This is a genomic window from Arthrobacter sulfonylureivorans, from assembly GCF_047607445.1.
Taxonomy (GTDB): Bacteria; Actinomycetota; Actinomycetes; order Actinomycetales; family Micrococcaceae; genus Crystallibacter; species Crystallibacter sulfonylureivorans_A.
Genome location: NZ_JBLKRT010000005.1, coordinates 57672 through 112166 on the forward strand (window position 1 = coordinate 57672; position 54495 = coordinate 112166).

Consider the following 54495-nt stretch of genomic DNA (forward strand, 5'->3'; position numbering starts at 1 on the left):
AAAGCGGTCACGATCGGAAGTATTACCGGATCAGCATATTTGGCGCGCAGGCGCAGCACTACGTGGACCACAAGGACGAGCACAATCAGGGTGATGCCCTGGGTGAAGAAATCGCTGTCGAAGGCGCGGTCCTGGTCGAGTCCGACCAGCATGTTGGCGCCGATGCCGACCACCAGGGCCAGCAGCAGCAGAAGCAGTTCGGTGTTGCGCCGCGATCGGGGCGCCGTCTGGATGTTACTCATGGCTTATCCACCTACGCATTCCGGCGGCAGGGCGGCTTCCGGGCTGGCAGCCGGGCTCGGCGTGGCCGAGCCGCTGGGCCGGTCCGTCGGCAGGGCACTGGGGCTGGGCCCTGGTTCGGGGCAGTTCCGCTGGCTGCTGATCCGCAATTGCTCCACGATTTGTTCGGCGTGGACCAGGTCCCTGGCTGAGATGCTCGAATTCAGCCGCTGCTGCTGATAGACCGGCAGGCTCTCCAGCGGGATGTTGTAGACGGTGTCCACATGTGACAGGTCGATCGGACCGAAGTTCTGCGAGACGCCGTTGAAGATGGCCACCCGGCCGTCGGACGCGCCCACGAAATACTGCGTTTGGGTCCACAGGTAGCCGAACCACAGTACGGCCACCAGCAGCAGTGACATCACGGTGAGGAATGCCGGGATCAGCCACGGCTTGCGGAGCGGTGCGGCGGCCTCCACCTCGGACGCCTCCGGTTCCTCCGGAGCCTTGTGGGTCAACAGCGCCGCGGCGCGTCGCTTGTTGGAGTGGGCTGTGACGATCGGGATCTGTCCGGTTTCCGTGGCCAGCGCCGCGGCCCCCACCAGCACATGCGGGCGTGTCCCGAGTTCGCGCCGGATGGCGTCGGCGCGAATTGCCTCATGGGGTTCAGCGGGTGTCTCGGCGCCGGGCGCGTCTGTCGCGGTGGCGTCCGTTGAGATGCCCGCAGCGGCCGCCGGCGCAGTGGCGGCAGGTGGGGCGCCGCCGTCGTCGGCTGCCGCTGGCTCCAGCGGACGTTCCGCCGCCAGGTTCAGCGATGCGGTGTCAGCTGCTTCGGACGGCGCCTCGGCGACTTCGATCATCACGATGGTCACGTTGTCCGGGGAGCCGCCATCGAGCGTGAGGTCCACCAGTTGGTCCACCGCGTCCTGCAGCGTGGCGGCGTTGCGCACCACCGACTCCACCACCCGGTCCGGTACAACGGCGTTGAGCCCGTCGGAGCAGAGCAGCCACTTCTCCCCCGGTTCGGCGCTGTGGCTGGCCAGGTCAAGTTCCGGGCTGGCATCGACGTCGCCCAGGACGCGCATGAGCACGTTGCGGTGCGGATGGATTTCGGCTTCTTCCGGGCGGAGCCGGCCCTCGTCGATCAGCCGCTGCACAAAGGTGTGGTCTACGCTGACCTGCTCGAAGATGCCGTTCTTCAGCCGGTAGGCACGGGAATCGCCGATGTGGGCGAACTCAAGCTTGTCGTCGTGCAGCAGCAGGGCGGTCACCGTGGTGCCCATGCCGGCCAGCTTGGGGTTGGTCTGCACCAGTTCGGAGAGGATGGAATTGGCGGTCTGGATCTCGTCGGCCAGCACCGTGGCCGGATCCTGGTGACCCGCGCGGTCCAGGTGGACCAGGTCCAGCACGGTGGAGGCAGAGGCGACGTCGCCGCCGGCGTGGCCGCCCATGCCGTCGGCGACCACGGCAAGAAAACGGCCAGCGTAGGCGGAGTCGTCGTTCTTGGACCGCGTCATGCCCACGTCCGACCGCGCAGCATAGCGCAGAACCAGAGCCACGGTCAGGGCCTCAATTCAATGACCGTCTTGCCGATCCGGATGGGAACGCCCGGGTCAACGGGCAGGGCCCGGGTCAGTTGGTTCTCGGCCAGATAGGTGCCGTTGGTGGAACCCAGGTCCTCGATGAACCAGCGGCTGCCCTGCGGGAAGAGCCGGGCGTGGCGGCCGGAGGCATAATCGTCCTCCAGCACCAGCGTGGCTTCCTGGGCACGCCCCAGCAGGATCGGGCTGGCGGCAAGTTCCAGCGAGTGTCCGGCCAGCGGGCCTTCGGTGACCACCAGTCGGCGCGGTGCCGCCCGCGGTGCCGGGGCTGCCTCAGCCAGATCGGGGTTCTTACGCACTTCCCGCGCGGTGGGACTGCCGGTCCGGTTGCGCTTGCCGATCTGCAGGTCGCGCCGCAGGGCCGAGACGATGCTGATGATCATGATCCAGAGCAGGATCAGGAAACCGAACCGCAGTGCGGTGACAACAAGCTCCCCCATTAGGCCCCGCCGCCCCGTGTCGGCAGCAGGCGGAAGGTAATGCGGGTGCGGCCCATGGTGATCACGGATCCGTCGGTGAGATCGGTCTGGCCAATGATCTTTTGGCCGTTGACGTAGCTGCCGTTGGTGGAGCCCAGGTCCACGGCCACGGCGGAGCCGCCCGCGGTGCGGATCTCCAGATGGCGCCGCGAGACTCCGGTGTCATCGACCATGATGTCCGCCTCGGAGGAACGTCCCAGCACGATCGAGGGTGCGTTGAGCGAGTAGCGCTGGCCGTTGATTTCGAGCACGGCCTGCAATTGGGTGGGCTGGCGCGACGGGGCCGCGGGCGTGCTGCGTGGTGCCGGGCGCTGCTGCTGGCCGTCGGACTTCACCACGGTGGCCTGGACCTCGAAGTCGCCGCCCTTGAGAGCGGCGTCCTTGGCGAAGGAAACGCGGACCGGGCCCTGCAGCGTGTACTTCTGGCTATTGACGTGGCGGATCACCACGTCGCACAGTTCTTCGGCCAGCGTTGCCCCCCATTGTTCAGCCATGGCGTAGTCGGAATCGCCCAGCCGGACCTCGAAGACGTTGGGTGCCAAGGTGCGGCCCTGGGCCAAGGTGATGGAACCATTGTCCAGCTCGCGGCGCAGGCGGCTGGCGATCTCCACCGGCTGCACCTGGCCTTTGCCGCCCACGGAGAAGGCGCCACGGACCATCTTTTCGATGCCGCGTTCCATGCTGTCCAGAATTCCCATCGGGCCGCCTCCTCCCTGTTGTCGTCGTGCGTGCCTGCCTCTGAAGAAGCCGACAGCGCACACCGGTCTGGCGATTCTCCCATTCGATACTACTTGGGCGTGTCCCAAAAGGCCCCATTCAATAACGATTGCCGAGGGCGCGGCGGCGCCGCAACGTGGTGAAGCTCACTCGGGGAACTCGCGGCGACGGCGGGGTGTCCGCGGTGCTTCGGGCGCTCCGATCCCTGTCTCCGTGCGGCAATCAGGGGGCTGGATCCCCCGATTGGGAATTTGGGCCTGTTTCACGCTACTATTGATCTCGCTGTTCTTGAGGAATGCGAACCGGGAAAACGGTTCCACCCGACGGAACACGCAAGATGCGCGCGAGTGGCGGAACGGCAGACGCGCTGGCTTCAGGTGCCAGTGTCCGAAAGGGCGTGGGGGTTCAAATCCCCCCTCGCGCACGCAGAGCAAGAGCCCCGGTCTTCGGATCGGGGCTCTTGCCGTTAACGCCCGGACTTCGTGGCCGTGCCGCGGTGCTGGCCGCCGGCGCGCTTCTCTTGCCGAGAAGCAACGGCTAGGGTGCCAGCCATGCGCATCAAGATGACCAGTATCCACGTCACGGATCCGGCAGCCGCTTTCACCTTCTACACCGAGATGCTCGGCTTCCGGGAGCTTATGGCCATGCCCGAATTCTCCCTGTTCATCGTTCAGTCGGCCGATCCGGGCGAAGGGGCCGGGCTGCTGCTCGAACCCAGCGATAATCCGATCGGCTCCGCCTATCGGCAAGGGGTGTACGACGCCGGGATGGCCGCGATCGTTTTCGGCTCGCCGGATGTTCAGGCCGAGTATGAGCGGCTTTCCGCTGCCGGTGTCCGGTTCACTGGCCCGCCGGCCCCGGACCCCTCCGGCACCTTGGCCGCCGTCTTCGACGACGGCTTCGGCAACCTGATCCAGCTGCACCAGGACTGACGCCGCGGCCGGTTCACCTACGCCTGCAGGTACTTGAGCACCGCCAGCACCCGGCGATGGTCCCCGGGCGCCGCCGCCAGCCCCAGCTTGCCGAAGATGGCCGTGATGTTCTTCTCCACGGCGCCGGCGGACAAAAAGAGCCGTTCGGCGATGGCCACGTTGGTTCGGCCCTCCGCCATCAGCTCCAGCACCTGCCCTTCGCGCGGTGTGAGAGTGTCCAGCCCGCGCTGTTGGCCGGAGGACCGCATCAGCTGGCCAACCACCTCCGGATCCAGCACGGTTTCCCCGCGCCGGATCCGTTCCAGCGAGTCCAGAAACGAGGACACTTCGGCTACCCGGTCCTTAAGCAGGTAGCCCACGCCAGCCGGGTGGTCGGCGAACAGCCGGGCGGCATACCGGGTCTCTACGTATTGCGAGAAAACCAGGACGCCCACGTCCGGATGCGTCTGGCGAAGCTCCAGTGCGGCGCGGATGCCTTCGTCGGTGTGCGTCGGAGGCATCCGGATGTCCACAATGGCCACGTCCGGTGCCTCGGCCGCTACTGCCTGCAGCAGCGCGGCGGCGTCGTTCACCGCGGCGGTGACGTGGTGTCCGCGGCCGGCCAGCAGCTCGGCCAGGCCGGCCCGCAGAATGGCCGAGTCTTCGGCGATCGCGATCTTCACGGACGCTCCGGATCCAACGGCAGATCGATCATCACGCTGGTGGGTCCGCCGCCGGGTGATTCGATGTGCAGTGTGCCATCCACGGCGGCAACCCGCTCGGCCAGCCCGGCCAGGCCCGAGCGGTGGCCGCTGGACGTCGGCGGGGAGAGTGCCGCGCCGCCGCGCCCGTCGTCGTCCACCTGCAGCAGCAGGCGGTGGCCGGCAGTGCGCACGCTGATCCGGATCTGTTCGGCCCGGGCATGCTTGACCGCATTGGTCACCAATTCCATCGCGCAGAAGTACGCGGTGGCTTCCACCGCGGGTGCAGGGCGTGCGCCGAGGTTGAGCACCAGCGTTGTCCGCACCGGCGACTGTGCTGCCAGGGTTTCGAGGGCCGGGGCCAGTCCGTCGTTGAGGACGGGCGGATGGATGCCGCGGGCCAGATCGCGCAGGTCCACCAAGGCGTCCTTGGCGGTGCCATGTGCGCTCTCCAGCAGGTGCGCCACTTCCGGCGCGGTGTCCTGGCCGTTCAGCCGGTCCCGTGCGTCGCCCAGCTTCATGGCAATGGCGACCAACTGCGCCTGGGTGCCATCATGCAGGTCGCGTTCGATCCGCCGCAGTCGGGCATCGGCGTCTTCGACCGTGCGGTTGCGCGAGTGCTCCACATCCCGCAGCCGCAGGCTCGCCGCGGTGGGACCCAGCAAGCCGGCCGCCAAGACGGCCTGCAGCCGGGCGAAACCGTGGTTCAGCGCGGGCCACAGCAGCCAGAGGAAGACGGCGCCGATGGCCGCGAACAACAGCTGCCGGGGCGGAGTGTCGATGTAGTAGTCCCAGCCCAGCTGTGCGCCCTGGTGCCAGCTGCCGTCCGCGGCCTGCTGCAGCGGCAGGTAGCGATACCAGATCCAGTGCGTCAGTGCTCCGAGGCCGGTGGCGAAGAAGGTGATGCTCACGCAAAACGCGGTCACCGAGATCACAAAAGACACCACTTGATGGGCGATGGCCCGCCAGCCGGTCGAATCGGCCAGGCCGCTGCGGAGGAAACCGAAGAAGCCGCGTTTCGGCCGGAACGGTGCCGGCTCCGCCACGTGCTGATTCAGCAGGGCCGCCGCCAGCGACCGCTGCACTGTTCCCCAGTAGCGGGCCGCAGCTATCAGCGCCGCAGCCACCACCAGTCCGACGACCGTCACGGCCAGCGACGCCCCGAGCGAGACGGTGGCCACCGCGTAGGTGAAGCCGAACGGCGCCAGCAGCAGCGCCGCGAAGTGGTAGAGGAATTCGCGCCAGGTTTGGCGCTGGAAGAAGCCGGTCAGGAACCGGTACGGTGCGGTGCCATCGGCCCGGCGGGAGCCGGCAGGTTCCGGCAGATGGAGGGCGGCATTCGGCGCCGCAATGTTCGTCATGAGTACAGCTTGCTACCTCACCGCGTCCGTCAGAAGCAGGCGGGCCCCCGAACCTCACGGGGGTTAACCCCCGTTCCGGGGCGCCCGGAGCGCTTTCCTCCGCCTGGAGGCGGGTCAGGCCTTCTTGCCCGCTTCCTTCACACGCTGCTCTTCCGCGCGCACCGCGGCGAAGGAGGCGCGCTCGGCCACCAGCCATTGCGGTGGATTCTGCAGCAGCGCGGTGATCTCCGCCGTCGTCAGCGCTTCGGTGATGCCGCCGCGGGCCAGGCCGGAAATGGAGACGTTGAGCTTGCGCGCTACCTCGGGCCGCGGATGCGGGCCGTTGCGGCGCAGGTCGGCCAGCCACTGGGGCGGATCCGTCTGGAGTTTGTTGAACTCTTCGCGCGAAATCAGGCTGTCCTGGAATTCCTGCGGGGCAGCGGGCAGGTAAATGCCCAGTTTCTTGGCGGCCGTAGCCGCTTTCATGGACTGGGACGTTTTCGCGCTCATGGGCCCAGCCTATCCGCCCTGCGCTACGGTGATGAAGTGCAGCAAGCAGACCACGAGCCGAAAACACCGCCCCCGCCGGCCGGGTTGACCGTTGGCTACGTTCCGGGCGTGACGCCGGGGAAGTGGACGCGCCGCTGGGCGGAGCGGCTGCCGGACGTTCCGCTGGCCGCTTTCCAGTGCGGGCAGGACGAACAAACCGCCATCCTGCGCGATGGCCGGGCGGACCTGAGCTTTGTGCGGTTGCCGGTGGACCGCGAGGGCCTGAACGTCATCCCGCTGTATACCGAACTGCCGGTGGTGGTTGCGCCGAAGGAACATGAGATTGCCCTGTACGACGACGAGGTGCCGTACCAGGAGATCGCGGCAGAGAACTTCCTGGACCCGGCGGAGATGGGCGGGGCCAAGACCGGCATCGAGGTAGTGGCCTCCGGAGCGGGACTGATGATCCTGCCCATGTCCGTGGCGCGGCTCTACAACCGCAAGGATGTGGTGTACCGGACGGTGACGGACCAGCCCGAGACGCAGATCGGCCTTGCCTGGCTGGCGGACCGGACGGACGCGGCCATCGAGGAATTCATCGGAATTGTCCGGGGACGCACGGCCCGCAGTTCGCGCCAGCCATCGGTGCAGGAACAGCAGGAGAAAACCAAGGGCCGCAAAACCTCCAAAACCTCCAAAAACACAGCGCAGCACGACGGCGGAGCCTCCGGTGCAGGGAAGGGCGCCAACGCGGGCAAGGGCTCCGGCGCGAGGCGGCAGGGCGGTTCCGGCCCGGCAGCTGGCAAGCAGTCCGGCAAGGGCAAGCCCGGCGGCGGACGCACGCCCAAGGGGCGCGGGCCGCGGCGCGGTCGCCGGTAGCGGCGGTCCGCTGCACGCCGGCTTCACGGTGGCGTTGGCTAGGCTTCAGCTATGACCGTGAGCAGCCCTGACCATCTGGACGATACCGACCTTGCGGCCTGGCTGGTGCGCGCCGCCGGAACCCTGGCCAATGGAATGCGGTCGGGGGTGACCACCTTCGAGGAGAAGACCAGCATCTCCGACGTCGTCACCGCTGCCGACCATGCCGCGGAGACACTGGTGGTGGACACGCTGCGGGAGCTGCGGCCGGACGACTCGATTCTGGGCGAGGAAGGCTCCAGCCACCAGGGAACGTCGGGCCGGACCTGGGTGATCGACCCGGTGGACGGGACCTACAACTTCTTCACCGGCGGCCACTATTGGTGTTCGGCGCTGGCGCTGACCGACGACGTCGGCTCCCGGTTGGGGGCGGTCTACCATCCCGCCGAGGACGTGTTGTGGCTCGGCGGCCGGGACCTGCCCACGGCCCGCAACGGCCTGCGGGTGGGTGAAATCACCAGCGCCCCGCTGGCGGCCAGTTGCGCAGCGGCGTACCTGCACCATACCTACCTGCGGGAAGAGGCCGCGGGCGAGCCCTACCTGCGCACGTTGCTGGGTTCGGCCACCTACCGTTCCTGGGGGTCCGCGTCCTGCGAGCTGGCGGCCACCTCCGCCGGGCTCTTCGGGGTCTGGTACCAGCAGGGGCTGCCGGACTGGGACTGGCTGCCGGGCAGGGCCCTGGTGGAAGCGGCCGGCGGGACCACCGCCGTCGTCGAGGTGGATGGCTACCGCTGGTCGGTGGCGGGCGGAAGGCAGCAGGTCGCAGAGGCGGTCACCCTGTTGCAGGGGTGAGGCGGATCGGGTTTCCGTGCCGGCCGACGTGGCATAGTGGGGCTGTGGAGAAGACCTACGAAACCATCCAGCTGGAATGCCTGGGCGAATTGGCCACGCTTGTCATCAACCGCCCCGGCTCGCTCAACTCGCTGAACACCCAAGTGGTGGCAGACCTCGCGCAGTTCGTCGCCGACATCCGGTCGCCTGAAGGGCAGGAAGTCCGCAGCATCCTGATCACCGGCGCCGGCGAAAAGGCGTTCGCGGCCGGCGCCGACATCCGCGAACTGGCGTCGATGGGGCCCGACGAAGCGGAGGCACACAGTGCGGCCATGCAGGACCTCACCCGCTTGCTTGAGACCTTGGACCTCCCCGTGATCGCCTGCGTCAACGGGTTCGCGCTGGGCGGTGGCCTTGAACTGGCACTGGCCTGCGACTTCATCTACGCCACGGAGAACGCGAAGTTCGGTCTGCCGGAAGTCGGCCTGGGCCTCATTCCAGGCTTCGGCGGCACCGTACGGCTCCCGCAGCGGATCGGCCCCGGTTTGGCCAAGGAGCTGATCTACACCGGCCGCAGCATCGGCGCCGCAGAAGCGCTGCGGATCGGCCTGGCCAACGCGGTCTTCGCCACCAAGGACGACATGCTGGATGCTGCGGCAGCCACCTGCCGGGAAATTTCCGCGAAATCCCCGGCCGCCGTCGCGAACGCCAAGCGGACGGTCGATGCGGCGCTCGGCCTGCCCACCGACGATGGACTTCTAGTGGAGCGCCAGGCCTTCGGGAAGGCCTTCACCACGGAGGATTCACGGATCGGCCGGGAGGCCTTCCTCGACAAGGTGGCGCCCGCCTTCACCGGGCATTAAAGGCGGGCGCGGGCTGGACGGTGGCTGGAACCGGCCAGGAACCTTTCGGCAGGATTCGGAATCGGTCAGTGGGTGGTGCGGTGCCAGGCTGGGTCGTACTGGGTCGCGAGTCGGGCCAGGGTCAGTGCGGCCAGCATCAGGCCGAAGTCGCGCAGCGCCACGTCGTAGAACCCTGACAGTGTCAGCAGGTTGATGATGATGCCCGCCAGCCAGAGGGCCACCACGTAGGCGGCGTAGCGGGGCTTGATCCAGACCAAGATGCCGGCGGCGATCTCGACGACGCCGACGATCAGCATGGCCGTATGGGCACTGAAGGGGAGCAGATTGACAAGCCAGGGTGCCAGGTACTGTTCCCAGTCGGTGAGCAGATTGAAGAACTTGTCCAACCCCATCAGGATTGGCAGGACGGTGAACCCCAGCCTGAGCATCCAGAAGGCGCCGTAGGCGGGCTCGGTCCGCACCCGCTGCAGCGTTGGAGTGGTGGTAGCCATCGGAACCTCCGGTAAATTCTAAAAACCGAATAAGTATTTTTAGAATCCTCCGAACCGGTCCTAAAGTCAATGGCCTGTGGCCGCACGCCGCTAAGGCTCGGGACGCCACGCCTCGGTCTGGGTGAGCCGCTTGATCACGGCGGGACCGCCGATGCTGGCCAGGACGGAACGCTCGCCGACGATCACCAGCAGGCTGCGTGCCCGGGAGGCGCCCACGTAGAGCATCTCGCGGGCCCGCTCAGGGTCCGCGAACCCGTTGACGGCCAGCACCACCACGGAGCGTTCCAGTCCTTTGAAGCCCAGCACGTTCCCGTAGAACACGTCGCTGTCGTCGAAGAAGGCGTCCCAATATCCCCGCCAGCCGAGCGCGTCCACGTCCTGCTGCTGTACCGGGTGCTTTCGCTTGGTAGTCAGCAGGGCAACCTGCTGCGGTGCCCAGCCTTCCCGCTCAATCAACTGGTTGACGGCATCATCGGCCCGTTCAATGACGGCGTCGGCCGACGCCTCCACCATCCGGATCCGGGGCCCGGAGAGGCCCCGGGGGATTGCCAGTTCGGTGGACAGCGCGCCGGACAGTGCGGCGATCTGCTTGGTATTGCGCAGGTTCTCGTTCAGCACGAAGGGCGGCGCCTCGATCGGCGGCCGGCCTTCGCGCCCGAAGATCCGCTGGTCGTCGTCCATGAAAACATACAGCCCGCCGGCATCGGGATCCTTCAGGCAGACCAGGACTGACTCCCACCAGAGCGCACCGAAGTCCTGGCCTTCATCAACCACGACGGCGTCGAAGAGTTCCCGGTCCGGTTGGAGCTTGGCCAGGCGTTTGAGCGTGCGGGGCAGGTAGTGCTCGTAGTACTGGTTGGTCAGCAGCCTGGGATCCAGTGGATGGTGCGCGCCCCAGCGCACCGGCAGGTCGTGGAACATGCCCACGTGGGCGGGGCGCTCGGCCGGTTTCCAGCCGGCGGTTTCCGTCTCGAAATAACGGGCAAGGCCCCGGCTGTAGCAGAGCAGCGCCACCCGTTGTCCGCTGCGGGCCAGCCTCCGGGCCTGCTCCAACGCCAGCCACGTCTTGCCCGTTCCGGCTCCGCCGATGATCCGCGCGCGCTGCTGGTTTTTCAGGACGTCAAGGATGGCGGCCTGGTCACGGGTCATTTGGTCGGCGCGGCCTTCATGCTCTGCTGCGGCGGAGAGGGCACCGTTGCCCTGCAGCGGTCGCGTCAGCTGCGCCAGGATGCGGTCGGCGACGTCCGGAGCGGTGTCGCCGTCGCCGTCGCCGCAGAAGTTGATCGCCTCCCGGACCGCATCGTCCGGGTACTTCAGGTCCTGGCTGCCGATGACCATGGCCCGCCGCAGGCCGGGAATGTCCCAGTGCCGCGGGACCGAAGTGTAGGGAAAGGCCAGCAGATGAGCGAAGCGGACCTGCCGGCCGAGCCCCAGTTGGGCGCCGAGATAGCGCTGGAGCATGTGCCGGCCGTCCTGGACCTGGATCAGCGGGTCTTTGATCCGGTGCTGCTGGCCGTTGCTGGCCTGGTGCCACTGCCCCGCGTCGTAGCTGACGTGGCCGCCCTTGACTTCGATGGCTGCGATTCCGACACCGGGCCAGATGACCAGCAGATCGATTTCCCGCTCCGCGCCGTTTTCGATGAGGTTGACCGAATGCAGCAACGAAGCGGACGGCGGCAGCGTACGCACCAGTGCGTCCCAGACCTCCCGCTCGGCATGCCTGTCCCGGCCGAACTCAGGCTGTTCCGGAAAACAGCGCGGCATACCGCCCCCCTCAACATCAACGCAGTGGTTTACCACACAGACTACCTAATGCCGGTCATCGGCCCGCCTGCGCCAGAGAAAGGCGGGTTCGCCCGCAGGCATCGGCTTTGAATGATCAGCAAACGTGGCAATTCGTTGCCGTGCTATCGGCCGTTCTGTAGCGTTAAGGCAGGTGGCTGCTGACGAAAGCGGCGCACGTGGCGCCGTTCCTCAGCGGATGGAGGATGATCATGGCAAGTGTTGATGAAACCATTGAGATCGCCCGGCCCGCCGAGACGGTCTACGCCGAATGGCTACGTTTTGAGTCCTTTCCCTCTTTCATGCACGGTGTGAAGTCCGTGATCCAGACGTCCGACACCACCCACCATTGGGTCACGAAAGTGGGCGGCGCACAGCGCGAATTCGACACCACGGTGACCGAGGAAGACCCTGGACGGCGGATTGTCTGGAGCGGCGAGGGCGGCGTCAGGCACAGTGGGACCGTGACCTTCGGTGCGGTCGATGCTGAGACCACGTCCATGCATGTTCATATCGACTGGCAGCCGGGTTCCCTGCTGGAGAAGGTAGGCTCCGGGCTGGGCTCGGACCACCGGGAGGTGCGCAACGAGCTGTGGCGCTTTAAGGAATTCGTGGAATCGGGAGGATCGGAAACCCACGATGTGGGGGACAAGCAGTTCTACGGCGGAACCTTTGCGGGCGGTTTCCCGCCCAAGTTATCGTCGCAGCCGGACATCCCCCGCAACGAGGACGCCAATGCCTATAGCCGAGATCCGGACCTGAGCGAGGCGGAGCCCCGGGGACTCCACGTCAGGAGGCATGGCCAGGCGCGGGAAGGCCACGACGAACCGCGCGAATGGGCCGATGATCCGATGCTGGACGACCCCGCGCTGCGCGAACCGCGGGCCAAGGACGACAGCACCGGTTCAACCAGCTAGCGATGCTGCAACTGGGGACGGCTGGTTAGTGCCGCAGTCAGGAACGCACGCCGATCCGTTCGATTGACTCCGTCGCCCGCTGCGATAGCTCCTCGGACAACGGCGCGCTCTTGGCGGAGTCCGCCGCATCTGCCTGGCCTTCGGGGCTCAGGACATACTGTCCGAAGGCCTTCACCAGGTCCACCTTGCTCTGGTCCTCATACGTCGAGCAGTAGATGTGGTAGGACACCAGCATCAAGGGGTAAGCTCCGGCCGCGGTGGTCGCCCGGTCCAGTTCCAACGCCAAGTCGTGTGCCGGCCTGCCTTCCACCTGCTTGGCCTGGTCGAGCGCCGTGGCGGCTGCTTCCGCGCTGACCGGGACAAAGCTGTCACCGACTTTGAGGTTGGTTTTGCCCAGCGGCGCCCCGACGGCGGAATCGTCGGCGTAGGTCACGGCGCCTTTGGTGCCGGCCACCATGCTGACGACGCCGGTGGTCCCCTGGGCGTTTTCCCCGGCGAATTCAGCGGGCCAGGTGTCGCTCGGCTCTGCCGTCCAGGAGTCGGGCACAACGGCATGGAGATACTCGGTGAAGGTCTCCGTGGTGCCGGAGTCTTCTGAGCGGTTCACTGGCGTGACCGGCAGGTCGGGCAGTTCGACGCCCGGGTTGTGCTTGGCGATGGCGGGATCGTTCCAGGACTTGATGTCTCCCTGGAAGATCTCTGCGATGGTCTCGGCATCCAGATTCAGCTCGGTGATGCCGGGAAGGTTGAACGCCACGGTGATCGGTGAAATGTAGGCCGGGACGTTGAAGGCGCCGTCCGGGCCGCAGACCTTCCGCGACTCTTGCAACTCTTCGTCGTCCAGGAACGCGTCCGAGCCGGCGAAATCGACGGCACCGGCCAGAAAGGCGGTGCGGCCGGCACCGGAGCCGTCGGGTGAATACTGCACCTGCGCATCGGTGTGGAGCAGGCCGAATCCGGCCACCCAGGCATCCATGGCGGCGTTCTGCGAAGACGCGCCGGCTCCGGTCAGCGTGCCGGAGAGCGTGGAGCCCTGCTGAGCGGCGGATTCTTGCGCCGGACCCAGCGGGTAATCGGAACCGCAGGCGGCCACGGACAAGGACAGGAGGACGGCGGCACCCAGGGCGGGCACGCGAAATTTCAGCTCAGGCATCCGCACCAGCGTACCCGTGCGTTGGCGCGAACCCCAAGGCGCTATCGTCCCTCCAGGTCTCTGACGGCAGGACCTTCCAGTACCTTTCCTTCGGCGCTGAAGCGGGATCCATGCAACGGGCAGTCCCAGCTGGCTTCGGCGTCGTTCCAGGACAAGACGCCGCCCAGATGCGTGCACACCGCACTGACCCGGTGCGTGGCGGAATCCACGGTGCACACGCCGACCGGCCGTGCGTTCTCACGCACCACTGTTCCCTGCCCCTCGGGCGGTGCGGTTTGCGTGGTCCGGGTCAGCCCGCCCAGCCATCCGGACAGCATTTCCAGCCCAACCGACGCGTTGGTCTCGGCCGTGCTGGCGGCATCGCGCCCGGAGATGCGGGACTTGTAGAGCTCCTTGGCCCAGTGGTTGTCCCCGCCCAAGATGGAGGCGGAGAGTGCCAGCGCAGCGGCAACCCCGTTGGTCATGCCCCACTTGTTGAAACCGGTGACCACGAGGATCCGCTTTTCGCCGGGCAGGACTGGTCCGACATACGGCAACGAACCGGCGGGTTCATAGTCCTGGGCGGACCAGGTATGGGTGGGTTCGGCGCCGGGAAAATGTTGCCGGGTCCAGCGCAGCAGGTCTTCGACAAGTCCACGGGTGTGGCTCTGCCGTCCGACCACGTGGCCGTTGCCGCCAACCAGCAGGAGCTCCCGGCCGCCATGCTGAGCGGTCCGCAACGAGCGGGTGGGCGCGTCGATGGAGAGATACATTCCGGCCGGAATGTGGCCCGGGACCGTGAAGGCGGCGGCATAGGACCGCTTGGGCGTCAATACGCCGAAGTGGCCGCCGCGGTTGAGCATGGGCGTCCCGGTAGCCAGCACCAAGGTGCCGGTCTGGACGTCGCCCAGGCGGGTGCGCACCGTGACGGTCCGTGCGCCGGTGCCAGCGCCGCCGTCGTTCGCATGGCCCACACCCGTGACCCGGATGCCCTCGAAGACCGACCCGCCGCGGCTGCGCAGTTCCGCAACCAGCGCGGCGAGCAGCCGCATCGGGTGGAGCTGCGCCTGGTCCGCCAACCGCAGCATGCCGGTGACAGCGAACGGCAGCTCGCCGGAGCCGGAGACCGTCTCCACCGGCAAACCGGCGGCGTGGCTGGCGCGCTGCTCGGCGGCAAGATCATCCGCTCCTTGCGGAGTCGTAGCGTACGTGTAGGCGTCGCGCCGGTCGTACCCCACCTGGTGTTCTTCGCAGTACCGCAGAATCCACGCCTGCGCTTCCTGCTGTGCCGCAACATAGGCAGCGGCAGCGGCGGAATCATGGTGGCTGCTGATGCGGGAGAGCTGGCCGCCCTGCAGCAGGGACACTTTGGCGGTGGTGTGGCCGGTGGTGGCGGCGCCGATGGACCGGGCCTCCAGCACCGCGACCCGCTGGCCGGCCCTGGCGAGCAGGACCGCCGTGGACAGCCCGGTCAGACCGGCGCCGGCGACGACCGAATCGAACCCGGACTGGCCGGTATACGTATCAACGGGGATGCCGTCTGCGGTATCTAGCCAGAGCGAATGCATTGATGCTGTCCTTTCGGCCTGTACTACACACCACACCCCGTCCGCGCTGGCGCGTCAAGGCCCAAAGTGCACGGACACCTGACAGGATGGAAGCAATGACGGCCGGCGGAAGGCGGAGGGCATGAAAACTGCGGTGCTGATGATCGATTTGCAGAACGCGTACTTCGAGGACCCCGCGTTGGCCAGCCGGCGGGAATCCGTGGTGGAGGCGGCAAACCTGCTGATCAGGACCGCGACGGCGGCGCAGGTACCGGTGCTGCTGGTGCGCACCGAGCATCAGCGCGACCGCTCGACCTGGACGTTGAGCATGCTCGATGACGACCAGGGCTTCATCTTCGAGGGCAGTGAACAGGCCAGTTTCCTGCCGGGGCTGCTGACCGATGGACTGGAAAGCATCGTCAAAACCCGCGACAGCGCGTTTTTCGGTACCGGTCTCGCCGAGCGGCTGCGCCGTGATGGGGTGGAACGGCTGGTGCTGGCGGGCGTCGCCACACACAACTGTGTGGCGCAGACGGCGGCCGATGCGTTTGCCCACAACTTCCGCGTGGTCTTCGCCAAGGATGTCATTGCCTCGACGAATGAAGACTATGCCGGCTCCATGCTGCAGATCCTCAGCGACGAGTACCGCCAGCCGGTGCTGGGGCGGGGTGCGATAGCCGAGCTGCTGGCGGGAGCCCGCGAACGCTAAACTCCGCTTAATCCTCCGAGAGCAGGTGGCACCAGGAGTCCGTCAGGGTCTCCAGGCAGGTTTCGCGGTCCACGAACCAGCCGGTGCTGATCCATCGCTGCGAGAGGTACTCGAGTTGGCCGAAGGCGAGGACGCACCGGATACGCCGGCTGGACGGATCAAACCGGTCGGCACGGTCGAGGCCGGACGTCATGTCCGCCGCCACGTCGCGGAACCAGTCCTCCAGGGTGTTGGCGACCTCGGGTTCGATCGGGGCTGCCTGGTAGACCGCGTGGAGGTAGGGGCGGGTTGCCTCCCACTGGTCGAACTTGCGGTTGAGCCAGGTCCGGATGAGGTCCCGCTTTCCCAGCTCCACCACGGTTGACAGAGACGGGTCGTCCACGCTGGTGAGGATGGCGTCCACTGTCTTGACCACCTCGCTCATCAGTTGGGCCTTGGAGGCGAAGTGCAGGTAGAACGTGGTCCGGGTGGTGCCGGCGCCCGCCGCGATGTCGTCGATGGTGGTGGCCGCATAGCCCTTGGACTCGAAGAGTTCCAGACCCGTATCCAAGAGGAGTTGCCGGGTCTGCTGTTTCTGGACTTCGCGGAGTGTTGCCATGCGTCACAGGATAGTCGTTGGCGCAGCCGTCTCCTGACAGCGCGAGGGTTGCGGCGCGGAGTGTGGCCCTGCTGACACGGTCCCGGCCCGCGAAACCGCGCGGAATACTGCCACACTGACCAGTGAAACGACGTTACAAACTTTCACTTGACAGCGTGTTGTCTGACTCACTAGTGTAGTCCGCATCACAGAGCCTGTAGTTCGGATCGCACTTCAGTTGCATTGCCGCAAATAGGTCCCCAGGCCCACCCCGCACATTCATGTGCCACCCGTTCCGCACCATCAAGGAGTTCCACATGAGCCAGGGCCAGGAGACCATCGCGTCACCGCAGTCCTACCCACCGCCGCAGGCACCGCCCGTTGACGCCGCGCCGTCCCGGGCCAAAGGCACCTTGGCCGCTGCCTCGCTGGCGGTGATGGTGGCGCAGATCGCCAACGCGTTGCCTGGCGCCCTGAACGGCGAGTTCCAGTTGACGTTCAACACTTTTGGCTCCCAGCTGACGTGGATTACCGCGGCCTTTATGATCCCCGTGGTGGTCTTCGAACTGACCTTCGGTGTGTTGGGCGACAAGTATGGCCACCGCAAGCTGGTGCTCGGCGGTGCGCTGCTGGTCATGATCGGTTCGTTGGTCTGTGCGATCTCCCCGACCGTCCAGGCCATGTGGATCGGCTCCGCCATCAATGGCCTCGGCGCCGGCGCCATTTTCCCGGCGTCGCTGGCCCTGGTCGCGTCGGTGGCCCGGACCATGCAGGAGCGGGTGCGAGGCGTCGCCATCTGGGCAGGCTTCCTGTCCGCCGGGTCGGCCCTGTCCCCCCTGCTCGGCGGAATGTTCGCCGGCTTCGGCTGGTGGCGCGGCGCGTACGCCGTCGTGGTGCTCACCGGCCTTGCCGCCCTGCTGCTCACCGCGCTGCGTTCTGCCGAAGCCAAAATGGCCCGGGAGCGCCGGCTGGACCTCTGGGGCCAGATCACCTTTGCGCTGGGCCTGATCCTGATTCTGTTCGGCCTGGTGCAGGGTCCCGAAGACGGCTGGACCGCCTCGCATGTGGTGGCCGCCCTGGTGGCCGGTGCAGTCCTGCTGGCAGTCTTCGTGGCGATCGAACTGCGGGTTGAGTCGCCGCTGCTGGAGCTGCGGCTCTTCCTGAACCGCCAGTTCGCCATCTCCTCCATCGTCGCCGTGGTCGGTATGTTCGCCTTCCTGGGTGCCTGCTTCTCCACGAGCATGTGGCTGGGCCCGGTCCAGCACCAGAATCCGCTCTACCTCGGCCTGCTGTTCCTGCTGCTGCAAGGCCCGGCGTTCGTGTTGATTCCGGTGCTGTCACGGCTCCAGGCCAGGATCTCCTCCCGCTGGTTGATGACCTTCGGCTTCCTGGCCATGGCCGTGGGTGCCCTCATCAACTCCAACGCCGACGTGACCAACCGGGACGTCACCACCTTCGTGCTGCCCTCCCTGCTGGTGGGTTTGGGCTTTGCCTTCACCTTGAGCCCGATGACTGCCGTTGCCGTGAACTCCGTGCCGCGGGAAATGACCGGCATGGCCAGCGCCACCACCAACCTGCTGCGTGACCTCGGCTTCGCCCTGGGGCCCGTACTGGTGGGCGCCATTGCACTGTCGGCCGCGGGCGGCCAGTTGATGGCCTCGCTGCAGACCTCCGGTTTGGCACCGGACCAGCTGGGCCCGGCGATGGGTATTGCCGAAGCGGGCGGCCCCATCGCGCTGAACAGCATTCCTGAAGGTGTTCCCGGATCGGGCGCAAGCCAGTTCGCGCTCGAGGCTTTGGGCAGCGGGTTCACCCAAGCCTTCCTGGTGATTGCCATCGCGGCCCTGGCTGCGGCCTTGCTCAGCTTCTTCGGGCTGCGCGGCGTGCGCGAGATCGATCAGGAGGCAGTAGCAGTGGAGGCCGCCGCTTAGCCGGCCCCGCAGAAACAACGAAGCCGGTCATCCCAGCGGGATGACCGGCTTCCGCGCGCCGTACCGGCGGAGGCCGAACGCCGCTAGTGGTTTGCGTCTGGTTGCAGGCGGCGCACGAACGGGGCGCAGACGACGGCAACCAGGCCCAGAATGCCGCCGACCGTGAAGGCGACCCGTACGCCGTCGACCAAGGCGACGTTGTCCGCGATGCCGCTTGACGCCGCCATGGTGGTGCCGACAGTCATGGCTGCGATCAGCACTGCAGTGCCGGCGGCGCCAGCCAGCTGCTGCAGGGTGTTCATGATGGCGCTGCCGTGGCCGTACTGTGCGCGCGGCAGGGCGCCCAAGGCGACGGTCATCAGCGGCGTCATCAGCATGGCCATGCCGATGCAGAACACTGTATGGAAAGCGACGATCACGGCGATCGGCGTATCAATGTGGACGCTGCCCAGCAGCCACTGTCCCCCGGCCAGCAGGACGGCGCCAGGAATGACGATGGGGCGAGGGCCGACCTTGTCATAGACGCGGCCGACGATCGGGGACACGATGCCCTGGATCAACCCGCCCGGGAGCAAGGCCAGACCGATGGTCAGAGTGCCCAAGCCCATGCCGTTCTGCATGAAGATGGGCATGACCATGACGGTACCCAGCATGGTCGCCATCGCGATCATGACGATCACCACGGAGATCCGGAAGTTGTGCACCTTGAACGGACGCAGATCCAGCAGGTCCGATTCGGTCTTGCGCAGCGCACGCTGGCGGTTGACGAACAGCACCAGGGCGATCACACCCACCACGAGGGCGGCGATCGGTGCCCACGCCCCATCCATCAGGTCCGCAATGGAGGAGAGCGCGTAAACGATGCCCCCGAAGGCAAAGGCGGACAGGATGACCGAGAGGACATCCAGCGGAGCCTTGCGGGTCTCCCGGCCGGTGTTGATCGCGACGACGCCGAAAAGGAACACGATGATGGCCACCGGAATCATCAGGCCGAACACCCAGCGCCAGCTCAAGGAGTTGATGATGGCGCCCGACAGGGTGGGGCCGATGGCTGGCGCTACGGAAATCACCACGGAGTTCAAGCCCATCACCGTGCCGCGGTGCTGGACCGGGACGGAGGTCAGCGTGGTGGTCATCAGCAGCGGAAGAATAATCGCGGTGCCGGCGGCCTGGACGATGCGCGCGATCAGCAGGACCGCGAAGGTCGGGGCAACGGTGGCCAGCGCCGTGCCGACGATGAACAGCAGCAGCGCGGCGACGAAGAGGCCTTTGGTGGTGAAACGCTGGAGCATGAAGCCGGTAGTGGGAATGACCACGGCCATGGTCAGCATGAATCCGGTGGTCAGCCATTGCGCGGTGGTCGCCTGGACGTTGAGGTCGGCCATCAAATTGGGAAGGGCGACGGTCAGCACAGTCTCGTTGAGGATCATGATGAGCGCTGACAAGACCAGAGCGGTAATCGCGGCGGCGACGCGCTTGGGCGAGATCCTTTCCGGCTCCACGGCGCGCGCCGCCTCCACCTCTCCGGGCGGAAGTTTCTCCTCGAGGACGTCTTTCATGAACACCTTTTCTGATCGAGTGGAAGTGGACGGCAGACCCGCTGCCTAATACTTACAAAAGTATAAGTGTAACTAACAAGGGAAACCGACGGCGCAAGGCTTCAGATCGGTTCGCTGATCAGGGCGGCCAGGCGTTGGAGTGCCGGAAGGCTGTCCGCGAGCTGCTCTTGCTCCTCGGGACGGAGCTTCCCGGCCGCAGCTGCCAGTGAATCGGCCCACGCTGTCTCCAAAGTCGTTCGAATGCGCTGTGACTCCTCGGTCGGGTGCAGCGTGACGTAACGTTTGTCGGCGGCGTCGCGGATGCGGGTCACCAGTCCTCGCGCAACTAATTCCCGAAGCTGCGTACTCACGTTGCTGAAGTGCCGGTCCAAGCGGGCGGCGACTTCGGCGACAGTGATGCCGGGGTGGGATTCGATGACGCGCATGATGTCCAGCATGCCGTTCGGCAGCAGCGGGATTCCGGCATTCTCATGCGATTTCCGGCGCACATCGGAGGAAATGTCGATCAGCGCCACGGCAAGCTGGCGGTGGTCCACGGCGCGGCCCTGCACGGCGCCGGGCGGGGTGTTCTCCATCCCCCAAGCATAAGTTGCGGCCCTGGGCAGGATGTCGGATAACAGTCAGGACCTCGATTTCCGTCCATCGGGTGGAACCCTAGCCCGCGGGCAGCGTGCCACGTAGCCTGAGGTGACTACCGCCAGAAGGGACGTGCCATGGACCAGGACATCCAGAAGTACATCAGTGCGCTGGTCGAGAAAGAACAGCAACTGCGGGATTCCACGCCGGAGGAGCCGGACAAGGCCGCGGCCCGTGCAGCCGAACTCCGCCGTCTAGAAGAGCAGCTGGATCAGTGTTGGGACCTGCTGCGCCAACGCCGGGCCAAGCGAAAGGCCGGCGAGGATCCCGGCGAAGCGGAGACCCGGCCGGTCGATGAAGTGGAGCATTACCGCCAATAGGGCTCCGGGGGCAGTACCGTGGGCGGGGGAGTCAGGCGCCCTTTGACGCTTTCGACTTAGAGCCGGGTTTCTTCTTGGAATCGGAGGTACCGGAAGACGACTTGGCTTCCCGGTTCTTCTCGACGCTGCGGCGCAATGCATCCATCAGGTCCAGGACCTTGCCGCTTTCTGCCTCTTCCTCTTGGCCGAAGGTCTTCTCGGTGTCCAGCGCCTCGCCCTGCTCCAGCTTCGCTTCGATCAGGGTGCGCAGCTGTTCCTGATACTCGTCGGTGTAGTTGGCGGGGGTGAAATCCGAGGAAAACGAATCCACCAGTGCCGCCGACATCTCCTTTTCCTTGGCGGAGATGCGAACCGTTTCTTCCAAGGACGGGAAGCTGGCCTCCCGCACTTCGTCCTCCCAGAGCAGGGTCTGGAGCATCAGGACTTTGCCGCGGACACGCAGCGCGGCCAGCCGGGACTTTTGCCGCAGCGCGAACTGCACGATAGCCGTGCGGTCCGTATCCTCCAGCGTCTTGCGCAGCAGCACATAGGCTTTGGAGGACTTCGAGTCCGGCTCCAGGTAGTAGCTGCGGTCGAACATGATCGGGTCGATCTGGTCGCTCGGCACGAACTCGACCACTTCGATTTCCCGGCTCTTTTCCACCGGCAGTGACTTGAAATCCTCGTCGGTGATCACCACCGTGTGCTCGCCGTCGTCGTACGCCTTGTCGATGTTTTGGTAGTCGACCGTCTTGCCGCAGACCTCGCAGCGGCGCTGGTACCGGATGCGCCCGCCGTCCTTGTCGTGGACCTGATGCAGGCTCACGTCATGGTCTTCGGTGGCACTGTAAAGCTTGACCGGCACGTTGACCAGCCCGAAGGCCACGGCTCCCTTCCAGATGGCTCTCATGGCACTAGTGAACACCCGCAGGCAGTACAAAGCCAGAGGCAAGCTACTAGCCAACAGGGCAGTCGGCGGAGAGACTGGCGGTATGGCCACCCGGAAATCCAGTCAGCAGGAGACCGTCACTGTCGACGGCCACCGGCTCAGGCTGACCAACCTGGACAAGGTGCTGTATCCCGAGACCGGGACCACCAAAGCGGAGGTCATTGCCTACTACTCCGAGATCGCCGAGTACCTGATTCCGCATGCAGCCGACCGGCCGGTCACCCGGAAACGGTGGGTCCACGGCGTAGGCACCGCCGCAGAACCGGGCCAGGTGTTCTTCCAGAAAAACCTGGACAAGTCGGCGCCGGACTGGGTCAAGCGGCACTCTATTGAGCACAAGAGCACTATCAACGTCTACCCCCTGGCCAATGACCGGGCAACGTTGACCTGGCTGGCCCAGATTGCTGCCTTGGAAATCCACGTTCCGCAATGGAAATTCGGTCCGCGCGGCAAGATCAACAATCCGGACCGGATGGTGCTGGACCTGGACCCCGGTGAAGGAGCGGGACTGCCGGAGTGCGTTGAGGTGGCGTTCCTGATCAAGGACATCCTGGAGGGGATGGGGCTTGACCCGAGGCCGGTCACGTCCGGTTCCAAGGGGATCCATCTGTACGCCGGGCTGGACGGCAAACAGACATCGGACGAGGTCAGCCAGGTGGCCCATGAACTGGCACGAGTGCTGGAAGCCGACCATCCTGACCTGGTGGTCAGCGACATGAAGAAGTCGCTCCGCAAGGGCAAGGTACTGGTGGACTGGAGCCAGAACAACTGGGCCAAGACCACCATTGCCCCGTACTCGCTGCGTGGTCGGCCGCATCCCACCGTGGCAGTGCCCAGGACCTGGCAGGAATTGCAGGACCCGGATCTCACCCATTTGGACTTCCAGCAGGTGCTGGAGCGGGTAAAGCAGATCGGTGACCCGCTCGCGGGGATGGCCGGCGGCCGCGCTGACGAAGAGTCGCTGGCCGCGGCGCCGGCGGCCGACCGGCTGAGCGTCTACCGGTCCATGCGCGACCCGGACCGCACACCCGAACCGGTACCGGCAGCCGTCTCGCAGCGGGAGCCGGAGGGCGGGCCGGTCTTTGTGATCCAGGAGCACCACGCCCGCCGGCTGCACTATGACGTCCGACTGGAACACGAGGGGGTGCTGGCGTCCTGGGCTGTGCCCAAGGGCCCCCCGGTCACCACCGGCAAGAACCATTTGGCCGTCCAGACCGAGGACCACCCGATGGAATACGCCACCTTCGAGGGCACTATCCCCAAGGGCGAATACGGCGCCGGGGTGATGACCATTTGGGACAGCGGCACCTATGACGTGGAGAAATGGCGGGACGGCAAGGAAGTCATCGTGGTGCTGCACGGCAGCCCGGAGGGCGGTTTGGCGAACGACGGCGGTCCCGCCGGATCGCGCCGGTACGCCTTGATCCACACCGGGAGCGAGGGCGGCAAGAGCAACTGGTTGATGCACCTGATGAAGGACCAGCCTCGCGCAGAAACCGGGACGGGCCGGGGAACACCGGACAAGGATAAGGACAAGGACAAGGGGGTGGCCGGCGCACCGGCGGGGGTCCTGGAGCGTGCGGGCGACCGAAGTCACGCAGCCCGCGCTTCGTCGGTCGGCGCCGGGGCCGCGCCGGGGCAGGCCGGTGCGCCCCAGCCGGTGAAGCCGATGCTGGCGGTCCAGGGCACCGAGGCATCCATCGACGAGGACGACGGCTGGGCGTACGAGATGAAATGGGACGGGATCCGCGCCGTCGCCGTCGTGGCGCAGGGCAAGGTGCAATTGGTCAGCCGCAACGGCCTGGACATGACCAAAACCTACCCGGAGCTGTTGGACCTGCCGGATCATGTGTTGGCCCAAACGGCGGTGCTGGATGGCGAAATCGTTGCCCTCGATGCCAAGGGACGGCCGGACTTCGGCCGGTTGCAGAACCGGATGAATTTGGTGAAGGACGCCGATATTCAGCGGGCGGCCAAGAAGTATCCGGTGGAGTATTTCCTCTTTGATTTGCTGGAATTGGACGGAACGGCAACGCTTGGGCTGGAATACTCCCAACGGCGCGAAATCCTCAAGGAAGCGGTGGAAGCGCCCGAGGACGGACACATCCAGGTTCCGCCGGAACTGGACGCAGCGGTGACGGAAGCTGTCGCAGCCAGCCGGGAGGTGGGCCTCGAGGGCATCATTGCCAAGCGCACGGACAGCAACTACGCGCCGGGCCTACGGACAAGGAGCTGGATCAAGATCAAGAATCATCTGACCCAGGAAGTGGTCATTGTGGGCTGGCGGCCGGGCAAGGGGTCCCGTGCCCGCAAGGTCGGCTCGCTGCTGGTGGCGGTGCCCAACGGGGTGGAACTGAGCTACCTTGGCCGCGTCGGGTCCGGCCTGACCGAACGAGAACTGGCCGAAATCGGATCCCGGTTGAAGAAAATGTCCCGCAAGACGCCGCCGCTAGACGGCGTGCCGGCAGCGGATGCCTCGGACGCGCACTGGGTCAGGCCCGCGCTGGTCGGCGAGGTTCAGTTCAGTGAACGCACCGAGGCCGGAAAACTGCGGCACCCTGTCTGGCGGGGCTTCCGGCCGGACAAGAAGCCGTCGGACATCGTCGTCGAAATTCCGCAGCTGATGCCCTGACCTGGCGGACCCAAAAGCTTAAAAGATTTTGCACCGAACCCCTATCATTCTGCGGATGAATCGTTAGTCTTTACCCAGAGGAACTTCAGGGGGAAGTTTCCGGGGGATGTTTCTTGGGGAAGAAGGCAGAACCTCATGGGGAGTTCATTTAAGCCGACTATTCGCGACGTGGCCGAGCGGGCCGGAGTCTCGCTGGCAACGGTGTCCTATGTCCTGTCCGGGCGGCATGGGGGGTCGACCCGGATCAGCGAGCCCACCAAAGCCAGAGTGGTGGAGGCCGCGAAGTCGCTGGGTTATGTGCCCAACCACGCGGCCCGCGGCATGCGGCGCGGGCGGACGGACACAGTTGCCGTGGTGGTGGAAAACCTGGATTCGGCCTGGGATCGGCAGCTGGCCGAAGTGGCCAACCGTGTGTTGCCGGAACACGGCTACCGCGTGGTGGTCCTCCTGGGCCAGGAGGCGTGGCGGAACTTCATGCTCTCCGGCGGCGCGGACGGCGCCATCCTGGGGTTCAGCACCGAAACGCCGGAGGAAGACCACACGCTGCGCGACCTCGCGGACCGCGGCGTGGCCCAGGTGGTGGTGTCGCAGTTCCAGCAGCCCGACGGCTTCGATGTGGTCTCCGTCGACGCAGAAGCCGGCATCGCGCAGGCGGCCGCCTATTTGGCGGACAGGCACAGCCGCATCGCCGTGCTGCACCGGGGCGGGCCTGCACCTGGCCCCCGGGGTACCCGGCTGGGGCTGTTCCGGCAGGCCATGGCCGACCTCGGCGTGGAGCTGGACGAGAACCTGATCCGGGCCACGCATGGGTCCTGGCGAGAGGCGTACCAGGTGGCAGGCGAGCTCCTGATGCTGGCCGATCCGCCCACGGCGTTCTTCACCACCGCGGATCTGGAGGCACTGTGCGTTTCCGGTTCCGCCACCGCGGCCAAACTCCGGATCCCGGACGATGTGGAAATCATTTGTGTGGAGACCTCGGACCTGGGGCACTACTTCGACCCCCCGTTGACGTCGGTGGGCCCGGATCCGCTGGTAGGCACAGTGGTGGACCTGCTGATCGACCGACTGGAGGGGCGGACGGCCCAGAGCAGTGGACGCCTGGTGCCTGCGCCGTGGAAGCTGCACCACCGAGGAACCACGGTGGCCGGCGTGTCCGGCGAGGAGGCGGCCGACGGCTCCGACGAGGCAGCCGACAGCGTTTCCAACGGGGTGCCCTAGCCAGCTGACACGGGAGCCGGGGCTACAGTTCAGGGATGGACTGCACGCGGCACAGCTACGGCCCGGATCCCAGTCAGTATGCCGAACTGTACCTGCCGGACCGGCGGCGGTACCGCGCCGTCGTCGTCCTTATCCACGGCGGTTACTGGCGCGCCGCCTACGCGGCCGATCTGGCACGGCCGCTGGCGGCGGACCTGGCCGGTCGCGGCTGGATCTGCTGGAACGTCGAGTATCGCCGGGCGGGCAACGGCGGCGGCTGGCCGGAAACGTTCGACGACGTTGCCTCCGGTATCGACCAGCTCGCCATCGAGGCGCAACGGCTGGGATTCGCTGCCGATCATGTGGTGGGGCTAGGCCATTCGGCGGGAGGCCAGTTGGCCGTGTGGGCTGCCGGACGCGGCCGGTTGCCGTCGGGGGCTCCGGGATTGCGCGCGCCCGGAGCGGCTCCACGGGTGGAGTTCGACGCGGTGCTCAGCCAGTCCGGGGTGTTGGACCTGGCGCGTGCCCGTGAACTGGGCCTGAGCGACGGGGCGGTGGAGAACCTGCTGGGCCCATCCAGGGACACGTCCGCGGCGGACGCTCCCGCGGCACCGCGTGCGGGCGGTGACGGCGGAGGAACGAAAAGCGCAGGCACGGACGTCACTGGAGCGGAAACCACCGAAACGGAAGGCGCGGGATTGGATGGATCCGACCCGTACCGGCTGGCTGATCCGATGTGGAACCTGCCGGTGCCGGCGCCGGTCTTCGCCTTCCATGCGGACCAGGATGCGGACGTGCCGCGGGAGCTGTCCGAGCGGTATGTTGCGGCCGCCCAGGCAGCTGGCGGCCGGGCCAAACTGATCCTGGTTCCGGGGGACCATTTCGACCTGATCAACCCTGCCACGGAGGCGTTTGCCCGGATCCGGAAGGTGCTGGCGCGGCTGGGCTGATACCGGTGCCGCAACCGGCGCCGCTCTGCTACCTTGGCAATGTGCTCACGGTCATAGGCGAGGCGCTGGTGGACGTGGTCCGGTCCGATACCCGACCGCCCCGCGCGCATGTTGGCGGAAGTCCCATGAACGTGGCGGTCGGGTTGGCGCGGCTGGGCCATTCCGTTCAGTTCGTGGGCCGGTACGGCAAGGACCAGTTTGGGGACCTGATCCACAGCCACCTGCGGCGCAACTCCGTCCTGGTGCCGCTGGACCCGGACGGCTCGCCCACCAGCACCGCCACCGCCCGCCTGGATCCCACCGGTGCGGCCCGCTATTCGTTCGACCTGCTCTGGGAACTGCCGGAGCTCGATCAGGTCAGGCCGCGGTTGCTCGACGAGACGGTCTGGCTGCACACCGGCTCGATCGCCACCATGCTGGAGCCGGGTGCGCACACCGTGTTCAGGACCGTGCAGCGGGCGCACCCGCGGGCACTGGTCAGCTACGATCCGAATTGCCGGCCCACACTGATCACCGACCGGGACTTTGCCCGCCGGCAGGCGGAGAAGTTCGTGGTGCTGGCCGACGTGGTGAAGGCCTCCGACGAAGACCTGCGGTGGCTGTACCCGGACCGCACCGTCGAGGCGACGGCTCGGGACTGGCTGAAACAGGGTCCGGCCGCGGTGGTGGTCACCAGCGGCGCGAAAGGCAGCTGGGGCGTGGTCCGTGCCGGAGCGGTGGCAGCCAGTGCCCCGGCGGTGTCCGTGGTGGACAGCGTCGGCGCCGGTGACGCCTATATGTCCGGGCTGCTCGATGCCCTGCTGCAGGCTGGGTTTTCCGGGTCGGCGCGGCGGGAGAGGCTGCGGGACATGGCCACCTCCACACTCGAAGACCTGATGACCCACGCGGCCCGGTCTGCCGCCGTCACGGTCTCCAGGGCGGGGGCGAACCCGCCGCATCGGGACGAGTTGGCCTAGCCCGGCGCCCGGTCGGCCGCTTCGTCCCTAGACTGGTGCAATGCGCCTCATCGCCAGCGACCTGGACGGAACCATCATCGGGAGGGACGGGAAGATCAGCCCCCGCACCGTCCGTGCCTTCCGCAGTGCCGCGGCCGCCGGCGTCGAAATTGTCTTCGTGACCGGCCGCCCGGCGCGCTGGCTCAGCCCGTTGGCCGAGCAGATCGGCCACCGGGGCAGGGTGATCTGCTCCAACGGGGCCGTGGTCTATGACCTGGTGTCCGGGCAGGTTCTCTCGGCGCAGGCGTTGCCCTACGAGAACATCCTCGACGTGCGCAACATCATCCTGCACCTGCATCCGTCGGCGACCTTCGCGGCGGAGACCACCGAGGGGTTTCAACTGGAGCCGGGTTTTATCCAGCCAGGCTCCGTGGAACTGCTGGACGGCATCGTTCCCCAATTGCTGCCGGACAGTCTGCGCCGCACCGATTCGGTGGTCAAGCTGCTGGCCCGGGGCACCGACCTCGATCCTGATGATTTCCTGGCAGAGGTCGGCCCGGCGGTAGGCCATCTGGCGGCGGTGACGCATTCGGCGCCGGGCAATCCGCTGCTGGAAATGGCACGTCCGGGGATCAATAAGGCGGTCACGCTGGCGGAATATGCGGGCTCGCTGGGCATTGATGCCCGGGATGTGGTGGCCTTCGGCGATATGCCCAACGACATCGAAATGCTGCAGTGGGCCGGGGCGGGGTACGCCTTGGCCTCTGGGCATCGGAGGGCACTCGAAGCGGCGCCGTTCCGGGCTCCAGCATTCAAGGACGACGGCGTCGCCCAAGTGATCGAGGAACGCCTGGCGGGACGCCAGCAAACTCCGCGCGGACCGTTGGCCACCGCCTGATCCGCGGTTTAGGAGCCGCGGCCCACTCCGACCGCCGCGGCCTGCGGCCGGCTGTCGGGTCCTTCGGAAAGATACCGGCGGGCAAACCAGCTGGGGCCGACGGTCCGCTGCCTTGCGGACAGGGCCAGGTCGGCAAAAATCAATTCTTCGAAGAGGCCCGCCTCCGCGGATACTCCGGTGCCCGGTGCGGCAATGAAGCTGCGCCCCGGGCCGTTCCACGCCACGGCCTGCCCAGATCCGCCCTGGCGGGCCAATGCCCGAAACCAGCCGCCCCGTCCGGCGCTGCCGCCGGACACCACGAGCAGTTGGGCGCCCTCGTCGGATACCGACCGGCCGGTCCGGCGGACGGTGTCCCCGGTGGCTGAACCGGCATCGTCCTCGGTAGCGAGATTGATCAGCCGCCCATTCAGTGGCACCACAGCGGTTGAGTCCGTGCAGGCCTGGAGCTCGCCGGCGGCGTCCAGCAGCCAGAGTTCCGTCCCCGTGCCCGCGCGGTTCCCAGCGCCGGTGTCGGTGCCAGCGGCAGCGGCCACCCCGTGGTGTGCCGCAAGCCTGCCGAGCTCGCGGCGGAAGGCCGGCGGGAAACCCGAGGGCAGGACCAGCAGCTCGGCGCCCAGTCCGGCCGCCTGTTCCAGCCAGCGCTGGCTGCGCACCGCTGCGCCATCGCCGTGCAGACCGGCAGCCTGCACAAGGGCAACGCGCATGAATTCCTCCTGGTCGGCAACGGTGGGCGGGCCGGTAGAGTACCGGGTGTGAGCAGTGCCAGCCCGTACCTCAATCCTACGTTTCCCGGTTCCGGGCAGAGCCGGCCGCTGGCATTGTCCCACCGGGGTTTTTCGCTGGCCGGACAGGAAAACTCGATGGCCGCGTTCCGGGCCGCCGTCGATTTGGGCTTCCGCTATCTGGAAACCGACGTCCGGGCTACCAGCGACGGCATGCTGATGGCGTTCCATGATCCGACGCTGGAACGCACTACGGACGGCCGCGGCGATCTGGCCGCGCATACGGCCGGACAGCTGGCGCAGGTGCGCATCTCCGGGGAGCCGATTCCCAGGTTCGAGGAGTTGCTGACCGCCTGGCCGGACGTATGCCTCAACGTGGATGTAAAAGACATGGCCGCGGCGGACGAACTGGCCCGGCTGATTGAAGCCCACGGAGCACATGACCGCGTGCTGGTTGCGTCCTTCTCCGACCGCCGCCGCTTTCGTGTGCTGCGCGGCCTTAGCCGTCCGGTCGCGGGTTCTGCAGGCGTATATGCAATCGTAGGAATTTATCTCTTGGGCTTCGTCGGGCTGGCGAGACAGCTGGCAAGACTGCTCCGGGTGCAGGCCGTGCAGGTGCCGGTGAAGTACGGCCGGTTTACCGTGGTGACGAAGGGATTCGTGCGCCGGTGCCACCGCGCCGGCCTCCAGGTGCATGTCTGGACCATCAATGAGCGCGCCGAGATGCTGCGGCTGCTGGCGCTGGGCGTGGACGGATTGATCTCCGATCGTGCCGACATTCTGGCCGAGGTGATGGCCGAACGCGGCGGCTGGCCGCAGAGGGAGTCAACATGAAGGTCCTGATCGCACCGGACAAGTTCAAGGGAACGCTGTCGGCGGGCGAGGCTGCCAATGCGATGGCCGACGGCGTGCTGCGGGTCTATCCGGACGCGCACGTCCAGCTGCTTCCCATGGCCGACGGCGGCGAGGGCACCTTGGAGGCCGCCCTGGCCGCCGGTGCCGTGGAGCACACCGACCGCGTTGTCGGACCGTTGGACCGCGAAGTGACTGCATCCTGGGCCTTGCTGGAAGGCCCGGACCGCAAGACCGCCGTCATTGAAACCGCGCGGGCCTCCGGGCTGCTGCTCACCGAGCCCAGCGTGCAGTCCGCGCTGGCGGCCCATTCCTACGGCAGCGGCCAGCTGATCGAGGCGGCGCTGAATGCCGGCGCCACCGAAATCGTGCTGGGTGTCGGCGGCTCCGCCATGACGGATGGCGGGTCCGGGGCGCTGCGCGCCCTCGGGCTGAGCATCTACAACGACGGCGGCGCCGAAGTCCTGCTCGGCGGTGCGGCTTTGGCAACCGCCCATCTCCTTGATTCCTCCGGTCTGGACCCGCGGTTGGCCAAGACCGTCATCCGGATAGCGGCCGATGTGGCGAATCCCCTGTACGGCCCGGACGGTGCCGCGCACGTCTTCGGTGCACAGAAGGGAGCCGATGCGGTCTCGCGCCGGCTGCTCGACGAAGCGCTGCAGCGGTGGGCGCAGCTGCTGCTTCAGGCAACCGGCCGCGATGTGAACGTGGCCGGTGCCGGTGCGGCGGGTGGTTTCCCGTCCGGCTTCATGGCCCTGGCCGGTGCCGGCGTGGAGCGAGGGTTCGAGGTCGTCGCAGACCTGGTGGGGCTGGATACCGCCCTGGCTGATGCCGATCTGGTGCTGACCGGCGAGGGCTCGCTGGACCGGCAATCGGAGTTTGGCAAGGTGCCGTTGGGTGTGGCCGGACGCGCCCACGAGCGGGGAATCCCCGTCGTCGTCGTGGCAGGTCAGATCAGCTTGCCGCCGGACACGCTGGCCGAACACGGCGTGCAGGCGGCCGCCAGCTTGGTGGACGCGGCCCGCAGCGAGGAGCAGGCGATGGCCCACGCCGCACGCTATGTCACCTTGGCCACTCAGCATGCCCTGGAAGGGGCCTGAGCCAGCGGCCAGACCTATCATGAGGGCATGAGCAGTACCTTGGTCCCGTCCTCCGCGGCAGTGCGTCAACGCTTCCTTCCATCCCTGGTGCTCTGGCTTGCCCTCCCGATGGCCGTGCTGGTGCCGCTGTGGGTGGTGGCAGGACGGGCGTTGTTCGGGATTGGCGGCCAAATGGTGCTCTGGCTGGGCATCAGCCTGGGTCCGGTCCTGCTGGCACTGCTGTTGCTCAGTGGCCTCAAGCTGGCAGAGGCGGCGCGCCGGGGTGTGGTGCTTCCGGTGCGGGCCGTCGTGGCGCCGGCGCTCGCTTGGCTGTCGGCGATCGCCTTTGGTTTCACCGTCCCGGATTTCGGCGGCGGTGCCGGCGACGGCGCATCCATCATGTCGCTGTTGGCCGGTCCGTCCGCCCTCGGGATGTCCACTGCGCTGTGCAACCCGTGCGGCATCATCGCCTTGGCGCTGACCATCGCAGCCACGGTGTTCGCTTTTGCTGCCGCGGCTGATGGCAAGAAGTCGGCAACCCCGCGACGGAGGCGTGGCTAGGGCTGTTGCGTCTCGCGGTTCCGCCGGACGTGGCTGCGTGCATGGTCCACCGCAGCGTCCAGCTCCCCGAACAGGTGTTTGTGGTGCCGCAGCGATTCCAAGACGCCCACCCGGCGGACCAGCTGCAGATGCCGGTCCTGGATGCCCTTGATGAGCACGGTGATGCCCCGGCGCTCCAGGGCGGTGACCAAGTCGGCAATGACCTTCGCACCGGTGGCGTCGAGGATCTGCAGTTGAGACATCCGGATGATCACCACCTGCACGTTGCGGATGGCGCCTGCCCGCTCCAAGACACGATCCGCCACACCGAAGAAGAGGGCGCCGTCCAGTCGAAACACCGCAATCTGCTCGTCGCCGTCCTGGGCGGGGCCGGGGATTTCTTCGCGGTGCACACCGCTGGAATTGACCAGTGACCGGAGGGCGAAGAAGGCCGCAGCCACGATGCCGATGGCCACGGCCTGGATCAGGTCGAAGGACACCGTGATGATCGCGGTGATGATAAAGACGGTGGTGTCCGCCCGGGTGGAGCCCAGCACGCTGCGCAACGTGTTGAGCGAGACCATCCGAAAGGCGGTCACCATCAGCACGCCGGAAAGTGCGGCCAGCGGGATCTGCGAGACCGGCCCGGTGGCGAAATAGACCACCGCCAGCAACACCAGAGAATGCACGACGGCGGAGGCACGGGTGCGTGCGCCGGCCCGGAGGTTGACGGCCGTGCGGGCAATGGCCCCGGTGGCCGGCATGCCGCCAAAGAAACCGGACGCCAGCGAGGCCAAGCCCTGCCCCACCAGTTCGCGGTCCGCGTCGTACGGCCCGGTGTCGGAGATCGAGGCCGCCACTCGGGCAGAGAGCAGTGACTCGATGGCGGCCAACGCAGCGATGGTCACGGCCGGTCCGGCCAGCGCTGCAACCATGGCGAAATCGACGGATGGCAGGGACGGCGCTGGCAGGGCACTGGGCAGGGCGCCGATTCTGGTGACATCCAGCCCGGCCAGCTGGGCCACAAGCGTGGCGACGATGATGCCGATGATCGAACCGGGCAGCTGGGGATGGATCTTGGGCGCCCCAAGCATGATGGCGGCAACGATCAGCACCAGGACAACGGGCCAGAACATGCTGGCCAGGGACGCGGTGCTCAAAGCCTGGATCGCCGAGACCGCTGCGTTCGTACTCGGGCCCGGCGCCGTCCCGAAGGCAGCCGGAATCTGCTGCAGGAAGATGATGACGGCGATTCCCAGCGTGAAGCCTTCGATCACCGGCCACGGGATGTAACTGACCGCGCGGCCCAGCTTCAGCACCCCGGCGACGAGTACCACCAGCCCGGCCATCAGGGTCACCACGGCCAGTGAGGAGAGGCCGTAGTTGGCGAGTACGGGTGCCAGCACCACCACCATGGCTCCGGTGGGACCGGACACCTGGATGTTGGAGCCGCCGAATACCGCGGCGACAATGCCGGCAATGATGGCAGTGATCAGTCCGGAGGCGGCGCCGGCGCCGGAACTCACGCCGAAGGCCAGTGCCAGCGGCAGGGCAACAATGCCGACCGTGATGCCGGCCATGAGGTCGTTTTTCCACGTGCGCGGAAGCTGGGCGTAATCCGAAGCGCCAGGCAGCAGGGCGGAGGCTCCCTTCAAAGCCTTCACCGTAACGGAGCCTCTTCGACGGCGGCTCCTGCCGTCGACGGGACGGACTCGCCGGCGGGCTGGCTGAAGCCGGCTAGCTGCTGCGTAGTGGTGTGCAGGAGCTGCTGTAGCAGGCTGCGTGCCACGGTCAGCAGGTCGGCCACTTGCGGATAGGCCAGGCGGTAGAACACCTGCACGCCGCGCCGCTGTGCCACAACCAGGTTGTATCGCCGCAGCACTGCCAGATGCTGGGAGAGATTCGACGCTTCCTGGTTCGTGCCCTGCATCAGTTCGGTCACGGTCACCTCTGCTGTATCTGCGAGCAGTTCCAGTACCCGGATCCTCACCGGATGGGAGAGCCCCTTGAACAGATTCGCTTTGACTTCATACAACGGGGCATCGGCGGCGGGAAAGCGGTCCACGGGATTCCTTCAGAAGTTCACTACTTTAGGAGTCCATCATATAACGGAGGCGGGTACCGCTGTGGCGATGCAAAACGCCCGCACCCGGCCTGTTGCAGGGCCTGGGTGCGGGCGTACGGGAAGCTATTGGCTCAGGGCCGGTGCCGGCCGAGCCGGCTCAGGCCGGAACAACCTCAAGAACGGGCAGGCTGTCCAAGCCGCGGCTGGAGTTGTTGATCTTGCGCACTCCCTCGCCGACGGTAAACGACTTCACCCGGCGGCGGAGCGCGTCGAGCACCGCGAAGGCCTCAAGCCGGGCCAGGCCCTGCCCTGCACACCCATGCACTCCGTACCCGAAGGACAGGTGGTCGATCGGGTTGCGTTCCACCCGGAAGGCGTCGGGATCCTGGTAGTGACGGGGGTCCCGGTTTCCAGCACAGAAGAGGAGGGCCACCTGGGAGCCGGCCGGGATGACGGTGCCGTCAACATCGACGTCCCTCGTGGTGCCGCGGCCTTGGGCGTGCATCAACGCCTCATAGCGGAGCGTCTCGTTGAAAGCTGCCGGAATGAGCGAGGCGTCCTGTCGGAGCAGTTCATACTGGTCGGGGTTCGCGCCAAAGGCCGCGATGGCGTTGCCGATCGCCGCGATCGTCGTGTCCAGGCCGGCCGCCACGTACTGGTGCACGATCTTGCCGCAGTTCGCGGCCGGTATCTCGCCGCGGTGACCGGCGTCGAAAATGGCCCGGCCCATGCTGCCCTCAACAAGTTCCTCGCGCTGAAGCGTGGTGGCCCAGTGGAACAGTTCCCCGGCCAGCGGGAAGTTCTGCGCGGTGCGTTCGTTCATCGGGCCGAGCACATTGAATGCCGCAGCCCCCCAGTCCAGGATCTTGTTGCGGACGTCGCCCTGCACCCCAATGAGGTCCAGCACCACCTGAAGCGGGAGTTCGCGGGCAAGGTCCCCGATGGCGTCGAACGAGCCGCGCTCCACCAAGCCAGCCACCAGATCGTCGGCCTTCTGGTCAATGCTGGCCTTCAGTTTGCGCAGCGCGCGGGGGGCGAGGTTCTCGGTGAGGGCGCTTCGCAGGGCCTCGTGCTGCGGCGGATCCGTGGCCAGGCTGGTGCCGACCAGGGCGCCGTTCATGTCCGGATTGAAGGCGACGGAAGTCGACGAGAAGGCCTCCCAGTTGCCGAGGGCTTCACGAATCTCCCGGTACCGGGTCAACACCCAGACGTCATTCTTTTCAAGTCGCACCGCCGCGGCCTGCTCGCGCAGTGCTGTGAATGCCGGGTAGGGATCGAGCAACACTTCGTCGGACCAAAGGTCGATATCGGACGTCTGCAACACTGCAACCATTCCGTGGCACCTCGCATCGTGTAGAGGGCGCAGCAAGCGGCAGGCGCTTGTGCGGGCTTCGGGCATTGATCGTGACCCGGATCATGTGTCCGACGCCACTATGGCTATCCAACGGCTTCCGCCCGCATAACACAAATGAATGTTTTGAATGTGATTTATGCGCTCTGTGCATTCATTGCCGCCACAGCCTAGGGGGTTGCCGGGTAGAGGATCACCGGACTCAGCGCGGTGCCCGCCGGGTACTGGCCACCCAGCAGGAAGGCGCCTTCGCCGGTGAGGGCTGCGGCGAAGCTGGCCGGGCCCGTCGATGTCTCGGGTTGCCGGGTCAGCCGGGAGATGGCCACGAACCGTTCCTGGCTGCTGCCGCCGCGTTCACGGATGAGCAGAACCGCTCCGGCATCGTCGAAGTCCAATCGTGGGTCCTGAAATTCGACGTCGAGCATGCCCCAGTGTCCGCTCAATCTGACCGAGCCGGCGAATTCCATGCTGCCGCCGGGGCCAGTTGCGGCCTCGCCTTCCCGCAGCGGAAACCAAAAACCTTCCGGGCGCCTCTCTGCCGGCTCTTTGAGGTCGATCCGGCCGTCGTCGAGCGACTCGATGTAGGCCGTCAGGCTTGTCTTGATTGGCCAGAGTATTCCTGCGCCCATGACTGCTCCCTGCACTAGCCGTGTCCGGATCGGTTCCAGGCACGTGATGGATGTTGACGTTACAAGAACGCGCCCGGATATGGTTTCCGCCGCGTCGCTTTACGGGGTGAATTTTCACACGACAATATGTATTCTGAGCGTAAGCAAGATCACAAACCGTATTAGTGCGGGTTGGACAATACGAGGAAGGTCAAGATGAAGATTGTTGTCGACTGGGCGCGGTGCGAGGGGCATGGGCTGTGTGAAGAAGCAGCCCCTCAGCTGATGCACCTCGACGACGAGGGGGAACTGGTCGTGGACGTTGAAGACGTAGACGCGGCGAACCTCGAAGCAGCTAAGGCTGCCGTCCGCGTCTGCCCCGTGGCGGCCCTCCGGCTCGCATGACGGCGGGCGGGCTCCGCCGCGGGACGGGTCTCCCGAGTACAGCGAGGGCGACCCGCACCAAGAGAAGGCGCTGATGCGTTGGTCGCAGCGCGACGGATCCGGGACGGCAGTGGCCCTGAACTACCGGATCCCAGTGCCGCGTCTGCGCAAACTGAGTGTCAAGGCTCCTGATCCCGCGTCTGCGGCTTAGTCGGGCGCGTCAAAAACAGTGCAATTCGTGCAACTAAGGCGTTGCGCGACTGCCACACAAGGAGGTGCTGTGCAGTACTCGTTTACACAGGTGGTCCCATGCCTTCACGGCCCGGGTCCCGCGCTCTGGGACTGGATGCCGCGATGAGCACAACAGCACGACTCGAAGTGCGCGGGTTGTCGAAGACATTCGCGGGAGTGACGGTGCTCGCCGACGCCCAGCTGGTCATCGAGCCGGGCGAGGTGCACGCGCTCGTCGGACAGAACGGCTCCGGGAAATCGACACTCATCAAACTCATTAGCGGCGTCTACCGAGCAGATCCGGGTGGCGAAGTCTTCGTCGACGGACACCGCATCGGCACACCAATCAACCCTGGCGGCCTGCATGAGGAAGGCCTGGCCTTTGTGCATCAGGACCTTGGCCTGGTGAACGACCTCAGCGTGCGTGAGAATGTCCGGGTGGGGCGCCATGCGACCCGGCCGTTCACGGGATGGATCGACAAGGCCCGGGATACCGAGGCGGTACAGCAAGCCTTCGATTTTCTGGGCGTCCAGATAGATCCGCACGCCAAGGTCGCAACGCTCAAGCCAAGCGAACGCGTCGCCGTCGCCGTTGCACGTGCGCTCCAGGAGCGCACGCCCGGCAGCGGCGTTGTTGTCTTCGACGAGTCGTCCCGCGCCATTCCACACGAGGCGCTCGACGACTTCTACGGGATGATCCGGCTGCTCGCCGACCAGGGCACCGCCGTGCTGATTGTCAGCCATGACCTCAGGGAAGTGCTGCGGATAGCCGACCGGGTCACGGCGCTGCGCAACGGCAGCGTGGTGGAAATGGGCGTGCCGACGGCTGAACTGGACGAGGCGGCGCTCACCCGGCTGGTGTTGGGCCACAACGGCGAGCTGGACGATTACGCCAGCTCGATGCCCGCTACCTTAGGCGACGGTGGCGTTGCGCTGCGAAACCTCAGCGGCGGACGTATTCGCGGGGTGAGCGCGCAGATTAGACCCGGCGAGGTAGTGGGGTTCACGGGCACTGTCGACTCCGGCCTGTCCAGCCTGGCGCCCCTGATCGGTGGTGCCATCCAGGGCCAGGGGCAGGCGGTGGTGGCTGGAAGGACGCTCGATCTGGGTTCGTCGTCCCCGTCGGCTGCCTTGCGCGCAGGGATCGCCTACATCCCGCAGGACCGCCACGGCGAGGGCCTCGCTACCGAGCTCACCGTCGAGGAAAACGTGACGATCCCGCATCTCAAGCTGAAGGGGAGGCCCTGGTGGTCGGGCGGACGGTGGCAGCGGTCGGAAACCAACGCTGTTCTGGCCGGCTTCGACGTGCGCCCGCATGATCCGCGCGCGGTGGTCGCCACCCTCAGCGGCGGCAACCAGCAAAAGGTGCTGATGGGCAAGTGGCTGCTGGGAGGACCTAGCCTTCTGGTGCTTGATGACCCGACTCAGGCGGTAGACGTCGGAGCGCGCGGTTCGGTGTTGCGTGCCACCAGGCAAGCAGCCGTCGATGGCGCCGCCGTCGTCCTGTGCAGCAGTGAACCGGATGACCTGGTGTCAGTGTGCGACCGCGTCCTTGTACTGAACGAGGGGGAAGTGGCCGTGGAGTTGGTTCGACCGTTTACAGCTGAAGACATTCTCGCCGCAGTGTTCGGCGCTACCGATGGAGGACTGGAATGAGTGCCACAACAACTACCCCGGTCCAAGCCCGACCGGAACCCGCCCGGCTCCGAAGGGTCTGGGCCATGGTGCTGCAGCGCTACAGCCTGGTGTTGCTCTGGCTGCTGATGATCATCGTGCTCATCATTGCGGTGCCCGGCGACGTCAGCCTCGTGAGTGCGCTGCGGGCGGTCCTCGGGCAGCAAACGCCGCTGATCTTCCTGGGCCTGGCCGTGGTCATCACGATGGCGGTGGGGGAGTTCGACCTGTCCTTCGCAGGAATCTTCGGGATCGCTGCCGTCACGGTCCCCGCCTTGGTGGTGCTGCACGGCTGGCCGTATCCGCTCGCGGCACTGGCCGCCCTCGTGGTTGCTTTGGCATTCGGGGCGATCAACGCCGGACTGATCGTCGGCGTGGGCATCAACTCCGTGGTGGTGACTCTCGGTGTTGCCAGCGTGGCGGGCGGCCTCGCGTTCCTTTTGTCGGGGGAGACGACGGTCAGCGGGATGGACCCGACGCTGTCGGGTCTGGCGCTGGGCCGCTTCCTCGGCCTCCCCCTGGTGTTCTGGTACGGCCTGGTCCTGGCGGTGGTGGTCACCTATGTCATGAGCGCGACGCCGCTCGGTCGGCACATGTTGTTCGTTGGCGCGAACCGCTCGGTGGCCCGGCTCGCGGGCGTGTCCGTCTCCCGGGTCCGCACCGGAGCCTATCTGTCCTCCGCATTGCTTTGTGGCTTCGCGGGCGTGGTTATCGCCACCGGCCTTGGCGGTTTTAACCCCGGCACCGCAACGACGATGCTGATGCCCACGTTTGCGGCCGTCTTCTTGGGTACCGTCGCGGTTGTGCCTGGCCGGTTCAACCCCATGGGCACATTGATTGCCGCATACTTCCTGCTCACCGGGGTATTCGGCCTGCAGTTGCTCCGTCTGACCGGCTGGGTCACCGAAGTCTTCTTCGGTGTCGCCCTCGTCGCCGCCGTCACCATCTCGTTCCTCCTGCATCGCAGGGTCCGCGGCTGAGACCTGGCGGTAGCGCGCAGATTGCCACGGCCTGCCCAGGAGGGGCGGGCCGTGGCTTTTCGCTGCCCGGCGGCGCCGGGCATCCCGCCGTGCCTCGGGCCTGCTGAGGCAGGGCGCCCCGTTGCTACGAGCCGGTAGGAATTCACAGCTCCCCGGAGCGCCGGAACACAGGGTCTGCTGGCAGCCCGGTGGGCCACTGCATCGACGGCGGCGCAACTAAAGGGGGGTGTCCTGCAGCCACGAAAAGCTGCAGGACACCCCCCTTCGTCCGGGTTGTCTCAGTTGGAATTGCGACGGCGACCGCTCATCGGGTTGGTCAGTCCAGTCCCCAAAGCTTGGTGAAGCCCTCGCGGAATGAAGCGTCGCCGTACCATTCGCCGGAGGCTTCAGCTTCCGGAGTCAGCGTCAGCGCCTTGGTGGCTTCCTGACTGAACAGCATCCGGTAGGGGAACTTCAGGTTCTGTACGCTGGGCTGGCCGCTCATCATCCGCAGCGTTTGGTCCGCGGAATACCATCCCAGCGCCTGCAGGTTGGTGCCGACTTCAGCGTTCATGAAGCGGCCGTCCGCCAGCAGTTGCATGACCGCGAGCGAACCTTCCATGCTGATCACTTTGACGTCGTCCGGACTGATGCCCGCCGACTGCAGACCCTGCTGGATCGGCTGCACCAGGCTGTCGGCCAGGGCATGGATGTGGGTGATGCCGGGGTTGGCCACCAGGGCGCTGCTGATCTGGCTGGGCAGCTTGTCCATCTGCCCGGTGTTGATCTCCTGGAACGTCACCTTGCAGTCAGCACACTTCTCCTTGTAGGTCGCGAGTGCGCCCTGCTCCATCCACAGCTTGGTCGCCGGGGTGTCCGACAGGCCGACGGCCAGGACATCTGCCGTGGCGTTGGAGTCGGCGATGACCCAGTTGGCCATCCATGCCTGCATTTCAATATTGTCGGGCGACAGGTAGCCCACCTGCTTCGGGTCGCCCGGTCCGGCCGGAGCAACCTGGGTGTACAGCAGCGGGATGCCTGCCTTGGTGACCGAGTCAAATGCGACGCTGGCGAGTTCATAGGGAACGGATCCGGAAATCACGGCGCCGGCGTCGGCCTGGACGGCCTGGTCAATACAGGTGGCGATCGACTGGGGATTGGCCTTGCCATCGCAAACCTGCAGGGACACCCCGGCTTCCCCGAGTGCCTCCTCGAGTGCATCGGCGATGACGGTGAACATCGGCACAGACAGCGTCGCGGCGACGTAGTAGACGGTTGACCCGGACAAGTCGGCGACGCCTTCGAGGGCAGGTCCGGGAGCAGTGAACTCCCCAACCGGCTGCGAAATGGTCTCGACGATCTCTTGGGCTGCCTGTGCGGCTGGTGACAGTTCCTGGGCCGGCTCTGATGCGGTAGGCGCCGCATCAGAGCCGGCGCTGCATGCTGCGAGCGAGACCGCGGCCGATGCGACGACCAGGCCCCGCAGCACCTTGGTGATTCGTTTATTCATGTTTTTCATTCCCTCTTTTCTTTTCTCCCCGAGGGGATGGCTGGTTGACGCCCTCATGAGATGGGGTGCGCCTGAAGCGGCAGATGAGCGAGGCCGTTGATCAGTGGGTGTTCGCGCTGCTCGGGAGTGCCGGTGAGTTCGAAGCTGTCGACGCGCCGCAGCAGCGACGCGATCACGGTGTGCGCTTCCAATCGCGCCACGGCCTGGCCGACGCAGCCGTGCACGCCATAGCCGAAGGACAGGTGATCGACGGGGTTGCGCGATATGTCGAAGACGTCGGGATGGGCATAATGCCGCTCATCCCGGTTGGCACTTTGGAAGTGGAGGAATACACGCGAGCCCGCCGGGATGGCCGCATCGCCGACCTGCACGTCGCGAGTGGTCAGCCTGAAGAATCCCCGGACGGGTGACCACATCCGCAACGTCTCCTCGAACAGGGCGGCGCTCAACGATGGGTCCGCCTTGACGGCCTCCCAGAGGTGCGGTTGTTCGGCCACGACCCGGAGCAGTGCCCCCAGCGCGTTGGCGGTAGTGTCCAAGCCGGCAACCAGCAGGGCATTCAGTTGAAGTTGCGCGCTGTGCTCGGTCAGGACGCCGGCGTCGACGGCGTCGAGGACTGCCGCGCCCCAGCTGCCCGGCCGAAGGCTGGAGCGGTTTGAGACGGAGGCGATCCAGTCAAGGAACGAGATGACGGTCGGCATGTCGGCTTCCAAGCGGGCGTCTGCGGGGCCGAAGGTGCGGTTGACCGCGTCCGAGCCGGCGAACAAGTGGTCCCGGGGTTCATCCGGGATCCCGATCAAATCGCCAACAATGCGGGCGGGAATGACCCGGGCCAAATCCACCACACCGTCGAAGGTGCCCCGGCCAACCACTTCTGCGGTGATGGCATCTACTTCGCTGGCGATCCGCTCTCGCAGCTTGGCAATGGCGCGCGGGGACGTTTGTGAAGCGAGTACCCCGCGGATCACGTCATGCTCGGGCGGGTCCGTGGCGATGATGGCGCCGCGAATGGCGTCGTTGGCCGCGTCCAGTAAGGCAACGCCCTCCGCGGACGAATAGGTCTCCCAATCGATGGCCGCCGCCCGCACCTCTTCGTATCGCGTGAGCACCCAGAAGTTGTGGTCTTTGACGTACACCGCAGGGCCCGCTTCCCGCAGGTCCCGCAAGAGCGACGGATCGTCCGGAGCGTCGAAAATGTTCACGCTTGCTGGTGGTGCCCCGGATGCGGCTGGCATGTCCGTCCTCCTACGACGATGCGGCTCGTCGCGGATCCGGCGGCGCCCTCGCGTAGAGCAGGAGCTCAGTGCTGCGCGGGGTGGCGGGATGCCGCAACGTTGCGACGAAAAGGTCCCTGGTCTGCTTCGCCGGGGGTGGAGTCCACCGGCGACTGGACGACAGCGTGGCACACTGCTGACTACATAGTCAACAGAATTGACAGAATGTTGTGCGACATTTACCGAGCGCCACGTAAGAAGCCGGGGGCACGCGCTGGGCAGCGGCTCCGGGAGATTAATGGCCTAGCCACGGCGTCACCCAACTCTGCGGCGAAGTAGGGCGGCGCCGCTCCACTGCCGAACGGATGCGATGGCTACACCCGGAGCTGAACCTGGGCGCTGGCTACGCCGATGAAAAAAGGGCCGAGCGGGCCCGAGAAGGGGGTAAACGCGCTCGGCCCCAGCACTGTATGGAAGAGCGGGAGCGGTGGAACGACCAACAACCGCCTATCGACACGGCGTCATCCCCGCCGGCGCAGAGGCCGCAGGGAGAGGGGAACATGTTGTCAGCGGCGGGGGGGAAAGGTTTGTCAGCAAGCCGCAGCGGCTACTGCTCCGGCTCGGATGTGGGCGGCACGAAGCCATCCTGTCCAGGTTCGTTCCGGTGGTCCGGATCCTCTTGCTCGCGGTATTCGCCTGTCGGGCTCAGGCCCGGTACCCGCTGGCCGGCGTTGAGCAGCCCGGAGGGGTATTGCTCGCAGTCAAACTCCGCCACCGACTCCGTTCCCGCTTCCGGTGCGTCGACGTCTTGCCGCAGGTGCTCGTCGCGCGGCAGTCCGTCGTCATCTGGTTGCTGGCTCATGACTCCAGCAGACCAGCGCGCGTTCGCGGGCGCAAGGGGGGCGAAGGCGTCCGGCGCCACAACGGAAGATGGATGGCTCACGTTGGGTGCCGGAAGCCCTCGTCGAGGCCGAAGTTAGCTTTCGTGCCGGAAGCCGAGCTTGATGGTCACCTGCCAGTCCGAGATCTTGCCTTCATTGAGGTGGCCGCGGACAGATTTCACCTCAAACCAGTCGAGATTGCGCAACGTCTTGGATGCTTCGGCAATGGCGTTGGAGACCGCGGCGTCGATGCCCTCCGGCGACGTTCCGACAATCTCCGTGACGTTGTAAACGTGGTTGGCCATGCTTCCTCCTTGCGGACGTTCCCCGGGGTGGACTCCCCGAGGATGTCTGCAACGCTAGCGGCGGGCCTTCACCCGGTCTAGGTCCCGGCGGCCCGAAAGCAGGGCGGCACCGGGAGTTGGCGCGTCAGCGGAGGGCGGTTAGCCGAGCTTGGACGGTTTGACGCCCTCGTCTTCCGCCGAGTCCACCGGCTCGGTGCCGCGCCACCTGGCCACCGCGCTCATCCCGTGGAAGATGATCAGGGCCGCGGCAGTGCCCAGCGCGATGCCTTCGAATTTCAGCTCGCCAATCGTCCAGGTGAAGTTGGCAATGCCGACCACCAGGGACACTCCGGCCACGGACAGGTTGATGGGGTTTGCAAAGTTCACCCGGTTCTGGACCCAGATCCGTACACCGAGGATGCCGATCATGCCGTAGAGCACCACACCGGCACCGCCCAGGACCCCCACCGGGACCGTCGCGATGGCAGCGCCGAACTTCGGGAACAGGCTGAGCAGGATGGCGACGATACCTGCCACCCAGTAGGCGGCGGTGGAGAAGACCTTGGACGCCGCCATCACGCCGATGTTCTCGGCATAGGTGGTGGTTCCGGAGCCGCCGCCGCTGCCTGCCAGCACCGTGGCCAGGCCGTCGGCCATCAGGGCCCGGCCGGTCACCGGGTCAAGATCCTGGCCGGTCATCGCCGCCACGGACTTCACGTGGCCGATGTTCTCAGCCACCAGCACCAGCACCACGGGAACGAACAGGCCGATCACGGAGATATGGAACTCCGGCGCGTGGAATTGCGGCAGCCCGATCCAGGCAGCGTCATTGATCGCGGAGAAGTCCACCTCCCCGCGCAGCACGGCCACCAGGTAACCGACCAGCACGCCCACCAGGATGGAGAGCCGGCCCAGCAGCCCGCGGAACAGCACCGTGGTCAGCAGGATTGCCACCACCGTGACCAGCGCCGTTACGGGTCCCTTCTCGAAGTTGGCCTTGGCTGCCGGTGCCAGGTTGAGTCCAATCAGGGCCACGATGGCTCCGGTCACTACCGGCGGCATCACTACATGGATCCAATGCGTGCCGGCCTTGTGCACGATCAGTCCGATCAGGAAGAGCACGGCGCCCGCCATGATCAGGCCGCCGAGAGCTCCGCCGATTCCGTGCTGGTTCATGGCAGCGCCGATGGGGGCGATGAACGCGAAGCTGGAGCCCAGGTAGCTGGGAATCCGGCCGGCCGTGATCAGCAGGAACAGGATGGTGCCCACGCCGGAGAAGAGCAGCGTGGTGGCCGGAGGAAATCCGGTCAGCAGCGGAACCAGGAAGGTGGCGCCGAACATGGCGATCACATGCTGGGCGCCGATGCCGATGGTGCGCGGCCACGTCAGGCGTTCGTTGGGAGCGACGAAACTGCCGGGCTTGATGGTCTTGCCATCTGCGTGGATTTTCCAGTCTGTGCCCAGCCTGCTCATGCGTGTGCCTTCCAGCGACAAAGGGGAGTGGTTCGTGGAGAATGTTACCGGTGCGTAGCGTGCCGCAGCCTATGTTGCATGCCCGCACATATTTTACGGCAGATGGACGGCTGCGCTGCGGCCCGGATCGAACGGACAAGCATGGGCATATCAGTGCGTGGACGGACCGTACTCATCACCGGCGGAGCCATGGGAATGGGCCGGCTGTACGCAGAACGTGCGGTGAGCGAGGGCGCCAAGGCCGTTATCCTCTGGGACCGCGACGCCGACGCCTTGGCAGCCACCGCCGCCGAACTCCAGTCCCTGGGCCGAACCCGGATCCACCCCTACGCGCTCGATGTGTCCTCGCTCGAGGAGGTGAACCGGACGGCCGCGGAAACGATGTCCGACGCGGATGTGCCCGATGTCCTGATCAACAACGCCGGCATTGTGCGCGGCAAGTATTTCTGGGACCACACGGACTCGGATATCGACGCCGTGATGCAGGTCAATACACTGGCGCCCATGCACGTGACCCGCTCCTTCCTGCCCCGGATGATTGAACGGCGCACCCCAGCCCGCATCCTTAATGTCGCATCGGCCTCCGGGACGCTCTCGGTGCCCAAGATGAGCGTCTACACCGCTTCCAAATGGGCCGTGATCGGCTGGAGCGATTCGGTCCGGTTGGAACTGGAGGAGGCAGGCCACAGCCATGTGCGGGTGACCACGCTCATCCCCAGCTACATCAAGACCGGGATGTTCGAAGGTGCGCGCGGGCCGCTGCTCACGCCGCTGATGGAACCCGAATACGTCGTCGACAAGGTTTGGTCAGCGCTGATGGAGGGCAAAGCCCGTGTGCAGCTTCCCTGGTCGGTGCCGCTAGGCAGCGCGCTGCGCGGGCTTCTGCCGCAGCCCGTGTGGGACGTGGTGGCCGGGCGGGTCTTCAAGGTGTACCAGTCGATGGACCACTTCACCGGACGGCCGACGCCGGAGCCGGGAGCGGCGCCCGCTGCCAACCTCGGCCCTTCCGGCAATAGCGAAAGCGGAACCACCGCGTGAGCGTGCGAACCGGCACCCCCGCCGTGGCCGACAAAGTTGCCGCGGTCCGGAAGACCTACGATTCGGGCAGGACCCGGCCCCTTGCCTGGCGCCGCCACCAGTTGCAGGCCTTGGTCCGGCTGCTGACCGAACGTGAAGCCGAGCTCAGCGCCGCGCTGCAGCGTGACCTCGGCAAGAACGCCCTGGAAAGCTACCTGACCGAAATCTCGATCACCCGCGCCGAAGCCGGACACGCGCTCAAACACCTTGCCGACTGGACCCGGAGCCGGCGCGTCCCGGTCCCGCTGGGACTGCTTCCGGCGTCGGCACGCACAGAACCGCAGCCACTGGGAGTGGTGCTGATCATCGCGCCGTGGAACTACCCGGTCCAGCTGCTTCTGGCACCGCTGGTCGGGGCGCTGGCGGCGGGCAATGCAGCTGTCCTCAAGCCCAGCGAACTGGCACCGGTATCCTCCGGGGCCCTGGCGCGCCTGCTGCCCGAATACCTGGACGCTGAGGCGGTCACCGTGGTCGAAGGCGGACGGGAGACCTCGACGGCGCTGCTCGCCGAGCGCTTCGACCACATCTTCTTTACCGGCGGTGAGCAGGTGGGAAAAGTGGTCCTGCGCGCTGCAGCCGAGCACCTGACGCCGGTGACGCTCGAGCTGGGAGGCAAGTCCCCCGCCGTCGTGATGGGCGGCAATCTGCGCGCTGCCGCGCGCCGGCTGGTCTATGGGAAGCTGCTGAACGCGGGCCAGACCTGCGTGGCGCCGGACTATGTCCTGACAACCGAAGCGCTGGCGCCGTCCCTGGTGAAGCAGCTCGGCCGGGCAGTCCGCGAGATGTTCGGCAAAGACCCGGCCAAGAGCGCGGACTTCGGCCGCATAGTGAACGAAGGCCACTTCGACCGGCTGGCCTCCTACCTGGCGGACGGCACGGTGGCGTCCGGTGGACGGGCCGATCGGGAACACCTGTACATCGAGCCCACTGTGCTGACCGGTGTCTCCCCGGATGCCGCAGTGATGCAGGACGAGATCTTCGGGCCGATTCTGCCCGTCCTGACCGTTGCAGACCTTGGCGAGGCGATGGACTTCATCAATTCCCGTCCGGTGCCACTGGCCGCGTATCTGTACTCATCCTCGGCTGCCGAGCGGCGCCGGTTCGAACACGGGGTCCGGGCCGGGAGCATCAGCCACAACGCCAGCACCATCCAGCTGGCCGTGCCGGAACTTCCGTTCGGAGGTGCCGGTGCCAGCGGAATGGGCGCCTATCACGGCAAACACACCTTCGATACGTTCAGCCAGCTCCGGCCGGTCTTCTCCAAGGGGACGCTGCTTGACACGCTGCGGGTGGCTTATCCGGGGTACAACGGTGCCAAGACCCGGATCCTCCGCCGACTGCTCTAGCCGGATTCCCGGGCTCCCCGCAGGCGGGGAGCCCGGATGTGTCTCGCTAGGCGATGACGGCGTCCACAATCGCTTTGGCCTCCGCCTGCACCTGTACCAGATGGTCCTGTCCGAGGAAGGACTCGGCGTAGATCTTGTACACGTCCTCGGTGCCGGAGGGCCGTGCGGCAAACCAGGCGTTTTCGGTGGTGACTTTAAGTCCTCCGATGGCCGCGCCGTTGCCCGGCGCTTCGGTCAGCTTGGCGGTGATCGGCTCGCCGGCCAGCTCCGTGGCGGCCACGTCCGCGGCGGTAAGTTTGGCCAGTGCAGCCTTCTGCTCCCGGGTCGCCGCGGCGTCGATGCGCGCATATGACGGCGAACCGAACTTTGCGGTCAGCCCACCGTAAAGTTCGGACGGCGATTTCCCGGTCACCGCGCTGATTTCGGAAGCCAGCAGCGCCAGCAGGATGCCGTCCTTGTCCGTGGACCAAGGCTTGCCGTCGAAACGGACAAAAGAGGCCCCGGCCGACTCCTCGCCGCCGAAAACGCCCTCACCCGAGAGCAGCCCGGGCACGAACCATTTGAAGCCCACCGGCACCTCCACCAGCCGCCGGCCCAGCCCGGCCGCCACCCGGTCGATCATCGAGGAGGACACCAGCGTCTTGCCCACCGCGGCCTGCGCCGGCCAGTCCGGCCGGTGCGTGTAGAGGTAGTCGATGGCCACGGCCAGGTAGTGGTTGGGGTTCATCAGCCCGGCATCCGGGGTGACGATCCCGTGCCGGTCCGCGTCGGCGTCGTTCCCGGTGGCAATGTCATAGGCGGCACCGCCGCCGCGCACCGCGTTGATCAGCGAGGCCATGGCCGACGGCGAGGAGCAGTCCATCCGGATCTTCTCGTCCCAGTCCAGCGTCATGAACGCCCACTGCGGGTCCACCGTCGGGTTGACCACGGTCAGGTCCAGCCGGTGCCGCTCGGCGATCGCGCCCCAGTAGTCCACCGAGGCCCCGCCCATCGGGTCCGCGCCGATCCGCACGCCGGCATTGCGGATGGCGTCCAGGTCCAGCACCTGCGGCAGGTCGTCCACGTAGGCGCCGAGGAAATCGTAGGTTCCCACCGCACCGGAGAACTGCGCCTGCCCCAGCGTCATCCTCTTCACCCCGCGCAGCCCGGCCTCCAGCAGCTCGTTGGCGCGCGCGGCGATCCAGCCGGTGGCGTCCGAGTCGGCGGGGCCGCCGTGCGGCGGGTTGTACTTGAAGCCGCCGTCGCCGGGCGGATTGTGCGAGGGCGTGATCACGATCCCGTCGCCCTGGGCGTCGGGATGGGCGGCGTTGTGGGTCAGGATGGCGTGGCTGACGGCTGGCGTGGGGGTCCAGCCGGTGCGCGAATCGACCAGCACCGTGACGCCGTTCCCGGCCAGGACTTCCAGCGCGGTGTCCTGGGCGGGGTCGGAGAGAGCGTGTGTGTCCTTGCCGACGAATAGCGGGCCGGAGATCCCCTGGCCGGCGCGGTACTCCACAATCGCCTGGGTGATGGCGGCGATGTGGTCCTCGTTGAAGGAGGCCTTCAGGCTCGAGCCGCGGTGCCCGGAGGTGCCGAAGGCCACACGCTGGACCGGGTCGGCCGGATCCGGCTTGATGTCGAAGTAGGCGTCCCGCAGCGCGGTCAGGTCTACAAGGTCGCTGGGAAGGGCTACGGTGCCCGCACGGTTTGCCATGCCTCAAGCATGCCAAAAAACCCGCAGATCGGTAGCGGTCCGGTGACGGAACCGGCCGCCACGCCCGCGCATCCGGCGCCCGCCTAGACTGGTATGGCACCCGCATCACAGCTGCATGGCGCAGCGACATTACCCCAGGGGGAATCCAGAGCATGTCCGGCACGGAGAACAGGCCGCCTTTCAACGATCCGAAGCACCCCGGCTGGTACACCGATCCTAATGCCGGCCAGGTGCCGTCCCAGCCGCCGTCGCTGCCCGAGGCGCCGCACCCGTACTCTTACCAGCCCGGTCCGGGCGCCCAGCCGTACGCCGGGCAGCAGCCGTATGGCGGGCCGGACTACAACCAGCCGATGTACTACACGCCGCAGGCCCAGCCGAAGGGCCTGAGCATTGCGGCGCTGGTGCTCGGCATCGTCTCGGTGGTGACGTTTGGCTTCATCTTCGTCCCGCAGATCCTGGCCATCGTGTTCGGCCACATCGCCCTCGGCAAGGAACCGGCTGGCCGCAGCCTCGCGCTGGCCGGACTGATCATGGGCTACGCGGTGGCCGGCATCTGGTGCCTGTTGATCTTCATCGGCATCCTCGGCAGCATGTAGTCCTGCCCTAACGACGGCGATGCCCGGGTGAGGAGCCAATCCTCGCCCGGGCATCGCCGTCGTTGTTTGCAGTGCGGTTTAGCGGATGCCGCCCATCAGCTTCTTCAGCGAGGGCACGGCGGCGGCCAGTCCGACGCCGAGGATGATCGCCACCACGCCGATGAAACCGAAGTACGGTGCCTCATTGGTCGGGTCGTAGTAGCCGGCCAGGATGCCGGCCAGCGTGGTGCCCAGCGAGATGGACAGCAGGAACAGCGCCACCATCTGGGTCTGGAACGCCTTCGGGGCGAGCTTGGTGGAGACCGAGGACCCGGTGGGGGAGAGGAACAGTTCCGCCATGGTGAACAGGAACAGGATGCCCACCATCGCCAGCAGCGGGGTGGAGTTGGCGCCGCCGCCGGCCAGCGGAATGAAGGCCAGGAACGCCAGGCCCATGACCACCAGGCCCAGGGCGAACTTCATCGGAGAGCTGGGCTGCTTGGGGCCGAGCTTGGTCCACACGGCGGCGAAAATGCCGGCGAAGATAATGATGAACACCGGGTTGATGGACTGCACCCAGCTGGCCGGCATCTCCCAGCCACCCAGCGAGCGGTCCAGCTGCTTGTCCGCGTACAGTGCCACCACGGTGAACTGCTGCTGGAACAGCGCCCAGAACGCGGCGGATGCGATGAACAGCGGGATGAAGGCGTACACGCGCTTGCGCTCCACGCCGTCCACCTTCTTGCTGGAGAGGATCACCACGAAGTAGACGACCGCTGCGAGGATCGCCAGCCACGCCATGATCGGGGCAAGGTTCTCGGCGGTAACGAGGCCGAAGGCCACCAGCAGCACCACAACGACGACGGCGGCCACGGCCACGCCAGCGACCTTGCCGTAGTTGCTGCGCGGCAGCGGATTGGCCACATGGTGCGAGGCCTCGGGGAGGTTCTTGCGGGTCAGCGCGTACTGGGTCAGGCCGATCGCCATGCCCAGCGCGGCCAGGCCGAAGCCGTAGTGGAAGCCAAGCTGCACCTGGGCCAGGCCGGTGAGCAGCGGGCCGAACAGGCCGCCGATGTTCACGCCCATGTAGAAGATGGAGAAGCCGGCATCGCGGCGGTCGTCCTTCAGGCTGTACAACGAGCCGACCAGCGAGCTGGCGGTGGCCTTCAGGCCGCCGGAGCCGATGGCTACCAGGATCAGGCCGACGGCCAGTCCCACGCCGCCCGGAAGCACTGCCAGCGCGATGTGTCCCAGCATGACCATGATGCCGGTGAAGAAGAGAACTTTTTCGGAACCGAGGATGCGGTCAGCCACCCAGGCGCCCAGGATGGAGGAGAGGTAGACACCGCCGCCATAAGCGCCCACCAGGCCGGTGGCGATGCCTTCGTCGATGCCCAGACCGCCCTCGGCGACCGAGTAGTACATGTAGTAGAGCAGGATGCCCTGCATGCCGTAGAAGGAGAAGCGCTCCCAGAGTTCTACGGAGAAAAGATTGGCCAGCATCCGTGGATGCCCGAAGAATGTTTTGCCGGTTTGGCTGGACTTTATTGCTTGTTCCGGCTGCGGATTCCCGGACTGCACGGTATTGCTCACGGTGTTCAATTCTGACACTCAGCGACACGCATTGTCATATCCTTGCCACGCGTGGGTGCGGGTGATAATGCGTTTGCGCAGGTCAGCGCCGGGTTCTCCGGCGGGTCAGCGCACACTCTCCAGCTGGGCGGCGACGGCCAGCAGCGCGGCCTCGGAGCCCGGCCGGCCGATCAGCTGGATGCCCATGGACAAGCCCTCCTCGGTGGTGCTGACCGGAACGGCAATGGCGGGCAGGCCGCACACATTCACCAGCGACGTAAAGGGTGAATATTGGCACTGGCGCATGTAGTCCACATCCGCGCCGGTGGAGGTGTACCAGCCGACCGGCCGCGGCGTCTGCGCCAGCGCCGGCGTGAGCATGAGGTCGTAGCGGCCGAACTGGGCCCGGGTGTTCTCCTGGAAGCGTGACAACACGGACAGGGCTTCGGCCAGGGCCTCTGGCTTGCGCTTCGCGGCCCGGCGCCGGAAAGCCCGGGTGAGCGGCATGAGCTGCGGTTCGCGGCCGGCCGGCAGCTCCAGCCCTGCCAGGCCGGAGGTCCACACCGTGGCGAAGGCTTCCGGGTAACGGTTGTCGTAGCGGACCTCCGCGTCCGCCAGCTCGTGCCCCAGCCCCAGCAGCAACTCCATCGCTGTCTCGAGCGCCTGGTCCGCCTCCGGCTCCAGCGAGAGCGGGTACGCGGACTCGAAGGGGGAGTCGGTGCTGACGCCGATCCGGAAACGGCCCTCGGCCCGGAGCGCGGCGCCAAGGAAGTCCGGTTCGGTCCCGAAGGCCGCCCGGGCCAAGGGCTCATCGGCCATGGCGTCCATGAGCAGGCCGGCGTCGGCTGCGGTGCGGGCCAAGGGTCCTGCCACCACCAGCTGGCCGGCGTCCTCACCGGTGGTGCCGGCGGGCAGCCGGCCGCGTCCGGGTTTAAGCCCCACCAGTCCGGTGGCGGCCGCGGGGATTCGCACCGAACCGCCGCCGTCGGACCCAGGGGCAAAGGGCAGCATCCCCGCCGCGACGGCGGCGGCGCTGCCGCCGGAGGAGCCGCCCGGGCTCAGTGTGGGGTCCAGCGGATTGCGGGCCGGGGGCGCCACGTGGTTCTCGCTATAGGAGGTCAGGCCGAACTCCGGCACCTGGGTCTTGCCCAGGGTGATGCTGCCGGCGGCTTCCAGGACGTCCACCAGCGGGTGGTTTGCCAGTGCCGGCCGGTGATCCAGGGCGGCGCTGCCGTGCGTGGTCGGAAGGCCTGCCACGTCGGTGAGGTCCTTGTAGGCGAGCGGAAGCCCGTGCAGCCGGCCCAGCGTCCCGCCCCGGGCCTGGTGATCGTCGGCGGCGCGCGCGTGCTTGAGTGCCTGGTCCGCGCCCACGGTAATGAAGGCCCCGAGCCGTGGATTCAGTGCCTCGATCCGGCGGAGATAGTGGTCCGTCAGTTCCCGGGCCGACAGTTCGCCGCGGGCCACGGCGTCGCGCTGGGCAACCGCCGTCAAATCATGCAGTGCAGTCATCGCCCGTAACTGTAGCCCCGCCTGCCGGTGCGGGCCAATCCTGCTGTGCCCGCTGTGGATGGTCCGCCTCGCTCAGCCGAGGAAGCGTGCCTCAATCGGTTCTTCCACCGCAACGGCTTCCGGCCCGTCGCCGGCCTGCGCGGTCACCCGGTAGGCCAGTTTCCCTTCGGTCTCGCTGACGGCCTCGGCCAACTCGATGCCGTGATAGACCAGCCCCACCCCGTCGTCGGTGCAATGTGTCTCGCCCAGGATGCCGTCTGCCACCAGTCGGTGCACCAGCGGCCGGCGCTGTGGTTCCGAGTCGTAGTGGACGCCATTGTCAAAGGGCAGCAGCCCCAGCCCGTTGGTGACCGGCCGCAGTTCGGGGCCGAAGGAGTCGGTCGTGCCGCCGCGGAACCAGCAGATGGAGCCTGCGGAGACACCGGCCAGCACCACCCCGGCGTGCCAGACCCGCCGGAAGATGGCATCCAGTCCGTGGACCCGCCACACCGCCAGCAGGTTGGCCACTGAACCGCCGCCCACCCAGACCACGTCCTGGCTAAGCAGGTGCTCCTCGACGTCGGGCACGTTGGGCATGGTGAACAGGTTGAGGTGGCTCAGGTCGTACCCGACCGTCCGGGCCGCCTCGTCCAGTTCGGCCTGGAACCAGCGCTGGTCGCCGCCTGCGGTGCCCAGGTGCGTCACCCGCGGCGCCCGCCCGCTGGCCCCTGACAGGTCGACGGCGTGGTGCACCAGGTGATTGAACGCGATCCGGCTGCGCACGCCGGCTTTGATTCCTCCGGAGGTGGCCAGGATGGTCGGCTGGTCTGCGGCCATGGATACCCCTGTCTCATTAAGGTGCAGCGGACGATCCCACTATAGGCTTGTGGTGCGGCCGAATTGCCGGGTCGCGTGCTAAAGAATTCATCAGCGGCGGCAGTGGCTGCCGCGCATTGTGGAGGTTGCCATGAGCGATGTCGAGAACGTGGACGTCAACAGCGTAGGCGGCGACGCCACCATTCTGGACGTGCGCGAGGACTACGAATGGGAAGCCGGGCACATCGCCGGCGCGGTGCATATCCCGCTCAACGAATTGCCCCTGCGCCTGGAGGAATTGGACCCGGATGTGGACCTGCATGTGGTGTGCCGCAGCGGGGGCCGCTCCTTCCGGGCCACCGAATGGCTGAACGGGAACGGGTATTCCGCCGTGAACATCAGCGGCGGCATGGGTGCCTGGCTGGACGCCGGCAAGCCCATCGTGTCCGAGGACGGGCAGGAGCCCCGGGTCCAGTAATGACCACCGTCTACACCTTCCTGGGGCCGGAGGGCACTTTCACCGAAGCAGCCCTCCTCCAGGTCCCCGGGGCAGCAGACGCACGCCGGATCCCGGCTTCCAATGTCGAGGCCGCCCTGGAAGCGGTCCGCTCGGGCGAAGCAGGAGCCGCGATGGTTCCGATCGAGAACTCGGTCGAGGGCGGCGTGAGCGCCACGCTGGACGCGATAGCCGGGGGCGTGCCGCTGCAGATCACCGGCGAACAGTTGGTGCCCATCCGCTTTGTCCTCGCCGTCCGGCCGGGGACGGAGCGCCAGTCGATCACCGTGGTCTCCACTCATCCGCACGCGTGGGCCCAATGCCGGGCGTGGTGCAGCGAGAATATTCCGCAGGCGGCATATCTGCCCGCGTCGTCGACGGCGGCCGCCGGAATGGGGCTGCTGGAACCGGGCGCCGGCCATCAGGCCGCGATCTGCTCTCCGCTGGTTGCCCAGCAGCGTGGCCTGCAGGTGCTTGCCGACGACATCGGAGACATTCCCGACGCCGTCACCCGCTTCATCCTGGTCAGCCGGCCCGGTGCCCTGCCCGCGCCGACCGGCGCGGACAAGACCACGCTGGTGGTCCCGCTGCCGCAGGACCATCCAGGAGCGCTGGTGGCGATTCTGGAACAGCTATCCAGCCGCGGGGTAAACCTGAGCCGGATCGAGTCGCGGCCCACCGGCCAGTTCCTGGGCGACTATTTCTTCAGCCTGGATGCCGAAGGGCATCTGGCCGAAGAGCGGGTGGCAGACGCGGTGCGCGGGCTGCATCGGCTCAGCCCCGGCTTGCGGTTCCTCGGCTCCTATCCGCGGGCCGACCGCCGCGGCCACACCGTTCCGCGCAGCAACCAGGACGACGCGTTCCTGAAGGCGGATGGCTGGGTCAGGGATTTGCTGCTGTCCCGCTGAGCGCCCCCGCGGGGTACCGGTGGTTGGATATGGTCAGTATGCTGAGGAAAACGCCCCCTCGGGACCACAGATCGGAGCACCATGACACAGCAGAACAGCAGGGACCAGTACCAGGACGGGGAGCCGACCCCGGAGGAGGCACTGAACCAAACCGCCAGCGAGAGCCGAGCGGGCGACCTCGGCGACCAGGGAAATGACCTGCGCTTCGCCGAAGAGCAGCAGCTGATCCACCAGCAGGCAGCCGGCCAGTTCCCGGTTCCCGCGGAGGAAGATCTGCAGCAGCCGGACGCCGAGATCCCGGCCCTCGAAGCGGACGAGCAGCCCATCGACATCCCGGGCGAAGAGCTGCACGACACCGACGAAGCCGACTCCAGCGACGATCCGCTCAACGCCGGCGGCGACGACACGTAAGCCGCCCGGAGTAATCCTCCCCCGCGCCGACAGCGGCTGCCTCCCCCCTAGGCGGCGGGGCGGGCGCTGCCGGCGGTCGGGATCGATGCGGTCCGGACGGCCAGCGACCGCGGCCTGACCTCAACGGTCAGCGATG

The 54495-nt window shown here is 66.7% G+C and carries 55 protein-coding genes and 1 tRNA gene (2 of these 56 running past the window's edge); 26 read left to right on the plus strand and 30 right to left on the minus strand.

Features of this window, described 5'->3' with window-relative positions; translation table 11 throughout:
* The 4 genes in view from ACMX2H_RS03745 to ACMX2H_RS03760 are tightly spaced (at most 44 nt apart) and all read right to left on the minus strand, a layout consistent with a single transcriptional unit that may run on beyond the window.
* On the minus strand, positions 1–242 hold the 5' portion of the coding sequence (locus ACMX2H_RS03745) for an FtsW/RodA/SpoVE family cell cycle protein (RefSeq protein WP_136785544.1). The gene continues 1177 nt to the left of window position 1, outside the view; 242 of the gene's 1419 nt are visible here — the first part of the coding sequence; its start codon is at positions 240–242; its stop codon lies off the left edge, out of view.
* A 3-nt stretch (positions 243–245) separates the two neighbouring features.
* Positions 246–1736 carry a protein phosphatase 2C domain-containing protein gene (locus ACMX2H_RS03750; protein ID WP_414959112.1) on the minus strand — a complete coding sequence of 497 codons (1491 nt, stop codon included), beginning with the start codon at positions 1734–1736 and terminating at the stop codon, positions 246–248.
* 44 nt (positions 1737–1780) lie between these two features.
* Positions 1781–2260 carry an FHA domain-containing protein FhaB/FipA gene (locus tag ACMX2H_RS03755; RefSeq protein WP_353917064.1) on the minus strand — a complete coding sequence of 160 codons (480 nt, stop codon included), beginning with the start codon at positions 2258–2260 and terminating at the stop codon, positions 1781–1783.
* Positions 2260–2997, minus strand: a complete 738-nt coding sequence (locus ACMX2H_RS03760; RefSeq protein ID WP_414959023.1) for an FhaA domain-containing protein — start codon at positions 2995–2997, stop codon at positions 2260–2262. Before ACMX2H_RS03760 ends, ACMX2H_RS03755 begins: the two co-directional genes overlap by 1 nt.
* Before the next feature lie 360 nt (positions 2998–3357).
* Here ACMX2H_RS03760 and ACMX2H_RS03765 point away from each other — a divergent pair.
* Both ACMX2H_RS03765 and ACMX2H_RS03770 read left to right on the plus strand, forming a co-directional pair.
* Positions 3358–3440: transfer RNA gene (locus ACMX2H_RS03765), tRNA-Leu, on the plus strand.
* Between the two features lie 127 nt (positions 3441–3567).
* Entirely contained in the window at positions 3568–3948 is a 381-nt protein-coding gene (locus ACMX2H_RS03770) for a VOC family protein (RefSeq protein WP_414959024.1), read from the plus strand.
* A gap of 17 nt (positions 3949–3965) precedes the next feature.
* Here the strand turns inward: ACMX2H_RS03770 and ACMX2H_RS03775 are convergent, their stop codons facing one another.
* The 3 genes from ACMX2H_RS03775 to ACMX2H_RS03785 all read right to left on the minus strand — a co-directional run bounded on the left by ACMX2H_RS03775 (position 3966) and on the right by ACMX2H_RS03785 (position 6478).
* Positions 3966–4610: a response regulator gene (locus tag ACMX2H_RS03775; RefSeq protein WP_414959025.1), complete on the minus strand. Its 645-nt coding sequence runs from the start codon at positions 4608–4610 to the stop codon at positions 3966–3968.
* Positions 4607–5989: a sensor histidine kinase gene (locus ACMX2H_RS03780; RefSeq protein ID WP_414959026.1), complete on the minus strand. Its 1383-nt coding sequence runs from the start codon at positions 5987–5989 to the stop codon at positions 4607–4609. The genes ACMX2H_RS03775 and ACMX2H_RS03780 overlap by 4 nt, the downstream gene beginning before the upstream one ends.
* Before the next feature lie 114 nt (positions 5990–6103).
* Entirely contained in the window at positions 6104–6478 is a 375-nt protein-coding gene (locus ACMX2H_RS03785; RefSeq protein WP_414959027.1) for a DUF5997 family protein, read from the minus strand.
* Between the two features lie 36 nt (positions 6479–6514).
* On the opposite strand from ACMX2H_RS03785, the gene ACMX2H_RS03790 reads away from it, so the two are divergent.
* Genes ACMX2H_RS03790 through ACMX2H_RS03800 form a run of 3 tightly spaced genes read left to right on the plus strand, consistent with a single transcriptional unit; the run spans position 6515 to position 9009 of the window.
* The gene (locus ACMX2H_RS03790) at positions 6515–7336 is read left to right on the plus strand and encodes a LysR family substrate-binding domain-containing protein (protein ID WP_414959028.1); all 822 of its coding nucleotides are present in this window, start codon (positions 6515–6517) and stop codon (positions 7334–7336) included.
* A 51-nt stretch (positions 7337–7387) separates the two neighbouring features.
* Positions 7388–8167: an inositol monophosphatase family protein gene (locus tag ACMX2H_RS03795; protein WP_414959029.1), complete on the plus strand. Its 780-nt coding sequence runs from the start codon at positions 7388–7390 to the stop codon at positions 8165–8167.
* A 44-nt stretch (positions 8168–8211) separates the two neighbouring features.
* On the plus strand, positions 8212–9009 hold the full coding sequence (locus ACMX2H_RS03800; protein WP_414959030.1) for an enoyl-CoA hydratase/isomerase family protein: 798 nt from the start codon (positions 8212–8214) through the stop codon (positions 9007–9009).
* Between the two features lie 65 nt (positions 9010–9074).
* Here the strand turns inward: ACMX2H_RS03800 and ACMX2H_RS03805 are convergent, their stop codons facing one another.
* Together ACMX2H_RS03805 and ACMX2H_RS03810 are read right to left on the minus strand one after the other, a co-directional pair.
* The gene (locus ACMX2H_RS03805) at positions 9075–9500 is read right to left on the minus strand and encodes a hypothetical protein (RefSeq protein ID WP_414959031.1); all 426 of its coding nucleotides are present in this window, start codon (positions 9498–9500) and stop codon (positions 9075–9077) included.
* A gap of 90 nt (positions 9501–9590) precedes the next feature.
* On the minus strand, positions 9591–11264 hold the full coding sequence (locus ACMX2H_RS03810; RefSeq protein ID WP_414959032.1) for a nuclease-related domain-containing DEAD/DEAH box helicase: 1674 nt from the start codon (positions 11262–11264) through the stop codon (positions 9591–9593).
* Positions 11265–11494: 230 nt separating this feature from the next.
* On the opposite strand from ACMX2H_RS03810, the gene ACMX2H_RS03815 reads away from it, so the two are divergent.
* The gene (locus ACMX2H_RS03815; protein ID WP_414959033.1) at positions 11495–12199 is read left to right on the plus strand and encodes an SRPBCC family protein; all 705 of its coding nucleotides are present in this window, start codon (positions 11495–11497) and stop codon (positions 12197–12199) included.
* A gap of 37 nt (positions 12200–12236) precedes the next feature.
* Here ACMX2H_RS03815 and pstS read toward each other — a convergent pair whose 3' ends face one another.
* Positions 12237–13352, minus strand: coding sequence for a phosphate ABC transporter substrate-binding protein PstS (gene pstS, locus ACMX2H_RS03820; protein WP_414959034.1), 1116 nt, complete (start codon positions 13350–13352; stop codon positions 12237–12239).
* A 41-nt stretch (positions 13353–13393) separates the two neighbouring features.
* Entirely contained in the window at positions 13394–14899 is a 1506-nt protein-coding gene (locus ACMX2H_RS03825) for an FAD-dependent oxidoreductase (RefSeq protein ID WP_414959035.1), read from the minus strand.
* A gap of 121 nt (positions 14900–15020) precedes the next feature.
* Here ACMX2H_RS03825 and ACMX2H_RS03830 point away from each other — a divergent pair, with 121 nt between their 5' ends.
* The gene (locus tag ACMX2H_RS03830; RefSeq protein WP_414959036.1) at positions 15021–15587 is read left to right on the plus strand and encodes a cysteine hydrolase family protein; all 567 of its coding nucleotides are present in this window, start codon (positions 15021–15023) and stop codon (positions 15585–15587) included.
* A 7-nt stretch (positions 15588–15594) separates the two neighbouring features.
* Here ACMX2H_RS03830 and ACMX2H_RS03835 read toward each other — a convergent pair whose 3' ends face one another.
* Positions 15595–16185: a TetR/AcrR family transcriptional regulator gene (locus ACMX2H_RS03835; RefSeq protein ID WP_414959037.1), complete on the minus strand. Its 591-nt coding sequence runs from the start codon at positions 16183–16185 to the stop codon at positions 15595–15597.
* Positions 16186–16481: 296 nt separating this feature from the next.
* Here ACMX2H_RS03835 and ACMX2H_RS03840 point away from each other — a divergent pair, with 296 nt between their 5' ends.
* The gene (locus ACMX2H_RS03840; protein WP_414959038.1) at positions 16482–18095 is read left to right on the plus strand and encodes an MFS transporter; all 1614 of its coding nucleotides are present in this window, start codon (positions 16482–16484) and stop codon (positions 18093–18095) included.
* Between the two features lie 83 nt (positions 18096–18178).
* Here the strand turns inward: ACMX2H_RS03840 and ACMX2H_RS03845 are convergent, their stop codons facing one another.
* Both ACMX2H_RS03845 and ACMX2H_RS03850 read right to left on the minus strand, forming a co-directional pair.
* Entirely contained in the window at positions 18179–19654 is a 1476-nt protein-coding gene (locus tag ACMX2H_RS03845; RefSeq protein ID WP_414959039.1) for an MDR family MFS transporter, read from the minus strand.
* A 101-nt stretch (positions 19655–19755) separates the two neighbouring features.
* A complete protein-coding gene (locus ACMX2H_RS03850; RefSeq protein ID WP_414959040.1) occupies positions 19756–20229 on the minus strand; it encodes a MarR family winged helix-turn-helix transcriptional regulator in 474 nt (157 codons plus the stop codon).
* Between the two features lie 138 nt (positions 20230–20367).
* On the opposite strand from ACMX2H_RS03850, the gene ACMX2H_RS03855 reads away from it, so the two are divergent.
* Positions 20368–20610 (plus strand): DUF2630 family protein, encoded by a 243-nt coding sequence (locus ACMX2H_RS03855; protein WP_414959041.1) that lies wholly within the window; start codon positions 20368–20370, stop codon positions 20608–20610.
* Between the two features lie 31 nt (positions 20611–20641).
* Here the strand turns inward: ACMX2H_RS03855 and ku are convergent, their stop codons facing one another.
* Complete coding sequence (gene ku / locus ACMX2H_RS03860) at positions 20642–21499, minus strand: non-homologous end joining protein Ku (RefSeq protein WP_414959042.1); 858 nt, start codon at positions 21497–21499, stop codon at positions 20642–20644.
* Positions 21500–21581: 82 nt separating this feature from the next.
* Between ku and ACMX2H_RS03865 the strand changes: the two genes are divergently transcribed.
* From ACMX2H_RS03865 to ACMX2H_RS03885, 5 genes are all read left to right on the plus strand, one after another.
* Entirely contained in the window at positions 21582–24170 is a 2589-nt protein-coding gene (locus ACMX2H_RS03865; RefSeq protein WP_414959043.1) for an ATP-dependent DNA ligase, read from the plus strand.
* 135 nt (positions 24171–24305) lie between these two features.
* On the plus strand, positions 24306–25388 hold the full coding sequence (locus ACMX2H_RS03870; RefSeq protein WP_414959044.1) for a LacI family DNA-binding transcriptional regulator: 1083 nt from the start codon (positions 24306–24308) through the stop codon (positions 25386–25388).
* A 35-nt stretch (positions 25389–25423) separates the two neighbouring features.
* Complete coding sequence (locus ACMX2H_RS03875) at positions 25424–26317, plus strand: alpha/beta hydrolase (protein ID WP_414959045.1); 894 nt, start codon at positions 25424–25426, stop codon at positions 26315–26317.
* 41 nt (positions 26318–26358) lie between these two features.
* The gene (locus tag ACMX2H_RS03880; protein ID WP_414959046.1) at positions 26359–27273 is read left to right on the plus strand and encodes a carbohydrate kinase family protein; all 915 of its coding nucleotides are present in this window, start codon (positions 26359–26361) and stop codon (positions 27271–27273) included.
* A gap of 40 nt (positions 27274–27313) precedes the next feature.
* Positions 27314–28150, plus strand: coding sequence for an HAD family hydrolase (locus ACMX2H_RS03885; RefSeq protein ID WP_414959047.1), 837 nt, complete (start codon positions 27314–27316; stop codon positions 28148–28150).
* A gap of 8 nt (positions 28151–28158) precedes the next feature.
* On the opposite strand, the gene ACMX2H_RS03890 is transcribed toward ACMX2H_RS03885, so the two are convergent.
* Positions 28159–28854, minus strand: a complete 696-nt coding sequence (locus ACMX2H_RS03890) for a hypothetical protein (protein ID WP_414959048.1) — start codon at positions 28852–28854, stop codon at positions 28159–28161.
* A gap of 48 nt (positions 28855–28902) precedes the next feature.
* Between ACMX2H_RS03890 and ACMX2H_RS03895 the strand changes: the two genes are divergently transcribed.
* Genes ACMX2H_RS03895 through ACMX2H_RS03905 form a run of 3 tightly spaced genes read left to right on the plus strand, consistent with a single transcriptional unit; the run spans position 28903 to position 31364 of the window.
* Complete coding sequence (locus tag ACMX2H_RS03895) at positions 28903–29706, plus strand: glycerophosphodiester phosphodiesterase (RefSeq protein WP_414959049.1); 804 nt, start codon at positions 28903–28905, stop codon at positions 29704–29706.
* Positions 29703–30824 carry a glycerate kinase gene (locus ACMX2H_RS03900; protein WP_414959050.1) on the plus strand — a complete coding sequence of 374 codons (1122 nt, stop codon included), beginning with the start codon at positions 29703–29705 and terminating at the stop codon, positions 30822–30824. The genes ACMX2H_RS03895 and ACMX2H_RS03900 overlap by 4 nt, the downstream gene beginning before the upstream one ends.
* 27 nt (positions 30825–30851) lie before the next feature.
* A complete protein-coding gene (locus ACMX2H_RS03905; RefSeq protein ID WP_414959051.1) occupies positions 30852–31364 on the plus strand; it encodes a hypothetical protein in 513 nt (170 codons plus the stop codon).
* Here ACMX2H_RS03905 and ACMX2H_RS03910 read toward each other — a convergent pair.
* The 4 genes from ACMX2H_RS03910 to ACMX2H_RS03925 all read right to left on the minus strand — a co-directional run bounded on the left by ACMX2H_RS03910 (position 31361) and on the right by ACMX2H_RS03925 (position 35388).
* Positions 31361–33007: a SulP family inorganic anion transporter gene (locus ACMX2H_RS03910; RefSeq protein WP_414959052.1), complete on the minus strand. Its 1647-nt coding sequence runs from the start codon at positions 33005–33007 to the stop codon at positions 31361–31363. The genes ACMX2H_RS03905 and ACMX2H_RS03910 overlap by 4 nt on opposite strands.
* The gene (locus ACMX2H_RS03915; protein WP_414959053.1) at positions 33004–33408 is read right to left on the minus strand and encodes an ArsR/SmtB family transcription factor; all 405 of its coding nucleotides are present in this window, start codon (positions 33406–33408) and stop codon (positions 33004–33006) included. The genes ACMX2H_RS03910 and ACMX2H_RS03915 overlap by 4 nt, the downstream gene beginning before the upstream one ends.
* Positions 33409–33565: 157 nt before the next feature.
* Entirely contained in the window at positions 33566–34741 is a 1176-nt protein-coding gene (locus ACMX2H_RS03920; RefSeq protein WP_414959054.1) for a cytochrome P450, read from the minus strand.
* Between the two features lie 188 nt (positions 34742–34929).
* The gene (locus ACMX2H_RS03925; RefSeq protein ID WP_414959055.1) at positions 34930–35388 is read right to left on the minus strand and encodes an HtaA domain-containing protein; all 459 of its coding nucleotides are present in this window, start codon (positions 35386–35388) and stop codon (positions 34930–34932) included.
* Positions 35389–35583: 195 nt separating this feature from the next.
* On the opposite strand from ACMX2H_RS03925, the gene ACMX2H_RS03930 reads away from it, so the two are divergent.
* The 3 genes from ACMX2H_RS03930 (at position 35584) to ACMX2H_RS03940 (ending at position 38636) form a co-directional block, all read left to right on the plus strand.
* Positions 35584–35772: a ferredoxin gene (locus ACMX2H_RS03930; RefSeq protein ID WP_414959056.1), complete on the plus strand. Its 189-nt coding sequence runs from the start codon at positions 35584–35586 to the stop codon at positions 35770–35772.
* A gap of 387 nt (positions 35773–36159) precedes the next feature.
* Complete coding sequence (locus ACMX2H_RS03935; RefSeq protein ID WP_414959057.1) at positions 36160–37638, plus strand: sugar ABC transporter ATP-binding protein; 1479 nt, start codon at positions 36160–36162, stop codon at positions 37636–37638.
* Between the two features lie 65 nt (positions 37639–37703).
* Positions 37704–38636 (plus strand): ABC transporter permease, encoded by a 933-nt coding sequence (locus tag ACMX2H_RS03940; protein ID WP_414959058.1) that lies wholly within the window; start codon positions 37704–37706, stop codon positions 38634–38636.
* Between the two features lie 316 nt (positions 38637–38952).
* Here ACMX2H_RS03940 and ACMX2H_RS03945 read toward each other — a convergent pair whose 3' ends face one another.
* The 5 genes from ACMX2H_RS03945 to ACMX2H_RS03965 all read right to left on the minus strand — a co-directional run bounded on the left by ACMX2H_RS03945 (position 38953) and on the right by ACMX2H_RS03965 (position 43977).
* Entirely contained in the window at positions 38953–40125 is a 1173-nt protein-coding gene (locus ACMX2H_RS03945) for a sugar ABC transporter substrate-binding protein (RefSeq protein ID WP_414959059.1), read from the minus strand.
* 53 nt (positions 40126–40178) lie between these two features.
* Positions 40179–41360 (minus strand): cytochrome P450, encoded by a 1182-nt coding sequence (locus ACMX2H_RS03950; RefSeq protein ID WP_414959060.1) that lies wholly within the window; start codon positions 41358–41360, stop codon positions 40179–40181.
* A 586-nt stretch (positions 41361–41946) separates the two neighbouring features.
* Positions 41947–42201 carry a hypothetical protein gene (locus tag ACMX2H_RS03955; RefSeq protein ID WP_414959061.1) on the minus strand — a complete coding sequence of 85 codons (255 nt, stop codon included), beginning with the start codon at positions 42199–42201 and terminating at the stop codon, positions 41947–41949.
* Positions 42202–42315: 114 nt separating this feature from the next.
* Positions 42316–42525, minus strand: a complete 210-nt coding sequence (locus ACMX2H_RS03960) for a dodecin (RefSeq protein WP_136785578.1) — start codon at positions 42523–42525, stop codon at positions 42316–42318.
* A gap of 138 nt (positions 42526–42663) precedes the next feature.
* The gene (locus tag ACMX2H_RS03965) at positions 42664–43977 is read right to left on the minus strand and encodes a uracil-xanthine permease family protein (RefSeq protein ID WP_414959062.1); all 1314 of its coding nucleotides are present in this window, start codon (positions 43975–43977) and stop codon (positions 42664–42666) included.
* Between the two features lie 78 nt (positions 43978–44055).
* On the opposite strand from ACMX2H_RS03965, the gene ACMX2H_RS03970 reads away from it, so the two are divergent.
* Positions 44056–45015, plus strand: a complete 960-nt coding sequence (locus tag ACMX2H_RS03970) for an SDR family NAD(P)-dependent oxidoreductase (RefSeq protein WP_414959063.1) — start codon at positions 44056–44058, stop codon at positions 45013–45015.
* The gene (locus ACMX2H_RS03975; RefSeq protein ID WP_414959064.1) at positions 45012–46400 is read left to right on the plus strand and encodes an aldehyde dehydrogenase family protein; all 1389 of its coding nucleotides are present in this window, start codon (positions 45012–45014) and stop codon (positions 46398–46400) included. Before ACMX2H_RS03970 ends, ACMX2H_RS03975 begins: the two co-directional genes overlap by 4 nt.
* A gap of 46 nt (positions 46401–46446) precedes the next feature.
* On the opposite strand, the gene pgm is transcribed toward ACMX2H_RS03975, so the two are convergent.
* Positions 46447–48093, minus strand: a complete 1647-nt coding sequence (pgm, locus tag ACMX2H_RS03980) for a phosphoglucomutase (alpha-D-glucose-1,6-bisphosphate-dependent) (RefSeq protein WP_414959065.1) — start codon at positions 48091–48093, stop codon at positions 46447–46449.
* Positions 48094–48245: 152 nt separating this feature from the next.
* On the opposite strand from pgm, the gene ACMX2H_RS03985 reads away from it, so the two are divergent.
* Positions 48246–48689: a DUF4190 domain-containing protein gene (locus tag ACMX2H_RS03985; RefSeq protein WP_414959066.1), complete on the plus strand. Its 444-nt coding sequence runs from the start codon at positions 48246–48248 to the stop codon at positions 48687–48689.
* A 78-nt stretch (positions 48690–48767) separates the two neighbouring features.
* Here the strand turns inward: ACMX2H_RS03985 and ACMX2H_RS03990 are convergent, their stop codons facing one another.
* The 3 genes from ACMX2H_RS03990 to ACMX2H_RS04000 all read right to left on the minus strand — a co-directional run bounded on the left by ACMX2H_RS03990 (position 48768) and on the right by ACMX2H_RS04000 (position 52565).
* Positions 48768–50171, minus strand: coding sequence for a peptide MFS transporter (locus ACMX2H_RS03990; protein WP_414959113.1), 1404 nt, complete (start codon positions 50169–50171; stop codon positions 48768–48770).
* A gap of 195 nt (positions 50172–50366) precedes the next feature.
* Positions 50367–51749 carry an amidase gene (locus tag ACMX2H_RS03995; RefSeq protein WP_414959067.1) on the minus strand — a complete coding sequence of 461 codons (1383 nt, stop codon included), beginning with the start codon at positions 51747–51749 and terminating at the stop codon, positions 50367–50369.
* Between the two features lie 72 nt (positions 51750–51821).
* Positions 51822–52565 (minus strand): Type 1 glutamine amidotransferase-like domain-containing protein, encoded by a 744-nt coding sequence (locus ACMX2H_RS04000; protein ID WP_414959068.1) that lies wholly within the window; start codon positions 52563–52565, stop codon positions 51822–51824.
* Positions 52566–52695: 130 nt separating this feature from the next.
* Between ACMX2H_RS04000 and ACMX2H_RS04005 the strand changes: the two genes are divergently transcribed.
* From ACMX2H_RS04005 to ACMX2H_RS04015, 3 genes are all read left to right on the plus strand, one after another.
* Complete coding sequence (locus ACMX2H_RS04005; RefSeq protein ID WP_136785585.1) at positions 52696–53022, plus strand: rhodanese-like domain-containing protein; 327 nt, start codon at positions 52696–52698, stop codon at positions 53020–53022.
* Positions 53022–53948, plus strand: a complete 927-nt coding sequence (gene pheA, locus ACMX2H_RS04010) for a prephenate dehydratase (protein WP_414959069.1) — start codon at positions 53022–53024, stop codon at positions 53946–53948. Before ACMX2H_RS04005 ends, pheA begins: the two co-directional genes overlap by 1 nt.
* An 81-nt stretch (positions 53949–54029) precedes the next feature.
* The gene (locus tag ACMX2H_RS04015) at positions 54030–54359 is read left to right on the plus strand and encodes a hypothetical protein (protein ID WP_414959070.1); all 330 of its coding nucleotides are present in this window, start codon (positions 54030–54032) and stop codon (positions 54357–54359) included.
* A gap of 47 nt (positions 54360–54406) precedes the next feature.
* On the opposite strand, the gene ACMX2H_RS04020 is transcribed toward ACMX2H_RS04015, so the two are convergent.
* Positions 54407–54495 carry the final stretch of a diacylglycerol/lipid kinase family protein gene (locus tag ACMX2H_RS04020; protein ID WP_414959071.1) on the minus strand. 997 nt of this gene lie beyond the right edge of the window, so the window shows 89 of its 1086 coding nt (coding positions 998–1086); its start codon lies beyond the right edge, outside the window; the stop codon is at positions 54407–54409.

Bases quoted from the DNA above. Each gene is read 5' to 3' on its own strand.
- ACMX2H_RS03810 (WP_414959032.1), bottom strand. From the start codon at position 11,264: ATGCCGCGCTGTTTTCCGGAACAGCCTGAGTTCGGCCGGGACAGGCAT.
- ACMX2H_RS03830 (WP_414959036.1), top strand. From the start codon at position 15,021: ATGAAAACTGCGGTGCTGATGATCGATTTGCAGAACGCGTACTTCGAG.
- ACMX2H_RS04005 (WP_136785585.1), top strand. From the start codon at position 52,696: ATGAGCGATGTCGAGAACGTGGACGTCAACAGCGTAGGCGGCGACGCC.
- ku (WP_414959042.1), bottom strand. From the start codon at position 21,499: ATGAGAGCCATCTGGAAGGGAGCCGTGGCCTTCGGGCTGGTCAACGTG.
- ACMX2H_RS03920 (WP_414959054.1), bottom strand. From the start codon at position 34,741: ATGGTTGCAGTGTTGCAGACGTCCGATATCGACCTTTGGTCCGACGAA.
- ACMX2H_RS03940 (WP_414959058.1), top strand. From the start codon at position 37,704: ATGGTGCTGCAGCGCTACAGCCTGGTGTTGCTCTGGCTGCTGATGATC.
- ACMX2H_RS03850 (WP_414959040.1), bottom strand. From the start codon at position 20,229: ATGGAGAACACCCCGCCCGGCGCCGTGCAGGGCCGCGCCGTGGACCAC.
- pstS (WP_414959034.1), bottom strand. From the start codon at position 13,352: ATGCCTGAGCTGAAATTTCGCGTGCCCGCCCTGGGTGCCGCCGTCCTC.
- ACMX2H_RS03990 (WP_414959113.1), bottom strand. From the start codon at position 50,171: ATGCTGGCCAATCTTTTCTCCGTAGAACTCTGGGAGCGCTTCTCCTTC.
- ACMX2H_RS03875 (WP_414959045.1), top strand. From the start codon at position 25,424: ATGGACTGCACGCGGCACAGCTACGGCCCGGATCCCAGTCAGTATGCC.
- ACMX2H_RS03930 (WP_414959056.1), top strand. From the start codon at position 35,584: ATGAAGATTGTTGTCGACTGGGCGCGGTGCGAGGGGCATGGGCTGTGT.
- ACMX2H_RS03970 (WP_414959063.1), top strand. From the start codon at position 44,056: ATGCCCGCACATATTTTACGGCAGATGGACGGCTGCGCTGCGGCCCGG.
- ACMX2H_RS03890 (WP_414959048.1), bottom strand. From the start codon at position 28,854: ATGCGCGTTGCCCTTGTGCAGGCTGCCGGTCTGCACGGCGATGGCGCA.
- ACMX2H_RS03795 (WP_414959029.1), top strand. From the start codon at position 7,388: ATGACCGTGAGCAGCCCTGACCATCTGGACGATACCGACCTTGCGGCC.
- ACMX2H_RS03900 (WP_414959050.1), top strand. From the start codon at position 29,703: ATGAAGGTCCTGATCGCACCGGACAAGTTCAAGGGAACGCTGTCGGCG.
- ACMX2H_RS03960 (WP_136785578.1), bottom strand. From the start codon at position 42,525: ATGGCCAACCACGTTTACAACGTCACGGAGATTGTCGGAACGTCGCCG.
- ACMX2H_RS03785 (WP_414959027.1), bottom strand. From the start codon at position 6,478: ATGAGCGCGAAAACGTCCCAGTCCATGAAAGCGGCTACGGCCGCCAAG.
- ACMX2H_RS03805 (WP_414959031.1), bottom strand. From the start codon at position 9,500: ATGGCTACCACCACTCCAACGCTGCAGCGGGTGCGGACCGAGCCCGCC.
- ACMX2H_RS03965 (WP_414959062.1), bottom strand. From the start codon at position 43,977: ATGAGCAGGCTGGGCACAGACTGGAAAATCCACGCAGATGGCAAGACC.
- ACMX2H_RS03760 (WP_414959023.1), bottom strand. From the start codon at position 2,997: ATGGGAATTCTGGACAGCATGGAACGCGGCATCGAAAAGATGGTCCGT.
- ACMX2H_RS03835 (WP_414959037.1), bottom strand. From the start codon at position 16,185: ATGGCAACACTCCGCGAAGTCCAGAAACAGCAGACCCGGCAACTCCTC.
- ACMX2H_RS03845 (WP_414959039.1), bottom strand. From the start codon at position 19,654: ATGAAAGACGTCCTCGAGGAGAAACTTCCGCCCGGAGAGGTGGAGGCG.
- ACMX2H_RS03985 (WP_414959066.1), top strand. From the start codon at position 48,246: ATGTCCGGCACGGAGAACAGGCCGCCTTTCAACGATCCGAAGCACCCC.
- ACMX2H_RS03815 (WP_414959033.1), top strand. From the start codon at position 11,495: ATGGCAAGTGTTGATGAAACCATTGAGATCGCCCGGCCCGCCGAGACG.
- ACMX2H_RS03770 (WP_414959024.1), top strand. From the start codon at position 3,568: ATGCGCATCAAGATGACCAGTATCCACGTCACGGATCCGGCAGCCGCT.
- ACMX2H_RS03780 (WP_414959026.1), bottom strand. From the start codon at position 5,989: ATGACGAACATTGCGGCGCCGAATGCCGCCCTCCATCTGCCGGAACCT.
- pgm (WP_414959065.1), bottom strand. From the start codon at position 48,093: ATGGCAAACCGTGCGGGCACCGTAGCCCTTCCCAGCGACCTTGTAGAC.
- ACMX2H_RS03995 (WP_414959067.1), bottom strand. From the start codon at position 51,749: ATGACTGCACTGCATGATTTGACGGCGGTTGCCCAGCGCGACGCCGTG.
- ACMX2H_RS04015 (WP_414959070.1), top strand. From the start codon at position 54,030: ATGACACAGCAGAACAGCAGGGACCAGTACCAGGACGGGGAGCCGACC.
- ACMX2H_RS03825 (WP_414959035.1), bottom strand. From the start codon at position 14,899: ATGCATTCGCTCTGGCTAGATACCGCAGACGGCATCCCCGTTGATACG.
- ACMX2H_RS03955 (WP_414959061.1), bottom strand. From the start codon at position 42,201: ATGAGCCAGCAACCAGATGACGACGGACTGCCGCGCGACGAGCACCTG.
- ACMX2H_RS03950 (WP_414959060.1), bottom strand. From the start codon at position 41,360: ATGCCAGCCGCATCCGGGGCACCACCAGCAAGCGTGAACATTTTCGAC.
- ACMX2H_RS03855 (WP_414959041.1), top strand. From the start codon at position 20,368: ATGGACCAGGACATCCAGAAGTACATCAGTGCGCTGGTCGAGAAAGAA.
- ACMX2H_RS03945 (WP_414959059.1), bottom strand. From the start codon at position 40,125: ATGAATAAACGAATCACCAAGGTGCTGCGGGGCCTGGTCGTCGCATCG.
- ACMX2H_RS03865 (WP_414959043.1), top strand. From the start codon at position 21,582: ATGGCCACCCGGAAATCCAGTCAGCAGGAGACCGTCACTGTCGACGGC.
- ACMX2H_RS04000 (WP_414959068.1), bottom strand. From the start codon at position 52,565: ATGGCCGCAGACCAGCCGACCATCCTGGCCACCTCCGGAGGAATCAAA.
- ACMX2H_RS03755 (WP_353917064.1), bottom strand. From the start codon at position 2,260: ATGGGGGAGCTTGTTGTCACCGCACTGCGGTTCGGTTTCCTGATCCTG.
- ACMX2H_RS03905 (WP_414959051.1), top strand. From the start codon at position 30,852: ATGAGCAGTACCTTGGTCCCGTCCTCCGCGGCAGTGCGTCAACGCTTC.
- ACMX2H_RS03750 (WP_414959112.1), bottom strand. From the start codon at position 1,736: ATGACGCGGTCCAAGAACGACGACTCCGCCTACGCTGGCCGTTTTCTT.
- ACMX2H_RS03925 (WP_414959055.1), bottom strand. From the start codon at position 35,388: ATGGGCGCAGGAATACTCTGGCCAATCAAGACAAGCCTGACGGCCTAC.
- ACMX2H_RS03840 (WP_414959038.1), top strand. From the start codon at position 16,482: ATGAGCCAGGGCCAGGAGACCATCGCGTCACCGCAGTCCTACCCACCG.
- ACMX2H_RS03870 (WP_414959044.1), top strand. From the start codon at position 24,306: ATGGGGAGTTCATTTAAGCCGACTATTCGCGACGTGGCCGAGCGGGCC.
- pheA (WP_414959069.1), top strand. From the start codon at position 53,022: ATGACCACCGTCTACACCTTCCTGGGGCCGGAGGGCACTTTCACCGAA.
- ACMX2H_RS03885 (WP_414959047.1), top strand. From the start codon at position 27,314: ATGCGCCTCATCGCCAGCGACCTGGACGGAACCATCATCGGGAGGGAC.